General features: G+C 61.0%; 47 protein-coding genes, 1 tRNA gene, 1 pseudogene and 1 riboswitch (2 of these 50 only partly in view). Of the genes and pseudogenes, 39 read left to right on the top strand and 10 right to left on the bottom strand.

Features of this window, described 5'->3' with window-relative positions:
- On the top strand, nt 1-394 hold the 3' end of the coding sequence (locus AAAX72_RS02310) for an HD domain-containing phosphohydrolase (RefSeq protein WP_349128857.1). Its footprint begins 1,487 nt before the window's first position; 394 of the gene's 1,881 nt are visible here — the last part of the coding sequence; its start codon lies beyond the left edge, outside the window; its stop codon occupies nt 392-394.
- A 23-nt stretch (nt 395-417) separates the two neighbouring features.
- Nucleotides 418-774: an Hpt domain-containing protein gene (locus tag AAAX72_RS02305; protein ID WP_349128856.1), complete on the top strand. Its 357-nt coding sequence runs from the start codon at nt 418-420 to the stop codon at nt 772-774.
- Between the two features lie 105 nt (nt 775-879).
- Here the strand turns inward: AAAX72_RS02305 and AAAX72_RS02300 are convergent, their stop codons facing one another.
- The 6 genes from AAAX72_RS02300 to AAAX72_RS02275 all read right to left on the bottom strand — a co-directional run bounded on the left by AAAX72_RS02300 (nt 880) and on the right by AAAX72_RS02275 (nt 7,360).
- Complete coding sequence (locus AAAX72_RS02300) at nt 880-1,689, bottom strand: gamma-glutamyl-gamma-aminobutyrate hydrolase family protein (protein WP_349128855.1); 810 nt, start codon at nt 1,687-1,689, stop codon at nt 880-882.
- Nucleotides 1,690-1,776: 87 nt separating this feature from the next.
- Nucleotides 1,777-2,541, bottom strand: coding sequence for an amino acid ABC transporter ATP-binding protein (locus AAAX72_RS02295; protein ID WP_349128854.1), 765 nt, complete (start codon nt 2,539-2,541; stop codon nt 1,777-1,779).
- Between the two features lie 36 nt (nt 2,542-2,577).
- The gene (locus tag AAAX72_RS02290) at nt 2,578-3,411 is read right to left on the bottom strand and encodes an amino acid ABC transporter permease (RefSeq protein WP_117840241.1); all 834 of its coding nucleotides are present in this window, start codon (nt 3,409-3,411) and stop codon (nt 2,578-2,580) included.
- Entirely contained in the window at nt 3,408-4,067 is a 660-nt protein-coding gene (locus AAAX72_RS02285) for an amino acid ABC transporter permease (RefSeq protein ID WP_006234894.1), read from the bottom strand. Before AAAX72_RS02285 ends, AAAX72_RS02290 begins: the two co-directional genes overlap by 4 nt.
- 138 nt (nt 4,068-4,205) lie before the next feature.
- On the bottom strand, nt 4,206-5,201 hold the full coding sequence (locus AAAX72_RS02280; RefSeq protein ID WP_349128852.1) for a glutamate ABC transporter substrate-binding protein: 996 nt from the start codon (nt 5,199-5,201) through the stop codon (nt 4,206-4,208).
- 377 nt (nt 5,202-5,578) lie between these two features.
- Complete coding sequence (locus AAAX72_RS02275) at nt 5,579-7,360, bottom strand: 1-deoxy-D-xylulose-5-phosphate synthase (protein ID WP_349128851.1); 1,782 nt, start codon at nt 7,358-7,360, stop codon at nt 5,579-5,581.
- A 228-nt stretch (nt 7,361-7,588) separates the two neighbouring features.
- Here AAAX72_RS02275 and AAAX72_RS02270 point away from each other — a divergent pair, with 228 nt between their 5' ends.
- The 11 genes and pseudogenes from AAAX72_RS02270 to AAAX72_RS02220 all read left to right on the top strand — a co-directional run bounded on the left by AAAX72_RS02270 (nt 7,589) and on the right by AAAX72_RS02220 (nt 20,555).
- Entirely contained in the window at nt 7,589-8,125 is a 537-nt protein-coding gene (locus AAAX72_RS02270) for an HD domain-containing protein (RefSeq protein ID WP_349128850.1), read from the top strand.
- Nucleotides 8,126-8,128: 3 nt separating this feature from the next.
- Nucleotides 8,129-9,148, top strand: a complete 1,020-nt coding sequence (locus AAAX72_RS02265) for a putative ABC transporter permease (RefSeq protein ID WP_349128849.1) — start codon at nt 8,129-8,131, stop codon at nt 9,146-9,148.
- A gap of 198 nt (nt 9,149-9,346) precedes the next feature.
- On the top strand, nt 9,347-10,624 hold the full coding sequence (locus AAAX72_RS02260; protein ID WP_349128848.1) for an ammonium transporter: 1,278 nt from the start codon (nt 9,347-9,349) through the stop codon (nt 10,622-10,624).
- 212 nt (nt 10,625-10,836) lie between these two features.
- The gene (locus AAAX72_RS02255) at nt 10,837-11,175 is read left to right on the top strand and encodes a P-II family nitrogen regulator (RefSeq protein ID WP_316364972.1); all 339 of its coding nucleotides are present in this window, start codon (nt 10,837-10,839) and stop codon (nt 11,173-11,175) included.
- A gap of 87 nt (nt 11,176-11,262) precedes the next feature.
- On the top strand, nt 11,263-12,120 hold the full coding sequence (locus AAAX72_RS02250) for an HAD family hydrolase (RefSeq protein WP_148331933.1): 858 nt from the start codon (nt 11,263-11,265) through the stop codon (nt 12,118-12,120).
- Nucleotides 12,121-12,276: 156 nt separating this feature from the next.
- A complete protein-coding gene (locus AAAX72_RS02245; RefSeq protein WP_260699404.1) occupies nt 12,277-12,402 on the top strand; it encodes a hypothetical protein in 126 nt (41 codons plus the stop codon).
- A 274-nt stretch (nt 12,403-12,676) separates the two neighbouring features.
- On the top strand, nt 12,677-13,387 hold the full coding sequence (locus AAAX72_RS02240) for a TetR-like C-terminal domain-containing protein (protein ID WP_217750173.1): 711 nt from the start codon (nt 12,677-12,679) through the stop codon (nt 13,385-13,387).
- Between the two features lie 11 nt (nt 13,388-13,398).
- Nucleotides 13,399-18,186 carry an acyl-CoA dehydratase activase-related protein gene (locus tag AAAX72_RS02235; protein ID WP_349128847.1) on the top strand — a complete coding sequence of 1,596 codons (4,788 nt, stop codon included), beginning with the start codon at nt 13,399-13,401 and terminating at the stop codon, nt 18,184-18,186.
- 210 nt (nt 18,187-18,396) lie between these two features.
- Nucleotides 18,397-19,356, top strand: a complete 960-nt coding sequence (locus AAAX72_RS02230; protein WP_349128846.1) for a 3-hydroxyacyl-CoA dehydrogenase — start codon at nt 18,397-18,399, stop codon at nt 19,354-19,356.
- A 91-nt stretch (nt 19,357-19,447) separates the two neighbouring features.
- Nucleotides 19,448-19,915, top strand: a pseudogene (locus AAAX72_RS02225) (aryl-sulfate sulfotransferase); the annotation flags it as partial.
- Between the two features lie 190 nt (nt 19,916-20,105).
- On the top strand, nt 20,106-20,555 hold the full coding sequence (locus tag AAAX72_RS02220; RefSeq protein ID WP_349128845.1) for a hypothetical protein: 450 nt from the start codon (nt 20,106-20,108) through the stop codon (nt 20,553-20,555).
- 126 nt (nt 20,556-20,681) lie between these two features.
- On the opposite strand, the gene AAAX72_RS02215 is transcribed toward AAAX72_RS02220, so the two are convergent.
- Nucleotides 20,682-21,821, bottom strand: coding sequence for a DUF389 domain-containing protein (locus tag AAAX72_RS02215; protein ID WP_349128844.1), 1,140 nt, complete (start codon nt 21,819-21,821; stop codon nt 20,682-20,684).
- A 307-nt stretch (nt 21,822-22,128) separates the two neighbouring features.
- Between AAAX72_RS02215 and AAAX72_RS02210 the strand changes: the two genes are divergently transcribed.
- Entirely contained in the window at nt 22,129-25,584 is a 3,456-nt protein-coding gene (locus tag AAAX72_RS02210) for a CAP domain-containing protein (protein WP_349128843.1), read from the top strand.
- Nucleotides 25,585-25,784: 200 nt separating this feature from the next.
- Here AAAX72_RS02210 and AAAX72_RS02205 read toward each other — a convergent pair whose 3' ends face one another.
- Nucleotides 25,785-27,488: an OPT/YSL family transporter gene (locus tag AAAX72_RS02205; protein WP_349128841.1), complete on the bottom strand. Its 1,704-nt coding sequence runs from the start codon at nt 27,486-27,488 to the stop codon at nt 25,785-25,787.
- 192 nt (nt 27,489-27,680) lie between these two features.
- Here AAAX72_RS02205 and AAAX72_RS02200 point away from each other — a divergent pair, with 192 nt between their 5' ends.
- The 11 genes from AAAX72_RS02200 (at nt 27,681) to AAAX72_RS02150 (ending at nt 38,072) form a co-directional block, all read left to right on the top strand.
- Nucleotides 27,681-28,532 (top strand): type III pantothenate kinase, encoded by an 852-nt coding sequence (locus AAAX72_RS02200; protein ID WP_349128839.1) that lies wholly within the window; start codon nt 27,681-27,683, stop codon nt 28,530-28,532.
- An 82-nt stretch (nt 28,533-28,614) separates the two neighbouring features.
- Nucleotides 28,615-29,139 carry a dCMP deaminase family protein gene (locus AAAX72_RS02195; RefSeq protein WP_052044088.1) on the top strand — a complete coding sequence of 175 codons (525 nt, stop codon included), beginning with the start codon at nt 28,615-28,617 and terminating at the stop codon, nt 29,137-29,139.
- Between the two features lie 171 nt (nt 29,140-29,310).
- Nucleotides 29,311-29,589, top strand: coding sequence for a NifU family protein (locus tag AAAX72_RS02190; protein ID WP_035137589.1), 279 nt, complete (start codon nt 29,311-29,313; stop codon nt 29,587-29,589).
- Between the two features lie 108 nt (nt 29,590-29,697).
- The gene (gene lgt, locus AAAX72_RS02185; RefSeq protein ID WP_349128838.1) at nt 29,698-30,519 is read left to right on the top strand and encodes a prolipoprotein diacylglyceryl transferase; all 822 of its coding nucleotides are present in this window, start codon (nt 29,698-29,700) and stop codon (nt 30,517-30,519) included.
- A gap of 83 nt (nt 30,520-30,602) precedes the next feature.
- A complete protein-coding gene (locus AAAX72_RS02180) occupies nt 30,603-32,786 on the top strand; it encodes a DUF6020 family protein (RefSeq protein ID WP_349128836.1) in 2,184 nt (727 codons plus the stop codon).
- 166 nt (nt 32,787-32,952) lie between these two features.
- Complete coding sequence (locus AAAX72_RS02175) at nt 32,953-33,759, top strand: YebC/PmpR family DNA-binding transcriptional regulator (RefSeq protein WP_006234926.1); 807 nt, start codon at nt 32,953-32,955, stop codon at nt 33,757-33,759.
- A 165-nt stretch (nt 33,760-33,924) separates the two neighbouring features.
- Nucleotides 33,925-34,470 carry a hypothetical protein gene (locus tag AAAX72_RS02170; RefSeq protein ID WP_349128834.1) on the top strand — a complete coding sequence of 182 codons (546 nt, stop codon included), beginning with the start codon at nt 33,925-33,927 and terminating at the stop codon, nt 34,468-34,470.
- The gene (locus AAAX72_RS02165; RefSeq protein ID WP_349128832.1) at nt 34,463-34,840 is read left to right on the top strand and encodes a DUF2273 domain-containing protein; all 378 of its coding nucleotides are present in this window, start codon (nt 34,463-34,465) and stop codon (nt 34,838-34,840) included. The genes AAAX72_RS02170 and AAAX72_RS02165 overlap by 8 nt, the downstream gene beginning before the upstream one ends.
- A 44-nt stretch (nt 34,841-34,884) precedes the next feature.
- The gene (locus AAAX72_RS02160) at nt 34,885-35,409 is read left to right on the top strand and encodes an Asp23/Gls24 family envelope stress response protein (RefSeq protein WP_349128830.1); all 525 of its coding nucleotides are present in this window, start codon (nt 34,885-34,887) and stop codon (nt 35,407-35,409) included.
- Between the two features lie 207 nt (nt 35,410-35,616).
- Nucleotides 35,617-36,639: a YitT family protein gene (locus AAAX72_RS02155; RefSeq protein WP_349128829.1), complete on the top strand. Its 1,023-nt coding sequence runs from the start codon at nt 35,617-35,619 to the stop codon at nt 36,637-36,639.
- 149 nt (nt 36,640-36,788) lie between these two features.
- Complete coding sequence (locus AAAX72_RS02150; protein ID WP_349128827.1) at nt 36,789-38,072, top strand: zinc-ribbon domain-containing protein; 1,284 nt, start codon at nt 36,789-36,791, stop codon at nt 38,070-38,072.
- Nucleotides 38,073-38,202: 130 nt separating this feature from the next.
- On the opposite strand, the gene AAAX72_RS02145 is transcribed toward AAAX72_RS02150, so the two are convergent.
- Nucleotides 38,203-39,666 carry a M20 family metallopeptidase gene (locus AAAX72_RS02145; RefSeq protein ID WP_349128826.1) on the bottom strand — a complete coding sequence of 488 codons (1,464 nt, stop codon included), beginning with the start codon at nt 39,664-39,666 and terminating at the stop codon, nt 38,203-38,205.
- Nucleotides 39,667-39,827: 161 nt separating this feature from the next.
- Between AAAX72_RS02145 and AAAX72_RS02140 the strand changes: the two genes are divergently transcribed.
- The 12 genes from AAAX72_RS02140 (at nt 39,828) to AAAX72_RS02085 (ending at nt 53,824) form a co-directional block, all read left to right on the top strand.
- On the top strand, nt 39,828-41,471 hold the full coding sequence (locus AAAX72_RS02140) for an amidohydrolase (RefSeq protein WP_349128824.1): 1,644 nt from the start codon (nt 39,828-39,830) through the stop codon (nt 41,469-41,471).
- A gap of 380 nt (nt 41,472-41,851) precedes the next feature.
- Nucleotides 41,852-42,145: a co-chaperone GroES gene (groES, locus tag AAAX72_RS02135; RefSeq protein ID WP_022094351.1), complete on the top strand. Its 294-nt coding sequence runs from the start codon at nt 41,852-41,854 to the stop codon at nt 42,143-42,145.
- Nucleotides 42,146-42,241: 96 nt separating this feature from the next.
- Nucleotides 42,242-43,879 carry a chaperonin GroEL gene (gene groL / locus AAAX72_RS02130; protein WP_006234938.1) on the top strand — a complete coding sequence of 546 codons (1,638 nt, stop codon included), beginning with the start codon at nt 42,242-42,244 and terminating at the stop codon, nt 43,877-43,879.
- Between the two features lie 370 nt (nt 43,880-44,249).
- A riboswitch (FMN riboswitch) is annotated at nt 44,250-44,442 on the top strand.
- 5 nt (nt 44,443-44,447) lie between these two features.
- On the top strand, nt 44,448-45,038 hold the full coding sequence (locus tag AAAX72_RS02125; RefSeq protein ID WP_349128822.1) for an ECF transporter S component: 591 nt from the start codon (nt 44,448-44,450) through the stop codon (nt 45,036-45,038).
- Nucleotides 45,035-46,939: an energy-coupling factor transporter ATPase gene (locus AAAX72_RS02120; RefSeq protein WP_349128820.1), complete on the top strand. Its 1,905-nt coding sequence runs from the start codon at nt 45,035-45,037 to the stop codon at nt 46,937-46,939. Before AAAX72_RS02125 ends, AAAX72_RS02120 begins: the two co-directional genes overlap by 4 nt.
- Complete coding sequence (locus AAAX72_RS02115; protein ID WP_349117446.1) at nt 46,939-47,739, top strand: energy-coupling factor transporter transmembrane component T; 801 nt, start codon at nt 46,939-46,941, stop codon at nt 47,737-47,739. Before AAAX72_RS02120 ends, AAAX72_RS02115 begins: the two co-directional genes overlap by 1 nt.
- Before the next feature lie 30 nt (nt 47,740-47,769).
- Nucleotides 47,770-48,216, top strand: coding sequence for a pyridoxamine 5'-phosphate oxidase family protein (locus AAAX72_RS02110; RefSeq protein WP_117648255.1), 447 nt, complete (start codon nt 47,770-47,772; stop codon nt 48,214-48,216).
- A gap of 51 nt (nt 48,217-48,267) precedes the next feature.
- Nucleotides 48,268-48,678 (top strand): pyridoxamine 5'-phosphate oxidase family protein, encoded by a 411-nt coding sequence (locus AAAX72_RS02105; RefSeq protein ID WP_349117445.1) that lies wholly within the window; start codon nt 48,268-48,270, stop codon nt 48,676-48,678.
- A 257-nt stretch (nt 48,679-48,935) separates the two neighbouring features.
- Nucleotides 48,936-50,006 (top strand): N-acetyl-gamma-glutamyl-phosphate reductase, encoded by a 1,071-nt coding sequence (argC, locus tag AAAX72_RS02100; RefSeq protein ID WP_349128818.1) that lies wholly within the window; start codon nt 48,936-48,938, stop codon nt 50,004-50,006.
- A 134-nt stretch (nt 50,007-50,140) separates the two neighbouring features.
- Entirely contained in the window at nt 50,141-51,409 is a 1,269-nt protein-coding gene (gene argJ, locus AAAX72_RS02095; RefSeq protein WP_349128817.1) for a bifunctional glutamate N-acetyltransferase/amino-acid acetyltransferase ArgJ, read from the top strand.
- Nucleotides 51,410-51,490: 81 nt separating this feature from the next.
- Nucleotides 51,491-52,471: an acetylglutamate kinase gene (argB, locus tag AAAX72_RS02090; RefSeq protein WP_055252306.1), complete on the top strand. Its 981-nt coding sequence runs from the start codon at nt 51,491-51,493 to the stop codon at nt 52,469-52,471.
- 69 nt (nt 52,472-52,540) lie between these two features.
- Nucleotides 52,541-53,824 carry an aminotransferase class III-fold pyridoxal phosphate-dependent enzyme gene (locus AAAX72_RS02085; RefSeq protein ID WP_349128815.1) on the top strand — a complete coding sequence of 428 codons (1,284 nt, stop codon included), beginning with the start codon at nt 52,541-52,543 and terminating at the stop codon, nt 53,822-53,824.
- A 611-nt stretch (nt 53,825-54,435) separates the two neighbouring features.
- On the opposite strand, the gene AAAX72_RS02080 is transcribed toward AAAX72_RS02085, so the two are convergent.
- A tRNA-Val gene (locus AAAX72_RS02080) sits at nt 54,436-54,511 on the bottom strand.
- Nucleotides 54,512-54,698: 187 nt separating this feature from the next.
- Between AAAX72_RS02080 and asnB the strand changes: the two genes are divergently transcribed.
- Nucleotides 54,699-56,579 carry an asparagine synthase (glutamine-hydrolyzing) gene (asnB, locus tag AAAX72_RS02075; protein ID WP_161115110.1) on the top strand — a complete coding sequence of 627 codons (1,881 nt, stop codon included), beginning with the start codon at nt 54,699-54,701 and terminating at the stop codon, nt 56,577-56,579.
- Nucleotides 56,580-56,691: 112 nt separating this feature from the next.
- Nucleotides 56,692-57,671, top strand: partial view of a UDP-N-acetylmuramoyl-L-alanyl-D-glutamate--2,6-diaminopimelate ligase gene (locus AAAX72_RS02070; protein ID WP_349128814.1) — the 5' portion only. 583 nt of this gene lie beyond the right edge of the window; the window shows 980 of its 1,563 coding nt (coding positions 1-980); its start codon is at nt 56,692-56,694; its stop codon lies beyond the right edge, outside the window.

The following is a 57,671-nucleotide window of genomic DNA, read 5'->3' as shown; positions in this document are numbered from 1 at the left end:
GTTCGAGATTATGAAGACGCATACCACGATGGGCGCCGACATGTTGCTTGAGCTGGGCCGCCATCACGTCGGCAATGCGCTTATGGAATATGCGTACCAGATTGCGCGTTGGCATCACGAGCGCTGGGACGGCAAGGGCTATCCCGATGGCCTTAAGGGCAACCAGATTCCCATCGCCGCACAGGTGGTTTCGGTGGCCGACGTGTACGATGCGCTGACGAGTGTGCGTGTGTACAAGGATGCTATCCCGCACAAGGAGGCTATCCAGATGATCTTGGACGGTAAGTGCGGTGAGTTTAACCCGCTGTTGCTCGACTGCCTGCTCGAGGTGCAAGACCGTATTGCCGAGACGTTGGCACGCCCCGCCGACGTTGTCGCGTTTCCCACGATTTAGTTTGACCAAAGGAGTTTTAATCCATGATTTCCATGCGTGAGGCGCATGAGAAGATCGGCGCTAATTATGATGACGCGTGCGCTCGGCTGATGGGCGAGGAAATGCTTGCCCGCTTTGCCCTCAAGTTTTTGGATGACGAGAGCATGGACAAGCTGGAGGCCGCCATGGCGGCAGGAGACGCCGAAGGTGCGTTTATGGCAGCGCACACGCTCAAGGGCGTGAGCCAGAACCTGGGATTCGATAATCTGTACGAGCCGGCGGTCGTGGTGACCGAGGCGCTGCGCGGCGCCGATGCCGTTGACGACGCTCGCGAGGGAATGCATGCGCTGCAGCAGCAATATGCGGCTACGATGTCGGCTCTGCGCGAGGCGGGCGAGTAAGAGGTTGTGAGCCTTGGGCTGTGTGCCTGCCGCGTATGGGCAAAAGGGCGCCCCGCCGGACCATGTGGCCGGCGGGGCGCCCTTATCTGTTATGCGGTTCGCGAGCTAGCGAGCCTGCTTAACCTTTGCCGCTGCCTCGACAAACGACTTCCACAGGTTAAAGTCGGTCTCGAGTGTCTGCCAGGTGTACTCGGGATGCCATTGCACGCCCAAGCAGAACGGCTGGCCCTCGACCTCGATGCACTCGGGAACGCCATCGGTTGCCTTGGCGACCAAGCGCGTGCTCTTACCCAGACGATCGACGCAGCAGTGATGTGCCGAGTTGGTCTGGATCAGCCTGTGCCCGCCAACCGCGCGCTCCAGCAGCGAGCCCGGCATGACCTCGACAGGGTGCACGGGGTCGTTGAGCACGTGGGTGTGGCGCCACTGCGTGCGGCCCTCGCGCGCACCCAGGCTCGGCACGTCCATGCACAGGGTGCCGCCGGTGGCGACGTTGAGCAGCTGCGTGCCGCGGCAGGTGGTAAAGAGCGGCTTCTTGGCGCGGAGTACCTCGTCGACCAGCTTAAACTCAAAGCTATCGCGGATCTCGCAGCAGAGGGTGGGGTCGTAGGGTCGATCATCGCCCCAACGTTTGGGATTGACATCGGGGCCGCCGGGGATGGCGATGCCGTCGGCGATATCGACGTAATGACGGATAACATCAATGTCCTCGGTGATGGACATCTGCAGCGGCAGGCCGCCAGCGGCAAGGATGGCATCAACAAAGACACTTGCGATTTCCTCGTTGGGGGAGAGCATCTCGGTTAAAAACGACTCTGCCTCTTCCCAGCGCGGCGCGACGAGGATGAGCGGACGGTCGGCGGGGGCGACGTCGACATGCGGGGTGTAGGACGATGAAGTACGGGTTCCAATCATAGGTGTTGCTTTCGAATCTGAAGGTGACAGGGCGCATGAGAGACGTGGGACAACGCTTCCGATGGATTTGTCCCACGGGGTGGCTGGTTAGTGACCCTTGATAGAGTTGAGGAAGTCCTGGGCGCGCTTGGTCTGGGGGTGGTCGAAGAACTCGTCGGGCGTGCCGGTTTCCACGATCTGGCCGTCGGCCATAAACACGACGCGGTCGGCCACGCGGCGGGCAAAGTTCATCTCGTGCGTGATGACGATCATCGTCATGCCCTGCTGGGCCAGACGGACCATGACCTCGAGCACCTCGTTGATCATCTCGGGGTCAAGGGCGCTTGTGGGCTCGTCAAAGAGCATGGCCTTGGGTTGCATGGCAAGCGAGCGGGCGATGGCTACGCGCTGTTGCTGGCCGCCCGAGAGCTGTGCGGGTACCTTATCGGCCTGCTCGGCCACGCCCACGCGGCTCAGCAGGTCCATGGCGCGCTCGCGGGCCTCGTCCTTGGAGACACCCAGCACATCGACCGGTCCCAGCATGACGTTCTGCAGCACCGTCATATGTGCAAACAGGTTGAACTGCTGAAACACCATGCCCAGTTCGGCGCGCATGCGGGCAAGATCCTTGCCTTCTTGCGGCAGGGGCTCGCCCTCGATGAGGATCTCGCCCGAGTCGATGGTTTCCAGGCGGTTGATGGTGCGGCACATGGTCGACTTGCCCGAGCCCGAGGGGCCGATCACAACGACGACCTCGCCGCGGTCGACCGAGAGATTGATGTCGTTGAGGACGTGCAGATCGCCATAGTGCTTATCGACGTGTCTGAGCTCGATCAGCGGCTGATTGCCGATGGAAGAGGTGCTCTGTGCCATGGTGCTCGGCTCCTTATGACTAGAAATGGTAAAGCGTTAGCGGATGATGGTCGCGCCGGTCTTGTGCGAAACGTAGACGGCGGCCTTGTTAATTGCGACGTTGATGAGGATGTAGATGACCGCGATTACCAGGTAGACCGACACGAGGGCGTCGTAGTTGGTAATGAGCACGCGGGCGTTTTGCATGAGGTCGGGGTAGCTCACCACATAGGCGACGGTGGTGTCTTTGACTACGACCACGAGCTGCGAAATCAACGACGGAATAATAAACCGAATCGCCTGCGGCAGCACGATTTTAAAGGTGATTTTAGCCTTGGAGAGACCGAGCGCCTGGGCTGCCTCGACCTGACCGCGCGGCACGGCGTTGACGCCGGCGCGGAAGATCTCGGCAAGTACGCCGGCTGCAGCGAGCGCGACAGGAAGCGTGAGCATCCAAAACGACGGCAGCGCGATCTTGTACTGGGGCAGCACCAAAAAGAAGAAGTAGATGAACAGCAGGCTCGGTACGCCACGGAAGAAATCGGTGAGCACGCGGCAGACCAGCTGCAGCGGCTTAATGTCGCTGGTACGGCCGAGCATAAGGGCTAAGCCCAGCACCAGCGCGATGGCGCCAGCGGTGAGTGCGACTTTAACGGTGCCCTCAAAGCCGGCAAGCAGGAACTTCCAGGTGGTGAGGTGCGTAAAGAAATACCAATAGTGGACCGAAAGCTGGCCGGTCACATAAAAGCGCTGCAGTACCAGGACGACGAGTGCGGCGACGGCAACAAGCGAGATGGCGGTGCCGATGCGAATCTTGGCGCGCATCTTGGGGCCGGGAGCCTCGTAGAGCGCATCGCGCATGGTAAGCGCAGGGGAGGAGTGCTTGCTCATCGGAGGATCCTCACCTTCTTATCGATGTAGTTGCCAATGTGGCTCACCACAAAGGCCGTGCCCAGGTAGCCGAGCGCCGAGATAAAGAACGCGGCGACGCCGCCAAGTGAGCGCGTGTTGATATAGCTCACCACGCCGGTGAGCTCCTGCGGCTTAAGCGGCACCTGGCTGCCGAGCGCAGTGGTGAGCATGACGGCGATAAAGAGGTTGGTCATGGGCAGCACGCTCGAGCGCAGCGCCTGCGGAATCACGATTTTGGCGAGGATACGGTTAAAGCTCATGCCGAGAGAACGTGCTGCTTCCACCTGGCCGACGCCGACGGTGTTGATGCCGCTCATAAAGTTCTCGGAACCAAAGGCAGAACCCAAGAGCACCGTGGCGACGATAACGCAGGTGCGGTAGGGCAGGACGACCTTGAGCGGTGGCAGCGCGTAGACGACGATAATGAGCAGCGCGATGCCGGGGATGTTACGAAAGACCTGGACATACAGGTCGCCAAAGACGCGCAGTGGCTTGAGTGGCGACACGCGCATCACGGTGACGGCGACGGCCAGCACCATGGCGATGGCAAACGACTCAAGAGTCATGCCCCAGGTCGCTAGAAGCGCGTCGATATAGTTCTGGCCATAGAGCGACCAGAGCTCGGAGAGACTCATGCGGACCTCCTGCCGATAAGGAAAGGGGCTCCCGTGTGTACGGAAGCCCCGACAACTCAGTGAGGAAACAGTTTACCGCAATAAAGCGCATCATGCGTTTCCATATGGTTTCGTTGCGGCCGTTACCAGGCTCGCTGCCTAGGCGCCGATCTCGGGCAGCTCGGGAACGTTGGTGTCGCCCGTACGGTCGCCGATGCAGATCTGCCACAGCTCGGTCCAGGTGCCGTCGTCCTCAATCTTCTTAAGGAAGTCGTTGACAAAGGCGACACCGTCGGAATCGAGCGGCAGGCCGATGCCATAGGGCTCCTTGCTGCCGAAGGGCTTGCCGGCGATCTTGTACTTACCGGGCTCGCGCACCAGGGCGCTCTGCTGCATGTTGTTATCGATGACGTAGGCATCAACGCGACCCTGCTGGAGTGCCTGGCGGGCCTCTTCGTCGGTCTTGAACTCCTGCTGGCTGGCCTTGGGAGCGAACTCCTCCAGGATGGCGGGGCCGTTGGAGCCGGACTGGACGGCGACGTTCTTGTCGGCCAAGTCGTCGACGCTCTTAATGTCGTCGTTATCGGCGAGCACCAGGATGGCCTGCTGCGTGTAGTAATAGGGACCGGCAAAGGAGACGAGCTTCTTGCGCTCGTCGGTGATGGTGTAGGTGGCAAAGACGGCGTCGACCTGGCCGTTCTGTAGGACGGACTCGCGCGTGTCCGAGGTCACCTGGGTGATCTCGACCTTGTTCTCGCCCAGGATGTAGTTGGACAGGAGCTGTGCGATACCGGCGTCGAAGCCGCGGGTCTGACCGTCTTTCTCGTTGAGGAGGGAGAAGAGCGTGGAGGTCTGAACGCCACCGATCTTAAAGACGCCGGCGTCCTTAACGGCCGTGGCCCAGGTGCTGGCGGCGATGGCATCGTCATCGGCCTTGGGGCCGTCGTTGACGAGCTTGTCGAATGCCTTGGCATCGAGCGTGGCGGAAACCTCGGTATCCTCGGAGCTCTTGGAAGAGCCGGCGGCGGAACCCTTGTCGGCCTCGGCGCTGGTGTCGGAGCAGCCAGCAAGACCAAGGCCGGCGACGGTTGCGAAGGTGGCGGCGACGAAGCCGCGGCGGTCGAGAACGACCTGCTGGGAGAGGTTCTTGCTCATGGTAGAACACCTTTCTCAATAAAATCCCTAGCGGTTGAGTAGAGTTATACCCTATCGCGCTCAAATGGGTCAACATGAAATAACTCAGAAACATACTTGCCTTATGGGTTATTCTTCCTACCAAAAAGGGACAGGCACCTTTGTGGTGGTTCTTGCAGATGTGGTGGCCTGTCTCGCTGCTTTGTCTCAATCTGTAACATCTGGACGGGCAAAATGTCTCTATCTGTTACAGATTGAGACAAACGTCGGGGACTACGACGTCTTGTCTCGATCTGTAACAGTTAGACGGGAATTCAGGCCCTAGATGTTACAGATTGAGATAATCGCGTCGCGAAAATAAAAACCTCCGCAGGGATGCTTTCCTTGCGGAGGTTTTCTTACTCGTTGAGTAGCCTTACGGCTTCGGCGGCCATGTTCTCGACCGTCATGCCGTTCTGAGCGAGCAGTTCGTTGGGCTCGTAGCGGTCGGGGAAGCCCTTGGCGATGCCAAAGGTGCGCGTGCGCAACGGCGTGCATGCCAGATAGCACGCGACGCGCTCGCCCCAGCCGCCGTCCAAGATGCCGTCCTCGAGGGTGACGACAACGCGATGCTCGGCGGCAAGGCTGTCGAGGAACTCGCGGTCGAGCTCGGTTGCAAAGCGCGGGTTGACGAGTGTGGCTTCGATGCCGTACTCGGCGGCCAAGCGGTTCGCCACGCGCTCGCCCAGCTCAAAGAAGTCGCCGAGTGCAAGCACGGCCACATCGCGGCCCTGACGCACGACGCTGTAGCGCGCGACGCCGTAATCGGCGTCCTCGGCAGGTGCCAGATCGGGGCGGCTTACCAGGCCGATGCCCGGTACACGAATCGCCACGGGATGCTCGCGGTGGTCGAGCGACCAGCTCAGCATGGACAGATATTCCTCCATGCAGGCCGGCGCCAAGTAGTGCATGTTGGGAAGACCGCCCAGCATGGAAATATCAAAGAACGAGAGGTGCGTCTCGGACGTGGTGCCAAAGATTGACGCACCAAACACCAAAATGGTTGCGGGGGCGTCGTTGAGGCATAGGTCGTGCCACAGCTCGTCGTAGGCGCGCTGCAAAAACGTACCGTACACACCAAAGACTGGCTTGGCGCCCGAGCGCGCAAGCGCGGTGGCAAAGGTCACGGCGTGCTCCTCGGCAATGCCCACATCGACGAACTGTTTGCCGGCGGCAGCGCGAAGCTCGGGTGTAAAGCCCATGATGTAGGGCGTGGCGGCCGTGATGCCAACGACCTGTGGATCGCGCTCGATGGCGGCGCTGAGCGCCTCGCCCGTAATGTCAGCATAGGTGCGCGGCGCAGGCTCGCTTGGATGGCCCGGGCAGAGCTTGCGCCCGGTTGCCATGTCAAACGGACCCACGTGATGCCAGCGTTCGGGGTCGTTCTGGGCTGGCTCAAAGCCCTTGCCCTTGGCGGTGGAGACGTGCAGCACGATGGGATGATCGATACTGCGCAGTTCCTGCAGCGCGTCGACTAGGGCCAACACATCGTTACCGGCGTCCAGATAGCGGTAGTCGAGCCCCATCGCGCGGAAAATGTTGCGCTCACAGGCGCCGTTGCTGGCGCGCAGCTCGGCCAGATTGCGATACAGGCCGCCATGGTTCTCGGCGATGGACTGGTCGTTATCGTTGACGATGATGATCAGGTTGCTATCGAGTTCGGCGGCATTGTTAAAGCCCTCAAACGCCAGGCCGCCCGAAAGCGAGCCGTCGCCAATGATGGCGATGACGTTGTATGCATCGCCCGCCAGGTCACGAGCGTGCGCCAGGCCGCAGCCCAGGCTCACCGACGTGGAGGTGTGCCCCATGGCAAACAGGTCATGCTCGGACTCGTCGGGATTGGCAAAGCCAGAAGCCTCACCATAACGCTCCGGATCGATATAAGTGTACGCGCGCCCCGTCAGCGCCTTGTGGGCGTAGGTCTGGTGCGAAACGTCAAAGACAATCTTGTCGATGGGGGAGTTAAACACGCGATGAAGCGCAACCGTAAGCTCAACGACGCCCAGGTTGGGGGCAACGTGCCCGCCGACGGCAGCGGAGCTTTCGAGGATTGCCTGGCGGATCTCGCCGCAGAGCTGCGGGAGCTCGGCGCGATTAAGAGCCTTGACGTCCTCGGGCGTTGTCGTTTGCGTAAACAGCATCGTTGTGGGTTACTCCATGCGAATCGAGCGCCGGCGCTCCCTCGGCCGGCACAATTGCACAAAACAGTCTCGCACATTTTGGCGTTTGATATGTGACGGCGGCGCGGTAATTCGCCAACTGGCGGGGCAAAACGTTTTGTCCGATGCCATACTGATAGATTCGATGATGATTTTATTCAATACGTGTAGGCCGTGGCTTGCCGCCGTGAGCCGCTGGAAGGAGGCAGCATGTCCGATGCCGTTCGTGCCGAGAAAATCGTGCACGAGGTCGACGATGCCGCCCGCCAGCTGGCCCAGGCGGGCCGCTTGGACCTGACGCGCGAGTTTATCCAGCATGGTGACGTGACGGTCTATGCACATGTGACCTCGGTGGCACGGGCAAGCCTGTCCTTTGCTGAGTGCCTGGGCCGCGTCGGTGTTTCGGTCGACCGCGCCTCGTTGCTGCGCGGAGCCTTGTTACACGATTACTTTCTCTACGATTGGCACGACCCCGACCCGAGCCATCGACTGCACGGATTTCGTCACCCGTTTTTTGCCCTGGCGCGTGCGGAGGAAGATTTTGAGCTGACGCCGCGCGAGCGGAATATTATCGTGCGGCATATGTTTCCGCTGGTACCGGTGCCGCCGACGTGTCGTGAGGCTTGGATTGTATGCCTGGCAGATAAATGGTGCGCTCTGCGCGAGACGGTCGCCGGTCGTCTGCGGCGCAAGGACGAGGCGGACGATGGCGTGAGTGGCGAATCGAGCGAAAAGAGGAGAGGGTAGACGGTGGGAACCGCGATTGATATGGCGTTTGGCGGCGCGACGCTTGCCGCCTGCCCGCTCTCGGCACTGGTGCTCTCGTTTGCCTTTTACGGGTTTTGCGGCTGGGCGTGGGAGTCGACAGCATGCGCCATGCTCAACCAAGGACGATTCGCCAACAGCGGTTTTTTGCTGGGGCCGTGTTGTCCTATCTATGGTGTGGGCGGCATAGCCTGCTGGATTTTGCTGCGCGGAATTCCGAATGCCTCGAGCCAGTTTGTCGCTGCAGCGCTCGTATGCAGCGTGATTGAGTACAGCGTGGGCGTGCTGTTGGAAAAAACAACGGGCGCTCGCTTTTGGGATTACTCGCACCTGCCGTTTAACTTGCACGGACGCATCTGTCTGTACTGGGCCTGCGCGTTTGGCTTGGGTGCGTTGTGTATTTGCCGTTTAGTGGAGCCGGCATTGCTGGGGCTGCTTAGCCACCTGCCGGTGCTGATTGTGCGGCTGTCCGCCTTTATCGTCGCGGTCGCGATGATGGTCGACGCGGTGTGCTCGTTGGCGAGCTGGCGGCGTCTATCCGATCAGCTGGAGCGCGTCCGGGCCGACCTTGCCGACCGAATCAACGAGTCGCTTGCCGATGCCTCGGACTCAATGCTCGAGCGCATTCCCGAATCGACGATTGACTCGGTGACACAGACGCACATCCGTAGCCGTGCCGTTAACGCGTGGCTGGCCGAGCTGGGCGACGCGACGCTCGATGCCCTTCGTGAGAAGGCTTCGATGCCGACGTTTATCTCGGATGGTGCTCGCGGCCTGGCGCTCGCTGCCCGCCGCGTGGCTGATGCCGCGCCGAGCATGCCGCGTCCGTCGCTCAGTCGTCGCCTTGCCGGCAAGCGCATAAGCCGTCCGGTGCCGAGCGTGTCACTCAGCCGCCGCGACCTGCGCTTCTTCAATGCCTTCCCGCGCTTGCGTATCAACCGCTACGAGGGCGTCATCCGAGCTACCGACCTTCGTGACCGAGCCCGCGAGCTGTTCCGCCACTAGCCGGGACGGGCGCGCTCACGGCTTCCTTGCTCGCGTATTTCCCGTTCGTTTCGCGTCCGTTGCCACGCCGTTTCCAAGATTGCGGCACCGTTTCCATTCGACAACGCAGCGTTTAACAACGCCGTATCTGGTCTACACCAGTTGCCCCTCGGCCGCATTATGGGCGCCGACAACGTTCATGCGATCAAGGGGGAGCGAATGTACGATACGGGATCGACAACGTTTATGCTCATCTGCACCATGCTCGTGTTTTTAATGACACCGGGTCTGGCGTTTTTCTATGGCGGCCTGTCCAGGCGCAAAAATGTCATCAACACCATGCTTATGTGCTTTGGCGCCATTGGCCTGGTTGGTGTGCTGTGGATTGTTGCCGGCTGGTCTCTGGCCTATGGCGGCGACGGTTCCAGCCCGTTTATTGGAGGCCTTGACCAGCTGCTGTGCCTGCCGGTACTCAACCAGGTGCTGCAGGCGGCCGAGGGCAATGCTGCGGACGGTGTCGTCTACCCTCAGATCATCAACATCGCCTTTCAGATGGCGTTTGCCATGATCACTGCTGCTATCGTCACGGGCAGCCTGGCCGGCCGCGTTAAGTTTGGTGCCATGACGGCCTTCCTGGGCATTTGGCTGCTTGTGGTCTATGCGCCGCTTGCCCACATGGTTTGGGGCGGCGATGGCTCCTTTATCGGTGACATTATCGGCGCACTCGACTTTGCCGGCGGCGACGTGGTGCACATTTCGTCCGGTCTTACCGGCCTGATCCTCTGCTTAATACTTGGCCGTCGTCGTGGCTTTGGCATGGTGAGCTACCGTCCACATAACGTGCCGTTTGTGGCGCTGGGCGCCGGCCTGCTTTGGTTTGGCTGGTTTGGCTTTAACGGCGGCAGCGAGTTTAAGGCCGACGCCGTGGCGGCACTTGCCATCCTCAACACCGTGACGGCCAGCGCGGCGGGCATGGTTTCGTGGCTTGCCGTCGAGCGCGTGCACACCGGTCGACCCACGCTGGTGGGCGCCAGCACCGGTCTGGTTGCGGGCCTTGTGGTGGTCACGCCGGGTGCGGGCTTTGTCGAGCCGTGGGCGGCGCTGGTCATGGGCCTGATCGTCTCGCCCGTCTGCTACTTGGCCATCAGCCATCTTAAGACCAAGTTCGGCTACGACGATGCGCTCGACGCGTTCGGTTGCCACGGCATTGGCGGCATCTTGGGCGGCGTGCTCACGGGCCTGTTCTGCGTGCCGGAGCTCTCGTGGACCGGTAAGGGCGGCCTGTTCTACACGGGCGACGCGTCGCTGCTCATCTCGCAGATCTTGGGCATTGTGGTGACGGTCGCGATTGTACTGGTACTCGATTTGGTGATCGCCGCGGTGGTCAAGGCGCTGTTCCACGGCAGCCTGCGTGTGGACGAGGCCGACGAGGCACTGGGCCTGGATGCGAGTCAACACGGCGAGAGCGCATACCCCTCGTTCTCCGGACTCGACTAGCAGCTTCCCCAAGCACCGCACCTTGCCGTTCAATCGTCGCTCACGTACTTAAGTACGCTTCGCTCCTCTTTCACGGCAATCTGCGGCACTTGGGAAACCTGCTAAGACCAGTCAGTTGAACTTTTTGATCTCTGAGGTTGGTTTGCGGCATTTGGAAAACCCGTGCCACATGAATGAGCAATTCATTTCTTTATTAAAGAGAGGAATTCACTATGAAGAAAATTACGGCGATCGTTCGTGCCGAGAAGCTTGAGGTTCTTAAAGACGCGCTGTTTGCTGCCGATGTTCGTGGCATGACTATTAACCAAGTGCAGGGCTGCGGCGCGCAGCATGGCTGGAAGGAATACGTGCGCGGCAACGAGTTACTTGTCAACACGATCCCTAAGGTACAGTTCACCCTTATTTGCGCCGATGAGCACGTCGATGGCATTGTCGACATCATCTGCAACGCCGCTCGCACCGGAGCCGTCGGCGATGGCAAGATCTGGGTCGAGCCGGTCGAGGAAGTCATCCGCATCCGTACCGGCGAACGCGGCCCCGCTGCGGTGTAGGACAATCTTTCGCCTGACGGGCGCGCCTCTCTTGGGGCGCGCCCGTTCTCGTCTACAATATCGTGCAGACGAAGGAGAGGCATGCCCATGATCAAGATGTTTGCGAGTGACTTAGACGGAACGCTGCTGAACGCCCTGCATGAGGCGGATGGGACCATCCGCCGTGCCATTCGCGAGCTGACCGAGGCTGGCCTGCATGTGGTTCCCGCGACCGGGCGCTCGACGCTGCCGGTCGGCGAGCATGGCTTTACGGGCCTGGCGCTCGATGCCTGCTGCTCTAACGGCTCCATCGTGCGCGACAGTCATGGCGAGGTGCTCAAGACCTGGACCATCGATCCGCAGATCACCGAGGAGCTGCTCAAGGAGTTCCCGGACATTTGCTTTGATTGCTCCACGCCCGATGGCATGTTCTCGAGCGGTTCGTTCGAGATGCATCAGGCGGGCTTTAAAAAGGACAGTCCTATCAAGCGCATCGTGATGCGCGGCATGCGTGCACGTGGCGGGTATCACGAGGAACAGTATTTCGACCAGTCGATCGGTGACATTCTGCGCCACGATGTGTGCAAGATCAACTGCCGTGTGATCTCGCCCGAGCTGGAGCGCGACCTTAAGGCGTATTTGGCCGAGCGCTCGGACCGCGTGGTCAACGCGCCGTTTGACCCGGTGATGTTTGAGATCACGGATGTGGCATGCAACAAGGGCGAGAGCGTGGCCTGGCTGGCGGGCTACTACGGCATTGCCGAGGACGAGGTCGCGGTCTACGGCGACGGCGGCAACGACATTGCCATGCTCAAACGCTTCCGCCACAGCTACGCGACCAAAAACGCAAGCGAGGCAGCCAAGGACGCCGCGAGCGCAACTATCGGCAGTTGCATGGTCCACGCCGTTCCCAAACACATGCTTGCCACCATGCACAAGCAGAATTCCTGCACCGTAATCGAATAATGTGACAAAGGGACAGCCCCTTTGTCACAGGTGACGCTGGTCTCTTGAAATACGAACAAACATTCGCATATCTAACTGCGCTTTGATAGAATTGATACTGTTGGCGGCAGTTCCATGTGCCGGGCAACGCCCTCCATCTGATGGGAGGTGATGCCCATGACCGATCTGATTGATTTCGTGAGACTTCTGACCGCTTTGGTCTCGTTCTCCACGGCGCTCGTCGGGCTTTCCGAGGCACTCAAGCAACGTTCGAAGCAACGTAAAAGGGGTCGCCGCCGCTAAGGCGTTGACCCCTTAATCCAAGCAACGGCGCTGCCCAGCTTTCCAGAACTTGGGCTGCCGTCGACACTATTCTACCCACGAATGACATTTTGAACAATCGGCAATGCCGCTCCAAAAGCCAGGCACAACTGGCACAACCTAGGCGGTCGCTGAATGTGACAAAGGGACTGCCCTTTGTCACATTCCAAATATTGCCTTTACGTGTTGATACACACGGTGTGCAATAATACTCGCACTGTGCAATAGCGCACAGGCTGAGTAACAAGGAGGACGTTTGTCCCAGCTCGAGAAATGCGATCGCCGGTCCCTTCGCTCGCAGCGTGCCCTTCGCCAGGCACTTGCCAGCGAGCTTGCCGAAAGCGGCGACCTTTCGCGCATTAATGTCGCGTCGCTCACCGAGCGCGCTGGCCTTACGCGCCGCACGTTCTATTCGCACTACCGCGATATCCCCGACTTTATCAATCAAATCGAGGACGGCTTGCTGGCCGAGATCCGTGAGCGCATTGAGCTCATCACCGCAGCTCAGCTGCCCGATCTCTATCACAACATCGATGAGCTCGAGCCGGCACCCGGTTCGGTTGAGTTGCTGCGCTACCTTGCGGCCAACCGCGATTTAATCGGATCGCTGCTGGGCCCGGGCGGCGACCCCGCCTTTATTAAAAAGATCATCGATACCGCACGCGAGGCCGTGGTGCCGCGCGCACAGACGGGCATTTTGGGCTTGGCGCTGGGCACCTTCTTTGACTACTACGTCACCTATGTCGTGAGTGCCGAGGTCGGCATGATCCAGCGTTGGTTTGAGCGTGACCTTTCTGAATCGCCCGAGACCATGGCGCGCATTATGACGGTTATCGCCTTTGTGCGCCCCGGCGACCTGTATGGCCAACCCATCGATATCAACGTGCCGGAATACGGCATGAAGCTATTGAACCTGCAGCTCGAAGACGCGGTCGACACCACCGCAACCGTCGAGTCCAACAACTAAGAGGAGAGACAATGAGCAAACTCGTCGAGGGCATTAAAGACCGCGTGGTCGCTGCTGCACGCGAGGCCGCGCCCGCCGTGGTGGACGCCGCGCAGAAGGCCGCGACCGCGGCTGCCGAGAAAGTTGCCGAGGCAGTTGCCGATGCCAAGAACGCGGCAGGGGAGACGTCCGTCGCTAGCGAGCCCGTCACTGCCGCTGAGCCCGCAGCCGCCACTGCCGCCCAGGCCCCCGAAGGCGCGATCTTCAACCCCGAGAACGCTCGTGGCAACCTGCACCTGGGCATCGACGTGGGCTCCACCACCGTCAAGCTCGCCGTGCTCAACGACGACAACCAGATCGTCTACGCCAAGTACCAGCGCCACCACACCGACGTCCGCGCTTGTGCCCGCGACCTGTTCGAGGGCGCTGCGACCGTGCTGCCGACGGCCCAGATGACCTGCGCCATTACCGGCTCGGGCGGCCTGCTGCTGTCCCAGTGGCTCGACCTGGAGTTTGTCCAGGAGGTCATCGCCAGCAAGCGTGCCGTCGAGACCCTCATCCCGGCCACCGACGTCGCCATCGAGCTGGGCGGCGAGGACGCCAAGATCATCTACTTCGACAACGGCATCGAGCAGCGCATGAACGGCACCTGCGCCGGCGGCACGGGCGCGTTCATCGACCAGATGGCAACCCTGCTGCACACTGACGCCAGCGGCCTCAACGAGCTCGCGGCCAACGCCACCACCATCTATCCCATCGCCAGCCGCTGCGGCGTTTTTGCCAAGACCGACGTGCAGCCGCTGCTCAACGAGGGCGCCCGCCCCGAGGACGTGGCCGCCTCCATCTTCCAGGCTGTCGTGACCCAGACCATCTCGGGCCTGGCGTGCGGCCGTCCCATCCGCGGCAACGTCGCCTTCCTGGGCGGCCCGCTGCAGTATCTCTCCGAGCTGCGCCACCGCTTCTACCTCACGCTCAATCTGGACGAGGAGCACCGTATCGTGCCCCAAAACGCTCACCTGTTTGTGGCGAGCGGCGCCGCCATGGCGCACGAGTCCAACAAGCTCAGCACGTTCCCGCAGCTCATCGGGGCCATCGATGCCCTGGGTGACACGCAGGGTGCCGAGGTCGAGCGTCTGGATCCGCTCTTTGCCACCGACGAGGACTTTGCCGAGTTCAAGACCCGCCACGACACCGAGGTCGTCCCCAAGGGCAAGCTCGAAGGCTACACCGGACGCGTGTTCATCGGCATCGACGCCGGCTCCACCACCATGAAGGCCGCGCTCGTGGGCGAGGACGGTCAGCTGCTGCACACCTGGTACGGCAACAACAACGGCGACATCCTAGGCACGGCCAAGGTCATCATGGCCGATTTCTACAACCACATCCCCGCCGGCTGCACCATCGGCCACGTGACCACTACGGGCTACGGCGAGGCGCTGCTCATCGAGGCCCTTAAGGCCGATTCCGGCGAGATCGAGACCGTCGCTCACCTGCGCGGCGCCAAGGCGTTCCTGCCCGGCGTCGAGTTTATCCTGGATATCGGCGGCCAGGACATGAAGTGCCTGCGCGTCAAGGACGGCGTCATCGAGCACATCATGCTCAACGAGGCCTGCTCGTCGGGTTGCGGTAGCTTTATCGAGAGCTTCGCCGTCTCTATGAACATGGACGTGCGCGCGTTCGCCGACGCCGCTATCCATGCCAAGGCCCCCGTCGACCTGGGTAGCCGCTGCACGGTCTTTATGAACTCGCGCGTCAAGCAGGCGCAAAAAGAAGGCGCCACAGTGGGCGACATCGCGGCCGGCCTGTCCTATTCCGTCATCAAGAATGCCCTGTTCAAGGTTATTAAGCTGCGCGATCCCAAGGAGATCGGCAGCCAGGTGATCGTTCAGGGCGGCACTTTTATGTCCGATGCCACGCTGCGTGCGTTTGAGCAGCTCACCGGCGTTCACGCCGTGCGCCCCGACATCGCCGGCTGCATGGGTGCCTACGGTGCTGCCCTGCTCGCCCGCGATCGCGCCGGCGCCGATGGCACTTCGACCATCCTTTCGGCCGAGGACATCGCGCACCTCACCGTGACGCAAAAGCATGTCCGCTGCGGCCGTTGCTCCAACAACTGCCAGCTTACCGTCAACGACTTTGGCGGCGGCAGGCGCTTCATTACCGGTAACCGCTGCGAGAAGGGTGCCGGCCACAAAAAGCAAAAGACCGAGGCCCCCAACCTCTTCAAAAAGAAAAACGAGCTGCTCTTTAACCGCGAGGTCCTGAGTCCCGACGAGGCCCCGCGCGGCACCGTGGGTATCCCGCGTGCACTCAACATGTACGAGAACTACCCCTTCTGGCACGCGTTCTTTACGCGCCTGGGCTTTAGCGTGCAGCTGTCCGACCAGTCGAGCAAAAAGACCTACCAGGCGGGCATTGAGTCCATGCCGTCCGAGAGCGTGTGCTACCCGGCCAAGATGAGCCACGGCCACGTTATGAACCTCATCGACCGCGATGTCGACTTCATCTGGATGCCGTGCGTGCGCTGGGAGCGCAAGGAGGATCCGACCGCCGGTAACTGCTACAACTGCCCCATCGTCATGAGCTACCCCACGGCGCTGGCGCTCAACATCGACGAGATTCGCGAGCAGAACATCGAGTTCCTGTATCCGTTTGTGCCCTATCACGACAAGACCGAGCTCAAGCGCCGCCTGTACCAGGTGCTCGCCGTCGACCGTGTGGCCGATGCTGAGGCCGGTCGCGGTCGCGTGCGTGGACCCAAGATCACGCGCTCCGAGGTCGATGCCGCCGTCAACGCTGCCTTTGAGGCCGATGCGCGCTTCCACGAGGATATCCAGACCATGGGCGAGGAGGCTCTTAAGTGGGTCGAGGACCACGGCGGCCACGGCATCGTACTCGCCGGTCGCCCCTACCATAACGACCCCGAGATCAACCACGCCCTGCCCGAGCTTATTTCGAGTTTTGGCTTTGCGGTCTTTACCGAGGATTCGCTTGCGCACCTGGTGAAGCCCGAGCGTCCGATTCGCGTCGTCGACCAGTGGATGTACCACAGCCGCCTGTATGCCGTCGCCCGTTTTGTGACGATGCGCAACGACCTGGACCTGATCCAGCTCAACTCTTTCGGCTGCGGCCTGGACGCTCTGACCACCGACCAGGTGCAGGAGATTCTGGAGGCCAGCGGCAAGATCTACACCGTGCTCAAGATCGACGAGGTGTCCAACCTGGGCGCCGCGCGCATCCGCATCCGCTCGCTCATGGCAGCGCTCAAGGACCAGGAGGCCGAGCGCTTGGCCGAGGCCACGGCCGCGGGCGAGGCCTACGAGCAGGGTGACGCCGCGCCGGTGGCGCCCTCCACGGATGCCCCCGCGTTCGCGAGCCGCAAGTACACGTTTGAGGCCCAGCGTGAGAGCGCGTCGACCGCGTGGCCCAAGGTACCCTTCACCGAGCAGATGCGCGACGAGGGCTACACCATCCTGTGCCCGCAGATGGCGCCGATCCACTTTGATCTGGTCAAAGAGGTGTTCCGTGGTGCCGGCTACAACCTGGAGCTGCTGCCCTCGACTGATCACGATGCCGTCGAGGCCGGTCTGCGCTATGTGAACAATGACATCTGCTATCCGTCGATCCTGGTGACGGGCCAGATCATGGAGGCCATCGAGAGCGGTCGGTACGACCTGTCTAAGACGGCCGTGGTTATCAGCCAGACCGGCGGTGGCTGCCGTGCCACCAACTACATCGCGCTCATTCGCAAGGCCCTGCGCGAGAGCGGCCACCCCGAGATCCCGGTGATCTCGCTTTCGGCCGTGGCGCTCGGCGAGGACAACCCCGGCTTTAAGATTACGCCGGCGCTGCTTAAGCAGGCCGTGTACGCGGTGCTCTTTGGCGACGTGATGATGCAGATGCTCTACCGCTGCCGCCCGTATGAGGCCACGCCCGGCGCCGCCAACGCGCTCTACGAGGAGTACATGGCGCGCGCCCGCAAACTGGCGCCCAAGTTCAACCGCCACAACTACACCAAGCTGTGCCGCGAGGCCATCCGCGCGTTCGACACCATGCCGCTTGCGGGCGAGGGCACCAAGCCGCGCGTGGGCGTGGTCGGCGAGATCCTGGTCAAGTTCCATCCCACGGCCAACAACCACGTGGTCGACGTTATCGAGCGCGAGGGCTGTGAGGCCGTGGTGCCGGGCCTGCTCGACTTCTTCCTGTACTCCATGAGCAACGCCGAGCTGCAGAAGGACGAGCTGGGAAGCTCTGCCACTACGCGCGCTGGTATGCAGGCGCTCATCAAGCTCGTGGACTGGATGCGTACGCCGGTGGAGGAGATGCTCGAAAAGTCCCGCCGCTTCGAGGCACCCGAGCGCATCGGCACCATGGCCGACAAGGCCCGTACGGTGCTTTCGGTGTGCAACAACATGGGCGAAGGCTGGCTGCTCACGGCCGAGATGCTCGACCTGATCGATCACGGTGCGCCCAACATCATCTGCACGCAGCCCTTCGCGTGCCTGCCCAACCACGTGGTGGGCAAGGCCGTGATCAAGGAGCTGCGCCGCCAACATCCCGAGAGCAACATCGTCGCGGTGGACTACGACCCCGGTGCATCCGAGGTCAACCAGCTCAACCGCATTAAGCTCATGATTAGCGTGGCCAAGGAGAACATGCGCGCCGGCAAGGGCTTTAAGCTCGAGAAGGTGGCGCCGCTCGCGATGGACGAGGTCACCGGCCAGATGCGTGCCCATGATGGCTGCGTGAGCTGTGGCTCGGTCGACGAGAGTGCCGTGGCGTCGGTCGCTGAGCGCCTTGGACGCGGCATTAAGAAGTAGCTTGCCTGCTATGGGCTAGATATGAGACAAGCGGGTGGTAGACATATCGGCTACCACCCGTTTTTGCTGGACATGGAACCCTGAGTTAATGAACAGGTGTAGCTGTTCACCGCAAATTACCGTCCGTTTATAGAACCCACCCCCAGCGCGCGTCCTCCTTACGGTTGAATAAATACACATCTATGGAATTACGTAAGAGAGGACCGTCCCATGAGCTACAAGACCGTTTGCGTCGCCGGCGGTGGCGTGCTGGGAAGCCAGATTGCCTTTCAGGCTGCCTACTGCGGCTTTGATGTAACGATTTGGCTGCGCAGCGAGGGCAGCATCGGCCGCACCCAGCCCAAGATCGATCATGTGCGCGAGGAGTACATCGCGGCAATCGAGGGTATGGCGGACGGCACGGGCGAGTGGTGCTCCGGTATCGCCGATAGCGGCAAGCCCTTCGACAAAGAGGCGGCACTCGCCGCCGTTGAGCGCGCCTACTCCACACTCAAGCTAGAGCTCGATCTTGCCAAGGCAGTGGCCGACGCCGATTTGGTCATCGAGTCTATGGCTGAGGATACCCAGGCAAAGATCGACTTCTACAAAAAGCTCGCCCCGGTTCTCCCGCAAAAGACCGTCGTCGTGACCAACTCCTCCACGCTGCTACCGAGCACCTTTGCCAAGTACACTGGCCGCCCCGAGAAGTACCTGTCGCTGCACTTTGCCAACTCCATCTGGAAGAACAACATGACCGAGGTCATGGCTCAGGACCAGACTGACAAGCGCTACTTCGACGAGCTCGTCGACTTCGCCAACGACATTCGCATGCTGGCGCTTCCCGTCAACAAGGAAAAGAACGGCTACCTGCTCAACTCCATGCTGGTGCCGTGGCTGCTTTCGGGCCTGGACCTGTACGTCTCGGGCGTCAGCGACCCCAAGAGCATCGACCTCGCGTGGACGCGCGGCACTGGCGCTCCCAAGGGCCCGTTCCGCGTATTCGACACCGTGGGCATCCAGACGGCGTACAACATCGTTATGCAGTATCAGAAGGTCCCGGGCCTGGTGAGCCCGCTGCTCAAGAAGATGATGATGCCCTACAACTTTAAGGCCATGGCGTCCGTCTTCAAGCAGATGCTCGACGAAGGCAAGCTGGGCGAAAGCTCGGGCGAGGGTTTCTTCAAGTACTAAAAAATGACCTCTCGGGGACGGAGGAAAACGGATCATTTTCGGCCGCCAACAGTGAGAAGATGGACCCAGAAATAGAAAGGAGCGGCAATGGGCCGGCTCGGGCTTTGAGGACAAGCTGCTGCAAGCTCAGGGCGATTTTTCGCTCAATGCGGGCCAGCACAGTGTGACCTATTTGCCAAACGACGATACGGTAACAACCGGTCGCTACCAGGTGCTGCTATACGACAACAACTTTGGTGCGACCGAGCGCTATCCCAAGTTCGACTGGGGCCAGCTGGGCGCCGCGGTGGTGACCGACTACAGCAAGGGAACGCATTCGTTTGGGCGCTTCTTTACGGTGGACGAGGCCGCGCGCACCTACGAGCTTGTGGACCAGATCGCAGTGCCGTTCTCGGGTTATGTGAGCAGTGCGCAGCGCGTCGGCGGTTCGAATAGCACGCTCGTGGCATCGGGCATGGCCAAGACCTTTGCCGAGTACGATCGCTATGGACTGCCCATCGCCGCCTACGAAATGGAAGCCGAGAAGTACATCTACCGCGTGTACAAGTACGAGCTGTAGCGCTGCGCTTAGGTTTGACCAATGGAGTATGAAAACACGCCGTTCGCCGATGCCCCCTCCGCGAGTGGCAGCCATATGGTTTGATGTTAGAAACATATGGCTGTCGCTAGCCTGCTGGCGACGTTCCCCCTGACATCGGAGGTTCCAGGTATGTTTCGCGCTCCGTTAAACAACTATCGGTTGGGCTAACATGGGTCGCCGTGCTATTTCGATAACCCTTGCAGTGGTCTGCCTGTCTGTGCTCCTGGGCGCTACAGGGCTGTTTGCTATAAGCCGAGAAACGTCCTATATGCAGGAATGCGCTTCCGAAGGGTTTGCCATTGACGGTTACTATCGGGACGACAAGACGAGTCTGGAAACCCTGGCCTTTCTTGAAGAGGATAACCATCGGTGGCAACTGGTCGACAAAGACGGCAGCTGCGTTGACGGGCAGTTTAAGCGTACGGATGACCCCAACATCCTGATATTAAAGAAGGAAAACGGCGAAGAATTCGGCACGGTTCACGTTGCATATATATCGCGCCGACGCAATCAAGGGCAGATTTACCTAATTAGAAATACTAAGGTGACCCGATTTTATCTTGTGAGCACCGATCCGGCGTTTACGGTGGAGTCTGGCGAGGTCGATTCGGACAGTTGATTCACGGCAATAAAAAAGCGAGCGGGGCGCGGGTGTGAACTGCACCCCGCTATTTGCTCGTGTCCGTATCGCACCTGCGCCTCGTCGTAACTTGCGTCCGTGCGAGCATTCATCCCGCGCTCTGCATCACTTCACATCGAACTCCACGCGATCGAGTTCGGGTACGTTGAGGTCTATGAGCTTGTGGGCGACGTGGCGGTCGTGCGCCCCGAGTGCCTCGCTTGTCGTCACGTGGGCGACAACCTCGCGCTCGACGACGCCCTCCTCCTCGCCTTCGGTAGCCGAGGTCTCGACGGCGACGGTGTAATCCTTAAAGCCCGGCAGCACCGCGGCAAGTTCGCGCGTAGTTTCGGTGACACCGTAGCCGTCCTGCACGCCGGTCTGCGCCGAGCCAATAGACCCCGCCGTCATAACGATGCAGGGGATGGCAAAGACTACCGTACCCACAATGATGCGGCGGCGCACCTTGCGCGATAGCTCGTCGACCTCGGCATTTTCTTCGGCGGTTACAATGCCGTCGCCGTTGAGGTCGCGCTTGAGCGGCACGCGCAAGATAAGTAATACGGCTTCGGCCGCGAGTGCGATAAAGACCACGTTGATGCCAAACTCGTAAAGCGCCGAGAGAAACAGCGACCCGCTTGCGATGGCGATGCCATAGCCCGCCGCACACAGAGGCGGCATGAGCGCGGTCGCCACGGCCACGCCGGCGATGAGCGTGGCGGGTTCCTGGTCGCGCGAGTTGCCCAGCCCGCCTGCAAAGCCGCCTGCGAGTGCGACGGTAAGGTCCCAGACGGTGGGTGTCGAGTTGTCGATGATGGCGGCCGTGGTGGTGCCAAGGGGCGAGAGCTTAAAGTACAGCGTGGACGTGACCAGGCAAAAGGCCATTTGCAGCGCAAGGCCGGCGACGGCTTCGACGGTAATCTCGCGGTCGAGCGTGGCGATGCCATATGCCATGGCAAGAACCGAGCCCATGAGCGGGCAGATGAGCATGGCGCCCACGATGGCAATGTCCGAGTCGATATCGAGGCCGATGCTTGCGATGAGCATGGCGATGATGAGAATGCACAGGTGCGAGCCGGTCAGACGCGCCCCGTTTACAAAGCGCTTGCGGATCACGTGGTAGGGTGCGCGACCCTCGCGAATGTTGAATGCGCGCTTTAGGAAGCGGGTGGCGTTCTCCGTGGCCTCGCTATGAGCAGGGCGGATGCCGTGGCGCCGGTGATGGCGTTCGCGTAGTCGCTTGATCTGTTGTTTGTCGAGTTCCATGTCCACCTCGTTCCAGCGCGGTCCGCGCAACGCGCCCGTTGTCCTAACTCTACACCGTGGCGGGCGGGGTGTCTGTTGGATGCGGAATCCGATAGGGCGGATGACGCGGGAGCAAATGCAAATCACAGGCTCAATTCCATCCCGCGAGAATATGATGCACCAGTTCCTTCAAATGTGACGAAACTGTGAAGCACGAGAGCGTGAATTTCAAAAAATACGCTGGTCGCCAATGTTGCGCAACAGAATTCAAAAATCGGCAGCTACCGTTTGATACGTATGGATACATCCGTGTCAAAGGGAGAAAGCCATGGCAAACTACAGTCCACAACACTTTGAGCCTCGGGCCAAGACTGTCAACGTCAAGGGCGTTGCTAACCGCGCCGTCGCAACCGTTTTGACGGCGGGCCTCATCGCTCAGCCGCTCATGTCGCCGCTGGCGGCAATCGCCGCACCGTCAACCGATAACGGCGATTCTGTTCAGGGGGGGGGTAGTTCTGTAGAGAATACCGTTGCCGCCGGTAACCAAGCGGTCGTAAAGACGGCTGCCCAGCTGGCCGAGGAGTCGGCAAAGCAGCTCAAGGACGCTCAGGCCGCCTACGATGCCGCCCAGAAGAAGGCCGACGCGGCAGGCCAGTCTCAAAAGCAGGCGCAGCAGCAAAAGAATCAGGCCTTGCAGGCCGTGACCGATAACGCCGCCGAGCAGAACGAGGCCGAGGTAGCCGCGCTTCAGGAGAAGATTGACGAGCTCAAAGCCGCTGTCGAAAAGACCGAGCAGCAGCAGAAGAAGCTGGGCGACCTGAACGATCAGCTCGATCAGGCCAACAAGAGTGTCGAGGACAAGACCCAGGCGCTCAAGGACGCCAAGGCAAAGCAGGATGAGGCCAAGAAGGCCCTCGATGATGCCCAAGCCAAGCTCAAGGCCATGGGTATGGACGAGTACGAGGCCGCCAAGAAGGCCGTCGAGGACGCGCAGGCAAAGCTCGATGACGCCAATAAGGCCGTTACTACTGCACAGGCCAATCTGGACCAGGCCAAGGCTGCCGAGGCCAGCGCCCAGCAGGAAAAGCAGAATACCGAGGCCGCTCTGACTTCCGCCCAGGCCAAGAAGCAGGAGACTGCTGCTGCGCTCGCAACCGCAACCACCGCGCGCGATAACGCCCAGCAGAAGCTCAGCCAGGCGCAGGCCGCGCTCGATGCCGCGACCTCGGGCACGGGTATCGACCTGAACGCGCTCGAGGCTGCCAAGGTCACTGCCGCCAGCGAGCTCGCGACCGCGCAGGCCGCGCTCGATGCCGCGACGACTGCAGACGCCACCGCACAGGCGAACCTGCAGGCTGCGCAGACTACCGTCACCGCCGCGCAGGAGAAGGCCAACGCCGCCAACGCTGCTGTGGCATCTGCCCAGTCTGCATACGATGCGGCAAACAAGGAGTACAAGGACGCGGCCAGTAAGCGTGACGCCGCGAAGACGGCATACGAGCAGGCCCAGCAGACCGAGGCCGACAAGAAGGCTGAGTACGATAAGCTTGTCGAAGTTCGCAAGCAGAAACGCGGCGAGTGGGAGACGGCATGCGCCGCTTCGAACGCCGCGGAAAAGGCTTATGACGCTGCTAATGCCCAGGTTGAGGCTCTTGAGCAGCAGATTGCAGACCTAAAGTCCAACATGACCGTTGACCAGGAAGTCATCAGTCAGGGTATGTTCGGCTTCATGAACTACATCATCGGCGGCACCCAGTTCACAGCAACGCAGAAGTCGAATGCAAGCACTGCCGTATCGATGCTCATGGGGACGACGGATAAACAGGACTGGTATGACAAGTACGTCGATCAGGACATGTCTCGCGACACCAATCCGCTTTCCTTGGAGCAGATGCGCAACGCCCTGACCTACCTCGATACCCAGAACAACCTTCGCAAGGCGAACGGCCAGTCGGAGCTCAGCGTCAGCCTCCGCATGACTGCGGCAGCCGCACTTAATACATCATATTCATCGAACATCTGGGGACACTCGAACTGCTATTTCGATCAAGGTGAGAACCTTGCAGGCGGCGGCGGAGCATACACCGGAGGCGAAACCGAGGATACCCTCGGCTGGCCATATACCGGTCTCTACACCCAGGAGAAAGAGGCATTCGATAAGTACGTTGCACAGTATGGCGACGAACTCGGCAGCCACCGATATGATTCCTACTATATCTACCAGCACTACAACAGCATCTACCATGAGTGCGGACACTATCTCAACATCATCGATGCCGGTGCGAAGGCTATCGGCATCGCAACCGGTAGCGGTAAGAACACCGATTCCGAGGTAACCATTTTCGACTATAGTGGAAGCACGGGGCAGAAGGACTTCACTGTCTCCGAGTTCAAGAAGCTCGTCACCGACTATATCGATTCCGCCTACAATGCAGGCGGCACTCAGGAGCAGAAGGAGCAGCTGAAGCAGCTTCAGAATAAGTTGGCAGAGGCACAGAAGAACTTCGGGACTGCCGGAACGGCTTATTCTAACGCATTGGATAAGCAAGAAAGCGCACGCGACGCCTATACCGCGGCCGACACGAACGTGAACACCGCCAAGGGTGAGTACGAGAAGGCCAAGTCCGGCACCGCCGCCGCGAAGACGGCATACGACGCCGCGAAGGACGCACTCGGCGGAATCGACATCGAGTCCCTCAAGCAGAACCTCGATGCCGCCAAGTCCGAGGCCGCTACTGCCCAGGCAGCTCTCGATAAGGCAAACGCCACGCTTGCTGACAGCAAGACGAAGGCAGCCGAGGCCGCTGCTCACAAGGCGAAGGCTCGCAGCGCCCGCGACGCCGCCAAGACAAAGTCCGATAAGGCCAACGAGGCGTATGACAATGCCACGGCTTCGGTCAAGGACCTTGCCGCCAAGCGCGATGCCGCCCAGGCGGACCTTGCGAATAAGCAGGGCTCGCTTGACGAGGCAAAGAAGGCCGACGATGCCGCCCAGGCTGGTGTAGACAAGGCCCAGGCCGCAGATGTCCAGGCCGCGACTGCTCTTTCGGACGCCAAGCAGGCGGTTGCCGCCAAGGCGCAGGCTGTGTCCGGCGCGCAGGCCAAGGCCAAGGCTGCCGAGGGCGAACTGGCCCGCGCAAACAAGGCCTTCGAGCGCTTCGCCGGCGCCCAGAAGGCGGTCGACGACGCCAAGGCCGCCTATGACGCTGCCGTCGCCGGTGTCACCGATGCCCAGAAGCAGCTCGAGGCCGCCAACGAGGCCGTCGTCGATGCGAACCTCGATATCTTCAAGGCCAAGGCCGAGCTTGCCAACGACGAGGCACTCAAGGCCGATCTTGAGGCTGTCGACCACAAGGCATCCCTTGCCGCGGGCACGACGGGCAACGAGAAGCTGGTCAAGCTGAATGCTGCCTACGCTCGCTATAAGGCCGCCGTCGATGCCGCCGCTGGTCTCAAGGCTGCCCTGGGCGATGCCGATGCCAAGCTGTCCGATGCCAACGACGCCTATGCCGCCGCGCTTGCCGAGTTTGGCGATGCCAAGGATGCCCTGGCTGCCGCTCAGGCCGAGTACGACAAGTATCATCCCAAGGCTGAGCCGCAGGCCAAGGCTCAGGTTGCGCAGGCTGCTGCAAAGGCTCCTGTCGCCAAGAAGAAGGCAACGTCGGCCGCGCTCGCCCAGACTGGCGACAATTCCGCTCTTGCGGGCGAGGTGTTCGTCATCGGCGGTATCACCCTCGTGGCCGCTGGTGTGACGCTGAGCGATCGTCGTCGCAAGCAGATGTAGCGTTTCGAGCGTAGTTTCTGCAACGAACTTCAATTCATAACGGGACCGTCTCGTTAGCCAAACGATAAGGCCGGCGCGCTGTTAAACGCAGCGCGCCGGCCTTTCTTTGTTTCGATATCAAAAAGCCCGGTCGGCAGCCGCAAAAGCTACCGACCGGGCAAGCCGTAGGCAATATGGTTGCTGTCGAGCAGCTGCTCAGCTTAGCCCAGCAGGCTTAAGCCCACGGAGACAAACGCCAGGATAACGCCGACGATGGACTCGCCGCCGAGCAGGCCGCTGGCGACAACTAGGCCCTGTTCCTGGAAGGCGGCGTCCTTGGCAGCCCTCTCCTCGTCAGAAAGACCAGCGGTGGCGTCGCGGTGGGCGGACCACTTGTCGTAGGCGAGTTTGACGCAGGAGCCCAGGAATGCCGTGAGTGACATGTAGAACGGCAGGTACACGCCCAGGCCGATCATCATGGCCGGAATGCCGAGCCAGTACATGACGATGCCGGCGATAAAGCCGCCAACGAACCACGGCACGCTCGGGATGCCCGAGACCATGGTGGCGACGACGCTTGCCTGCGCGGCAACAAAGCTCTTGTCGGGGCCAAAGGCGTCCGGGCCGTAGGCGGTGACGAGCGCGACCATGACGGCGGCGGCGACCAGGGCGCCCACGATGCCGCCGATGGCCTGGCCGACCCACTGCGCGCGCGGGTTGGTGCCCAGCACGGCGCCGGCCTTAAAGTCGTTCATGACGTCGCCCGCAAGGCCGCACGCCACGGCTACGATGCCGGCGATAAAGAACAGTTTGACCTGAGCGAGCTGCGCGAAGGCGGCAACGATGAGCATGACGATGAGGCCAAAGATCTCCATGGGGTCGATGCCCGTCTGGCCGCAGCTCTGCGCGCTCATGATGGTGGTGACAAAGGTGAATAGCGTCACGATGACGGCCGGAACGGGGCCAAGGTCGAGCACGATGGCGATGATCACGGCGATGGCGGCAGCGCCCAGGCCGATGATACCGGCGTCGAGCTTAAGGGAGCCCGAGATGAGCGACTGCTCGTCGGTGTCGGTGGAGCTGTCGGCGGCAAGACCGCGGACGATACCGGCGACCTGCGGCAAGATGTCCTTGAGGACGACGGCAACGCCAAAGCCCATCATGAGGCCCATACCCAGGGACTTAACAATGCCCTGTGCGGTCATAGCGTCAAACAGACCGGCAGCGGTGCCACCCACGATGATGCCAAAATTGCCCAGCAGCGCGCCGGCAAACCAGAACGCGACCGGGGCGAAGCCCACAAGGAAGCCGATGGACAGCAGCATGGGCGAGTTGTAGATGGCAAAGGTCACGCCAGGGATGTTGAGCGTGCACAGCATACTGGGCACAATGCCCAGAGCATCGCGCAGCACGCTGTAGATGCCGGCGATGGCCATGGAGCCAAAGAGCTGCTTGCCGGTCTTGCCGCCGGCCTCGGTCGCGCGCAGGGTCTGAGCTGCGGCGTTGCCGGTGGGGAACTCCAGCGCGGCGTCCACGATAAAGTGACGGTGGATGAGTGCCGTGGCCAGCAGGCCCAGGATGGTGCCGGCGAGTGCCACGATAAACATGTCGAGCCAGCTGATCTGGTCGGCATAGCCCAGCATCCAGGCTCCCGGGATGGTAAACGCCAGGCCGCCGGCGACCATGGCGCCTGCGGACATGATGGTGTGGGTGACGTTTGCCTCGTTGAGACTGGCGTTGCCCATGAGCTTAAGGAAGAACAGCGAGATGACGGCAGCGAAGACGATCGGCCAGGGGAGTGCGCCCATCTTGAGGGCGGTGTAAGCCGAGCTTGCCGTGATAATCACGCAGCCAAGGACGCCGATGACGACGCCGCGCAGCGTGAGTTGCCCGCGCATCGAGGCGCGGTTCGAGGGATTGCTCATATAGAACTCCTTTGCGTATATCCGCTTCCCCCGGGAGCGCCGCTACGGATACGGCGCGGGAAGTCGGGTTACCAAGGGCCGCCGCGTGAGCTCGCGCGCGACCGCGCACCAGTATAGCCGCAAGCTAGTCATTTTGGGATGACTGGTTTAGGTAGGCGATATACTGCTGGGCAGACGAAAGGAGCGCCGACGATGCTTAATGGGTGCGCATATATATTGACGGTCGACGTGGGCAACACGTTCATTCGCTTTGGCCTGTTTGCCGAGGATTCGGCCGCGGCGCAGGAATGTCCGCTTGCGACGTGCGAGATCACCGCGCCGTCGAGCATCACAGCAGACGAGGCGCGCATGCGTCTCGTGCAGGTCATGGCCGCACTGGCGGCCGATGCGGGCATGCCGGGTGTGCTCGTACCCGCCGCGGCCGTGCTGAGCTGCGTGGTCCCGGCGCTCGAGCGCCCGTGGAAGGCGGCACTTTCCCGTACCTGCACGGGGCGCGTGCTCACCGTGGGGCCGGGCCTCAAGACCGGCATACCCGTGCACTACGATGACCCGGCCGAGATTGGTCCCGACCGCATCGCCGACGCCGTGGCTGCCCGCGCCGTCTACGGCTCGCCGTGCATTGTGATCGACCTGGGCACCACAACCAATATCGAGGTGATCGACGCGCACGGCACCTTTGTCGGCGGCGTCATCGCGCCCGGTCTGGCGCTCGGCGCCCGCTCGCTTTCGGCGGCAGCAGCGCGCCTGCCTCAGGTTGAGCCCTCGGCGCCGACACACGTCATCGGCCGCAACACGCGCGAGGCCATGCGCTCGGGCGTGGTTCTGGGCGAGGTGGCCCGCATCGACGGCATGCTCGACATGGTGCTTGCCGAGATGCGCGCGACCAAGGCCGCGGGGGAGGGTGATGTGCCCATCGTCATTACCGGCGACGATGCCGAGGCACTTGCGGCGCTGGTCGGCCATAGCCTGACGGTCGATGACGCGTTGACGCTGCGGGGTCTCGCCGAGCTCTACCACATCAACCAAAAGCCCCGCCGCGCGTAGGGCGGGGGGCTGGTGGGATAAGCGCCCCTACCTTTCACCTGCTACAATGGGTCAAACTATTGCGATTTCGGAGGTGTCTGCCATGTCGGACGATCTTCATCAAACCGCGTCGGGCAAGCGCCGCGACGTCATTAGCTGGGATGAGTTCTTTATGAGCGTGGCCATCGCCGCGCAGCGCCGCAGTAAGGACCCCAACACGCAGGTGGGCGCGTGCATCGCCAACACCAACCACCGCATCCTTTCGGTGGGCTACAACGGTACGCCCTCGGCGCTCAACGACGACTTTTTCCCGTGGGGCACGAGCGACGACCCGTTGCAGGATAAGCACAACTACGTGGTGCATGCCGAGGCCAACGCCGTGCTCAACTACCGCGGCTCGCTCAAAGACCTTGAGGGTTCCACGGTCTACGTCACGCTATTCCCGTGCCACGACTGTGCCAAGATCCTGGCGCAGGTAGGTGTAGGCGAGGTTGTCTACCTGGACAATAAGTATGCCGACACCGATGACGGCCGTATCAGCCGCCGCATTCTCGACTCCTGCGGCATCAGCTACCGCCAGGTCATCGTCGATGTCCAGATTGGTACCGGGGGACAGGCTCAACAGTAATATGCGTTGTCGCTATCTGACGACGAACGCAGCTCAAAGAGCCCCGTCCCAAATTGACTACTCGTGAAAGTCGCGTCTGCGCGCATGGACGGCTCGTGAGCGGGTACATGGCTGTAGTAACATAGCTTCTGTCCGCGGGCGTGCCCGCGTTATTGTGAGAAAGGAGCCCCTGTGGCTGTTAACGAAGAGCTGCTTAAGAAGGTTCTTGAAGAGATTCGCCCCAACCTGCAGGCCGACGGCGGCGATATGGAGTATGTGGGCGTCGACGACGAGGGTGTCGTCAAGCTGGAGCTGCAGGGCGCCTGCGCCGGCTGCCCCATGAGCTCGCTGACCCTTTCCATGGGCATCGAGCGCATCCTGAAGGAGCACGTGCCCGGCGTTACCCGCGTCGAGCAGGTCAATGCTTCCGGCGAGGCCGAGGACCTGTACGACGAGTACGCGCCGTTCTAAGATGCGAAAGCTGCGGACGGTACGCTCCGCATAGACGTTACGCCCAGATATGCGGCTGCGAGCACAAGGACCGCGGCCGCATTTGTATGTAGGGAGCAGGGGATCGATATGCTCAACGACCTCTACCATATGCTTGACCCCGTTGCGATCTCGGCGGGCCCCATCACCATCTACTGGTACGGTCTGGCCTATGTGGTCGGCGCCCTGCTCACAGCGGTTGTTATGTACCGCACGCAGCGTCGTTGGGGCTTCGACATCACGATCGATGACCTGACGAGCGTCGTGGTCGGCGCGGTCTTTGGTCTCATCATCGGCGCGCGCCTGTTCTACGTCGTCTTTTACGGCGATGGCTACTATTGGACCCACCCGCTCGAAATCTTTGCCACCAACGAGGGGGGTATGAGCTTCCACGGCGGCCTGGTGGGCGGCATCTTGGGCGGCATCATCGTGTGCCGCATGTATAAGCTCGACGCCTGGACCATCGCCGACCTTGCCGTGATCGGCGCCCCGCTGGCCCTGTGCCTGGGCCGTTGTGCCAATTTCGTCAACGGTGAGCTGTGGGGTAAGCCGACTGATCTGCCCTGGGGTGTGGTCTTTGGCGGCACCGCGGGCGATATGCCGCGCCATCCCTCCCAGCTCTACGAGGCGATTCTTGAGGGCGTCGTGCTCTTCTGTATTTTGCAGGTACTCAGCCGCAAAAAGCCGCTACTGCCCCAGGGTACGTTTATGGGCGTGTTCGTGATGGGGTACGGCATCGTCCGCTTTCTCGTTGAGTTCGTGCGCGTGCCCGATGCCCAGTTGGGTTATCTGCTGGGAGGCGTCATCACTATGGGCCAGCTGCTGAGTTTGCCGCTCGTGATCGCCGGTCTGGCGCTCATCATCTTCGCCCGACACCGCAATCGGCCCCAGCGCGTCTACCTGGACGCCTAACCACCAAAACCACCACAAAGGGGACAGGCACCTTTGTGGTGGTCTTGCCGAGTTTGATAGGTTTCTAGAAAGGCTTTCGGACTGTGAAGGATTCCGACCTCTCCACAACGGCTGCGCGCGACGCTGCCCGCATCGTCTGGTTTAAGCGCTACCCCGCCAAGCAGACGCTCATCGCATTTTTGCTCGCGCTGTTGGCGACCACGGCGTTTTCCATCGATCCCGCCCCGGTGTCGAGCAACGCAGTCTTGGCGATTGACCCCAAAGCCTCGGGCATGCTGTACGTGTGCTACGAGGTGCTCCTCTCGTTTGCCGGCCATACCGACGCGGTCATGCTGCTTGCGCTTGCCTGCCTGCTCACGCTGCCGTTTCGCTACGTGTTCTTTGGCCGCGGCGACGCTTGGCGTCCCTCGGTGATCCTTCCGTCGCTGTTCTTTGCCGTCTGCATGGTGTTTGGCCGCAGCTACGACCTCACCGATTCGGCCGAGATCGTGCTCGGCGACAAGGCCCGCATCATCTGCGCCTGGATAGGCGGCGCGGGCTGGATGCTCTTGGCGGTCGTTGCCTTCTACCTCGCCTTTGAGTGTCTAGATTGGCTGAGCTCTCGGCGCATTCCGTTTTCCGAAGCGCACTTTGGCCGCGTATGGCGTGTGGCTCACGCCGTGCTCTCGGTCCATCCCTTTGCCGGGCCCTTCCTGGTGCTTATGATCGCCTGGGCGCCCACGCTCATCGCTTCGCTGCCTGGCCTTTTTATGGGAGATACGGGTGCGCAGATTCGCCAGTGGTTCAACTACCCCAATGGCACGAGTGACTATCTGCGTCTGCTCAATCCCAATGTGTTGCTCAACGGACATCACCCCGTGGTGCACACGGCTATCATCGGTTTGTGCGTCCAGCTGGGGCTTTCGCTGTTCAATAGCGCCAACGCAGGTCTTGCCATCTACACCTGCGCCCAGTTCGTCATTACGGCCGCCTGCATGGCCTATTCCATCTCGTCGCTGCGCAAGCTGGGCGTGAGCCTGCCGGTCCGCGGCGTGATCTTGCTGTTCTTTGTGTTTATGCCCATGTTCTCCAACTATGCGGCTCTGCTTACCAAAGATGTGCTGTTTACCGACGCGTTTTTGGTGCTGTTGGTGCAGACCGTGAAGCTCGTGGCCTGCGGCCTGCCCCGTCGCGATGCCAATGCCGAGCGTGCGGGCGAACAGAGGCCCGTGCTCTTTGCGCGCCATGACTGGCTGCTGCTCGCTCTGGGCGCCATGGGTTCCACGTTTCTGCGTAACGGCGGCCTGGTGTTTCCCCTGGTGGCATGCGTAATCGCGGCGGCGTTTTGCGCATGGGACGCGCATGTGGCTCATCGTGCAGCCAAGCAGGCTGGTGCTGCGCCTTCGGGCGCCATCCCGCGTTTCCGCTGGGTGGGAGTTCTTGCGGTGCTTGCACTCTGCCTTGCCTCCAACATGTACTTCACTAAGGTCTTTATGCCGGCGCACGACATCACGCCTGGTTCCAAGCGCGAAATCCTCTCGATTCCGTTCCAGCAGACGGCTCGTTTCGTCCAAAAGCACGACGGCCTCAACTCGGGCGTCAACCCCACGGTTAAGGAGGACGGCACCATCGTGGAGGCTCCTTGCGACGGCTTGGTGACCGACGAAGAGCGTGCCGTGATCGACCGCGTGCTCAAGTACGAGAATCTGGGCCGCCGTTACAACCCGGATAAGTCGGACGCCGTCAAAAATTGCTTTAACGAGTACGCCTCGCAGGAGGACATCAAGGCCTATTTTGAGGTGTGGGCCCAGATGTTCAAAAAGGACCCCGGGTGCTATATCTCGGCGCTCATCAATAACTACTATGGGTATTTTTATCCGAGCGCTCGCGACGCATGGGTCTACAGCACGGCGCGCAGTGCCGAGATCATGGCGAAGCCCGATAACCTCAAGTACTTTGACTTCCATCCGGTCGATAGCAAGGTTGTGCGCTGGTGCGACCACCTGATCAACCTGTATCGCGTGGCAGTACAACGCATCCCGTTTATCTCGCTCACCATGAGCTCGGCCACCTATGTGTGGATCATGATCGCCGTGGTGGTCTATCTTCTACGTCGTCATTCGTGGCGCGGGCTGGCCATTTGGGTGCCGCTGCTGGGCGTGCTCGCCGTGTGCCTGATCGGTCCCTGCAACGGCTCGACCTACATGCGCTACCTGTATCCGGTCATCGCCTGCATGCCCTTTGCCATCGGCGCCACCATCACCCGCAGCGACCTCCTCTGGTCCTAATTTGGTGCAAAGGGGGCAGGTTGCTTTGCACCAAGGGGGCTGTATCATCACGACGCCTTCATTTTGGGGTTTATCTCGCAGGCCAGTAGGTATATCATAACGACGTTTGTTTATATTGCCCGAGCATCTGCGCTGGGCTTTAGGTCGAAACCGATAGGAGACACGTATGTCCGGACACTCTAAGTGGGCCACAACCAAGCATCGTAAGGGCGCGCAGGACGCCAAGCGTTCCGCCCTCTTCTCCAAGCTGAGCCGCAACATCACCGTTGCTGCCCGTCTCGGCGGCGACCCGCTGCCCGAGAACAACGCCAGCCTCGCCGCTGCCGTTGCTAAGGCCAAGGCTCAGTCCATGCCCAAGGACAAGATCAAGTCCGCTATCGACAAGGCCTTCGGTTCGGGTGCCGATGCCGCCGTCTACGAGAACATCGTGTACGAGGGCTACGGTCCCGCCGGTGTCGCCGTCTACGTCGACTGCCTGACCGATAACCGCAACCGCACCGCCGCCGATGTCCGTTCCGCCTTCTCCCACGCTGGTGGCAACCTGGGCACCTCCGGCTCCGTCGCCTTCCAGTTTGAGCGCAAGGGCCAGATCGTCGTCGCCAAGGAGATTCTGGACGAGAACGCCAAGAAGGAGACCATGATCGCCAACGGTGCTGCCGGTGACGAGGATGAGTTCATGATGGCCATCGCCGAGGCCGGTGGCGAGGACTACGAGGACGCCGGCGAGGAGTGGATCGTCTGGACTACTGCCAACGAGGTCATGGCTGTCTCCAAGGCGCTCGAGGAGCAGGGCGTCCAGGTCAAGGGTTCCGAGACCACCATGGTCCCGACTACCCCGACCGAGGTCTCCGGCGCCGACGCCAAGAAGGTTCAGCGCCTCATCGACCGTCTCGAGGAGCTCGACGACGTCCAGGACGTCTACAGCACCATGGACATGACCGACGAGGTCATCGCTGCCCTCGAGGAGGAGTAGCGCCCGCACGGGTTAAGCCGTGCATATCTGGGCATAATGAAGCGAGCATGCAAGCCTCGTGGAATAGATGAGCCGGATCCGCGTGCGTATAGCACCGGACCCGGCTCTTTTATAATGATGCGAACCGTTTTGCATTCTGTGGACCGAAACCTGAAGGGAGCGCGCGTGCGCGTACTCAAACGAGCCCTAGCGATCGTGTATCTTGCCGCCGCCATCGTGGCGCTGGGTACGCTTGTCTGCCAGTTCTGGGGACCGTATACGTATCGCTTTATGCTGCTGCTGCGTGACGCCATGCCTCGCGTCGTCGTTACGGTGTGTGCCGCTATCGTGGCGCTTGGCGTGCTCATCGGTTTTTTCCGCCTGATGTTCGCGCGTCGCGAGCCGTCCTGCGTGCATCCGGCGGGGGAGCGCAATATCGAGGTCACGCTCGCAGCGCTTTCCTCGTGCGCCCGTGCCGCGGCAGAGCGCGATGATCGCGTGATGGTTGAGCATATCGAGGCACGCGTTCAAGGCTCCGACGAGTCGCGCGTTCGTTTTAAGGTCGAGGCCATCGCGCTTGATGACAAGGACGTTGCCGCTCTTGCCACCTCGATGCAGCAGCGCATCGAGAAGGCCTGCGACACCATGCTCGGCACGCCGGGCACGACCGCGCGCGTCCGTTTTTTGCCGTCCAAGACTACCGTCCAGACCGTGGAGGTTTCCGGTGAGTGATACCAATCAAGACAAGACCGCCCGCACGCCGCGCCTGACGATCGACCAGAACGCTACGCCGGCAGGCGAGTCCGCCGACACCAAGCCCGAGGCCGGCGAGCAGCACGACAGCGCCGTCAACGACTTTGACGAGGCCATGGGTCTCATCAAAGGTACGGGCGCTGCTATCTGGAGCTACGCCGTGCGCCACCCCAATACTACGCTCGGCGCCTTGGCAGGCTTTATCCTCGCCGTGCTGGTACTTACGTTGGGTCTGTGGGACACGCTCGTCATCGCATTCTTTGTGCTGATCGGCGCCGTGATCGGCCAGATTCGCGACGGCGAGAACGGTATCGTCAACTTCTTCGGCCGTCTGTTTAGCGGCCGCTAATATGAATTCGACTGTCGCATCTGCGGCAGGCATAAGGAGGAACCATGGCTTTTAACACGAAGGTCGATGTGGCCGATACCGAGCTCGAGGCGAATGAGGCCGTCGCCGATGCCGGGGACGTGACGCTCGAGGACGAGGCACTCGTCGAGGCCGAGTCCGATACGGACGAGGACAACGAGGAGATGGACGAGGAGGCGGACGAGTCCGAGGACTCGCTGACCTATTCCAACGGTGTGATCGAGAAGATCGTTGCCATGGCCACCCGCGAGGTGCCGCATGTTCTGGGCATGAAGGGCAACCTCATGCACTTTGTGCAGGAGCAGTTTGGTGCCGAGAACCTGACCAAGGGCGTGACGGTTGAGGTCACCGATGACAACCGCGTGGTCGTCAACATCTCGGTCATCATCGAGTACGGCGCCTATGCGCCTGCGATCTTTGACGACGTTAAGGCGCGCGTCACCGAGCGTCTGGCCGCGATGACCGGCCTTGAGGTGGCAGGCGTCAACCTGCGCATCGAGGATGTCATCACCCCCGAGGAGTACGAGCACCGCACCAGCCAGCACGAATAACCTTCCAAAAAGGGACAGGTTTGTTTTGGCAGGTTTTATCTGCGAAAACGTCAAACGGCCGGTCGCACGGATGTATGTGCGGCCGGCCGTTATTTGTATGCCCCCGATGCGGGCATACCGCTCGTCTAACTAAGGGTTGCAATCTTCGCGTTCCGCGTTACCCTAATGGGCGCATTGTTTCCAAATTGTTAACGAGGGGTTGCCGTAATGGCCGACGAACACGAGACCGAAAGCAAGGCATGGGCGATTGAAGCCGCTGCGGCAGAGGCGGCGTCGCGTGCCGCCGAGGAGATGCATCGTCCTCCGGTGGTGCCGATGGAGCGCGTTGTCGGTCGTGAGGATATCGAACGTGGCGAGCGCGCCGGCCGCAAGCGCAGCCAGGAGCCCGGCTTTCCGCGCTTTTTTGCCGAGCTCAATCTGGGCCTGGTCCTCACGGCGTTCGCCATCGTGGCCTTTAAAACCCCCAATCACTTTGCCTTCGGCGGCACCTCGGGCGTGTCGGTCATTCTTTCCACGCTGTTCCCGACTCTGCCCGTCGGCGTCTTTATGTGGATTATCAACGCGGTCCTGGTCATCCTGGGTTTTATCTTTTTGGAGCGCAAGGCAATCCTTTGGAGCGTCTTTGCCTCGTTTGCGCTTTCGGCCTACGTCTCGCTGTTTGAGCTCTTCATTCCGACGGATGTTTCGATGACGGGCGATATGTGGCTCGACCTGTGTTTTGCCGTCATCTTGCCGGCGCTGGGCAGTGCCATTGTCTTTGACATTGGCGCCTCGACGGGCGGCACCGACATCCTTGCCATGATCCTCAAGCGCCGCACGACGCTCGAGATCGGCCGTGCCCTGTTGCTGGTCGATATCGGCATCGTGACCATTGCGGCTTTCCTGTATGGCCCGCGCGTCGGTCTGTACTGCGTGCTCGGTCTGTTTGCCAAGACGCTCGTGGTCGACAAGGCTATCGAGAGCATTCACCTTCGTAAGGTCTGCACGATCATTTGCTCCGAGCCCCTTAAGGTCGAGGAGTTTATCGTCAAGCATCTCAACCGTACGGCGACCATCAGTCGCGGCTACGGTGCCTTCTCGGGCAAGTGCGTGACGGTGATCATGAGCGTGCTGAGCCGTCGCGAGGCCGTGCAGCTGCGCCGTTATGCGCGCGAGGTCGATCCGGGTGCCTTTATCACGATCGTCGACAGCTCCGAGATTGTCGGCAAGGGCTTCCGCGGAACGAACTAGCACAGACGTATTCAACGAACCGCCTGCTGGCGCCGTGTATCTTGCAAATCGGTCATCTTTGAGTATTTGACTCCACATTGGGCAATAATGATGCTAAAGACATCGTTTGCGATCCAAGTGATTTGTTCAAGATACGAAGGGATGATTCTATGTTCTGCTCGCAGTGTGGCGCCCCCATGGGCGATAACGACAAGTTCTGCGGCGTGTGTGGTGCTCCTAATGCCGGTGCCGCTGGCCCCGCTCCCCAGGGACAGCCTCAGCCCCAGCAGTTTGTTCCGCAACCGCCCGTGGCGAATGCGCCAAAGGGCTGTGTGGCTCAGGCGTTCCAAGATATGACTAAGACTCCGGGCGTGCTTCAGCGTGTATGCCAAATCGCGTTTTTGCCGGCGCTGATTTGCGTTGTGTCGGTGCTCGTGTTGTTTATTCCCGTTATTGGCGGCATTGCGGCTGCCATCGGCTTTTTGGCAGCTTGCATTGCGAGTGTGTGCGGTTCCGGCTTCGGTATCGAGTGGGGCCGCGATCTGTCGCTCAAGGTCGATGACGGCATGGATCGTCCGCTGATGCGTTCCACGTCGTTTGGTCTCGGAGTCTTTTCGAGCGTTATTTCGGTCGTGCTCGAGGTTATCGCTGCCATTCCCGTTATCGGTGTAGTGCTTTCGCTGGTGGAGGGCGTGGTAATTGGCGCCGCGGGCTCGTATTCTTATTACGGCTCTTATGCGCTCGAGGCTGCGCTGTTCGGTTCGCTCGGCCTGCTTGTCCTGGCGCTAATTGCCTCGGCGATTCTGGGTGTCTTCTTTAAGATGCTCGCCGACATCGCCGTGATGCACTTTGCGGTGACCGGGCGTGTCGAGAGCGCGTTTTCGCTCGATAAGGTCTGGGCGGCGTTTAAGCACAACAAGACCAAGCTGTTCTGCGCTTCGTTCCTTCCCGAGTTTTTGACGGGCCTGGTCGCCAACGTTGTCACATGGATCTTGACGGCCGTCTTTGGCGCCATTGCCTCTGTCGGTATGTATAGCTACTACTATCGTCCTACGGGTATTGAGGCAATTGTTACCGGCGGCGGCGTCACGCTCGCGCTGTTCTTGGTGCTGGTCGCTTTCGTCACCGTATTTCTTACGGTCTTTGGCAAGATGCTCAAGCACCGTGCCGTTGGCTATTGGGCCGCACGCTATGCAAGCGAGTGGGCCGATGAGGATAAGGACGACGTCCTGACTTTTGTGTTGCCCTTCGAGAAGAAGTCCACCCCTTCGGGTTACGGTGCTCCGGATGCTTCGCCGGCACCTGCACCCGCTCCCCCGACCGAGCCTGAGCCGGCGCCCGAGCCTGAGACGGCATCTGAGTCCGAGCCTGCACCTGAGCCTGAGCCTGAGCCGGCACCTGCACCTGAGCCGGCGCCCGAGTCAAGTTCCGACGAGGACCCTCAGGACGAGTAGCATGCCGCCTGCCATTTGGGGACGGGGCAGAAATGGTAGAAATAACGCTTGACAGATGAGCGGGGGCGGACGTTTCGACGCGTCCGCCCCCGCTTTGCTTTAGCCAGGCTGTTATGGATGGGTGTGACGACTACTCGTCGTGTTTCTCCTCGCGGCGAGCGGCGGCGCGGGCTTCGTGGATGCCCTTGATTGCGGCATGGCGAGCCGTGCGGGCATCATGGATGGCGTCACGAGCCTCGGCGGTCGTCGCCTTGGCAGAGCGCAGCTTGGCGGCCAAGTCGGGATTGGTTTCGGCGACCGCGGTAATCGCGGGGCCGTCGAGCTCCTCTTGCGTGGGCTCGGCCAAAAAGTCGATGGCATACTGGGCTGCAACCATGGAGCCCTTGGCCAGCACGCTCTCGTCAATCTTGTAAAAGCAGGAATGTTGGGCGTACGTGGCGCCAATCTTGGGGTTGCGCGTACCTACAAAGGCGAGCACGCCCGGTACGCGGCGCAGGTACTCCGAAAAATCCTCGCCCGAGAGCGTGCCGCGATAATGGCCTTGGCCGGCGGGGCCCAGACACTTAATTACGGCCTGACGGCAGCGCTCGCTCGAGGCCGCGTCGTTTTCGACCTTGTAGTTGGCGATGGTGTAGTCGGTGAGCTCTGCCTCGGCGCCCAAGGCGGCCGCGGTATGCTCCACGATGCGGCGCATAAGCTCCGGCATTTCCTCGTGGGTCGAATCGCCGTAGGTACGCACCGTGCCGGCGAGGTAGGCCGTGCCGGCGATAACGTTGCGTGCGGTGCCGCCGTGCAGCTCGCCGACGGTGATGACGGCCGGCTCGTAGGGGCTGATCTCGCGCGAGACGATGGTCTGCAGGGCGTTGACGATCTCGGCGGCCACCATAACGGCGTCGTGACCGCGCTGGGGCATGGCGCCGTGGCACGAGGTGCCGCGGACATCGATGCGGAACCAGTCGGTATTGGCCATGCGCGGGCCGGGCTCGCAGCTTACGGTGCCGGCGTCGACCTCGCTCCAGATGTGCGCGGCGTAGGCGCCGTCGACGCCGTCGAGCACACCCGTGCCGATCATGAGTTTGGCGCCCTGGCCGTTTTCCTCACTGGGCTGGAAGACGATGCGGACTTCGCCGTGGATGTCGTCGGTCATATGGCGCAGGATTTGCAGCGTTCCGAGCATCATGGCGATGTGGCAGTCGTGGCCGCAGGCGTGCATGCAGCCCTCGTTGACGCTGGCGAAATCCTCGCCGGTCTGCTCGGTGACGGGCAGGGCGTCGATATCCGCACGCAGCAGGATGCGGCGGCGCGGCGTGCCGTCCTCGCGATAGGCGTCGGGCGCGGTGCCGCGAAGGGTCGCCACCAGACCCGTCTTAAGGGGGCGCTCGTAGGGGATATTCATGGCGTCGAGCTGGTTGGCGATGTCAGAAGTCGTGCGCTCCTCGGCAAGGCTCAGCTCCGGGTGCTTATGGAAGTGCCGGCGCTGCTTGATGATGTAGGGCTCAAACTCGGCGGCGATATCTCGGATGGCTGCGGTGACGTCGTCAGCCGCGCGAACCTCGGTTGCCGCCATAATCTGCTGTGCCTTGGTTTTCGTCATGGTCGATTTGCTCCTTACTGGTTTATCGCAAAATCGTACAAGCTCTTTCCAGTATGCCACCTGCCACTTGGCCTGGCAAAGCTGCCGTTTGCCGCTTGCGGTTTTGTTGCAAGGGCGGGGGAGTACACTCGGGGGTGTTGAATTTCTTGCCAGAAATGGGGATGCCCATGCAACATATCGATCGGATTATCCGCTCCAAGAACGTCTTTACCGCGCAAGACGGCATCGAGTCCGCCCGCGAGCTGGCGATTGCCATCGCAGGCGACCGTATCGTCGCAGTCGGTGCGCCCGATGACGTGATTGCCGCCGCTCCCGCCGCCACGCCGGTTCTCGACTACGGCGAGCAGTTTGTCTGCCCCGGTTTCCATGACGCTCATCTGCACTTCTTCCATACCTCGGTTGGCTCCTCGCCGTACATGCTCATGGATATGGGCACGTCCGAGGCGGCGCTGGTGCAACACGCGCTCGAGTTTTCCCAGGACCTGCCCGACGACGCTTGGGTTGTGACGCAGGGCTGGCGCGACTACCGTTGGGACCCGCCCGAGCATCCTACCAAGGCGTCGCTCGATGCGGCATTCCCCGATCGTCCCTGCGTTATGTATTCGGGCGATGGGCACACGCTTTGGCTCAACAGCCGTGCACTCGAGGCGCTCGGCGTCACGCGCGACAGCGAGCCGCCAGCGGGCGGTAGCTACGACAAAGACGCAAACGGCGAGCTCACGGGCATTGCTCACGAGGCGGCTGCCATGCAGCTGTTGCCGCGCTGCCTTGAGTGGCTGGGCGAAGATCGCATCGCAAGCGCCTACGCCGATCAAATGAGGCGCATGGCCGAGCAGGGTATTACCTCGATCTGCGATATGTCGCTCATGCCCATGCCGGGCTGCGATTTTATCCGCGACGATGTCTACGACAAACTGCAGACGACCGGCAAGCTGGGCATTCGTGCCCATCTGTTCCCCACGCTGCTGGATGACCAGTCGCGTCTAGAAGAGCTCCAGGTACGTTACGCGAACAACGCGCTGCTTTCGGCGCCAGGTTTTAAGCAGTTCTTCGATGGCGTGTCGAGTGAACACACGGCATATCTCACCGAGCCCTATACCAACCCGCGCTTCCCGGGCGACCAGGGTCGCCTGACGGTTCCTGTCGAGCGCATGCGCAAGTTGGCTCTGGCGGCAGCCGAGCGTGGCCACACCGTGCGCATCCACGTTATCGGCGACGGTGCCATCCATGCTGCGCTCGATATCTTTGAGGAGGCGGCAGAGCTCTACGGTCTGCCCCCGCACGGTCATAACACGCTCGAGCATCTGGAGAATTTGCTGCCTCAGGACATCGATCGTCTGCGCAAGCTCAACGTGGTTGCTTCGAGCCAGCCTTGCCACATCACGCTCGACCCGGGTGGCCCGGAGCGCGACCTGGGCTTGGAGCGCAGCCGCATCATGTGGCCGTTTGCAACCTATAAGCAGCGCGGCATTCGCCAAGCCTTCGGTACCGACAGCCCTATCACGCCCGTTACCAGCATGGACGTGCTCTACACGGCTATCACGCGCCAGGACCCCAAAAGCCACTGGCCCGAGGGCGGCTGGTTGCCGAGCGAGCGCATCGATGCGGCAACAGCCCTGCGCAACTACACCCTGGGCAGCGCCTATGCAGCGGGCGACGAGCAAAACCTCGGCAGCTTGGAGCCCGGCAAGTATGCCGACCTGGTAGTCCTGGACCAAAACCCGCTCACCGTTGACCCCCAAGAGCTCCAAGCCACCAAGGTTCAGGCCACCTACCTGGCAGGCAACTTGATTTACGAGCGCTAACCCCATCCGCATCGCCATTTTGCTGCACTGACTTTTCTGAATGCCGGGACCGAATTAGTTAACCTGGCTCCCGTGTGGCTCCGGAGGGGCGGGGCATAAGGTTTATCGCGAGTTCCGCACGAGCCGAAGGCCACTTAATGTGGCCTTCGTGCGAGCAGGACTGCCCGAGCAGGAAACCTTATGCCCCGCCCCTCCGGCGCCACACGGGAGCCATCGCTAAGTTATCCCCCGGCATTCAGAAAATCTAAGTGCCAAAAAATAAGATTTTTTGACTCCGTGTTGTATAACCCGCCATTCGTGGGTACCATTCAACGCGTACGCAAACAAAAAGGGTTAATTCGCGTGGCATAACCACGCGGCCCAAAAAGGAGGAGACAAGCATGTCGTCTTTGAAGCCGCTTGCAGATCGTGTTCTGGTCAAGCCCGACGAGGCCGAGCAGAAGACCGCTTCTGGTCTGTACATCGCCAGCAACGCTCAGGAGAAGCCGCAGCGCGGCACCATCGTTGCCGTGGGCGCCGGCAAGGTCAACGACAAGGGTGAGCGCATCCCCATGGACGTCAAGGTCGGTGACGTTGTCATCTACGGTAAGTTCGGTGGCAACGAGGTCAAGGTCGACGGCGAGAAGTATCTGCTGATGCGCGCCGACGACATCTACGCTGTCGTCGAGGCCTAGTCTCGTCAGAATCTCTGATTCGTCTTTGAACGCGTCCGCCGCATAGGACTCGGAAGCGGCGACGCGAGTCACATTTCTTTTGGAGGATTACCTACCATGGCAAAGAACATTACGTTCAACACCGATGCCCGCGCTAAGCTCGCCAAGGGCGTCAACACTCTGGCCGACGCCGTTACCGTCACCATGGGCCCCAAGGGTCGCTACGTTGCGCTGCAGCGCACGTTCGGTGCCCCGACCATCACCAACGACGGCGTTTCCGTCGCCAAGGAGATCGAGCTCGAGGACAACATCGAGAACATGGGCGCTCAGCTGGTGAAGGAGGTTGCCACCAAGACCAACGACACCGTGGGTGACGGCACCACCACCGCAACTCTGCTCGCTCAGGCCATCGTCAACGACGGTCTGCGCAACGTCGCCGCTGGCGCCAACCCGCTGGCCATCCGTCGCGGCATCGACAAGGCCGTCAACGCCGCCGTCGCCGAGATGAAGAAGCAGGCTAAGCCGGTCGAGACCAAGGAGCAGATTGCTTCCGTCGGCACCATCTCTGCCGGTGACCCCGAGGTCGGCGAGAAGATCGCCGAGGCCATGGAGGTCGTGGGCAAGGACGGCGTCATCACCGTCGAGGATTCCCAGACGTTCGACATCACCATCGACACCGTCGAGGGCATGCAGTTCGACAAGGGCTATGTCTCCGCTTACTTCGTCACGGATAACGACCGCATGGAGGCCGTGATGAAGGATCCGTACATCCTCATCACCGACCAGAAGATCTCCAGCGTTCAGGACATCATGCCCGTTCTCGAGGCTGTCCAGCGCGCTGGCCGTGGCCTGCTCATCATCGCTGAGGACATCGACGGCGAAGCTCTGCCTACCCTGGTCCTCAACAAGATCCGTGGCGCCCTCAACGTCTGCGCCGTCAAGGCCCCGGGCTACGGCGATCGCCGCAAGCGCATTCTCGAGGACATCGCCGTCCTCACCGGTGGCCAGGCTGCCCTGGACGAGTTGGGCGTGAAGGTCGCTGACATCACCGCCGATATGCTCGGTACCGCTAAGTCCGTCACCATCTCTAAGGACAACACCGTCGTCGTCGGCGGCGCTGGCTCCAAGGAGGCCATCGACGCCCGTATCGCTCAGATTAAGGGCGAGATGGAGAACACCACCTCTGACTTCGACCGTGAGAAGCTCCAGGAGCGCCTGGCCAAGCTCTCCGGTGGCGTTGCCGTCATCAAGGTCGGCGCTGCTACCGAGTCCGAGCTCAAGGAGATCAAGCATCGCGTCGAGGACGCCCTGCAGGCCACCCGCGCTGCTGTCGAGGAGGGCATTGTCGCTGGCGGCGGCGTCGCCTTCATGGACGCTGCTCCTGCGCTCGATGCCGTCGAGATCGATGACCCCGAGGAGAAGATCGGCGTCGACATCGTCAAGAAGGCTCTGACCGCTCCGGTCGCCACCATCGCCAAGAACGCTGGCTTTGAGGGCGCTGTCGTGGTCGACAAGGTCGCCGAGCTGCCCGCCGGCCAGGGTCTCAACTCTGCCAACGGCGAGTGGGGCGACATGATCGAGATGGGCGTCCTCGACCCCGTCAAGGTCAGCCGCGTCACCCTGCAGAACGCTGCTTCTGTCGCCAGCCTGATCCTCATCACCGAGGCCACCGTCTCCGATGTGCCCAAGAACACTCAGCTTGAGGACGCAATCGCTGCTGCTACCGCTGGTCAGCAGGGCGGCGGTATGTACTAAGGCCGACAAGGTCTAGAACTCCCACCGGGAATCCGGGGGCGGGACGGGGACTTCTCTCCGGAACGTACTCGGACATGCAAAGAGGCTCCGCATCGCGCTTCGCACTGCGGAGCCTCTTTGCGTCCTGCGGAGTATTCCGGAGAGAAGTCCCCGTCCCGCCCCCGGATTCCCTGCGTTTACGGCCTTGAGGCCGGCGGGCGGAGAAGGATGTGGTCGATAGGGATACGTGTCCCCTTCGCTGTTTCGCGCTTTGCGCGAAAGGCGCGTTGCTTTGGGATGGGTGGGGAACGTGGTTGCTTTGGCAACTGATCTCCGCCACAAATTACCCTTGGCATACTTGCGCGAACGATTGCTCGTGCTACACTTGCAATTGCTGTTTCAGGGCGGGGTGGAATTCCCCACTGGCGGTAAATCGGGCGGTGTCAAAGGGGCACCGTGGCGCAGGCGAGGTGTCTGCGACCGAGCCGATGAGTCCGCGACCCGTGCGTGTGTTGGTTCGCATGTCGGCTGAACTGGTGAGATCCCAGTACCAACGGTTAGAGTCCGGATGAAAGAGGCAGGTGATCTTATGTCTGAACAGTCGCAGCATATCCATTTTGAGAACACGAATAGGTGGAGCACCAAACAGCTCGTTACCATGGCGCTGATGTGTGCCTTGGGCGCCCTGTTTATGTACGTGCAGCTGCCTATCCTTCCTTCGGCGCCGTTTTTGACGTATGACCCGTCGCTGGTGCCGGCGATGGTGTGCGGGTTTGCGTATGGTCCTGGCGCCGGCACTGCTGTTGCCGCTATGGCAATCGTTATCCATGCGCTCACCACGGGTGACTGGGTCGGCGCGCTTATGAACCTGGTTGCCACGCTGGGCTACATTCTGCCCGCGGCTATCGTCTACCAGAAGATGCATACCTATAAGGGTGCCGTGATTGGCCTGGCGCTCGGCGTCATTGCCGCTACGGCGTTGTCTATGGTCGCGAATCTGACCATCGGCGTTTGGTTCTGGTATGGCTCGGCCGATGCGATTCTTCCGCTCATGCTTCCCGCTGTTTTGCCGTTTAACCTCATCAAGACCGTGCTTAACTCGGTGTTGACGCTGGTGGTGTATAAAGCAGTCTCCAACCTCATCACGCCTAAAAAGGACCAGGTCAAAGGCCGCGCATGATTGAGTGTCGGGGCGTTTCCTTTAGCTATGACGGTGCCGTGTCGGCACTCGACGGCGTCGATCTGAACATCGAGGACGGGGAGTTTTTCTGCATCCTCGGTGGCAATGGGTCGGGCAAGTCGACGTTTGCCAAGCATCTGAATGCGCTGCTACAACCCGATGCCGGCACGGTGCGCATCGATGGCATGGATGCGTCCGACCCCGAGCTGGTCTACGACATTCGTTCGACCGCGGGCATGGTATTCCAGAACCCGGATGATCAGCTGGTGGCGACGCTTGTCGAGGACGATGTTGCCTTTGGTCCCGAAAACTTGGGCGTTCCATCGGCGCAAATTGCGCAGCGCGTACGCGAGGCGCTGAAGGGCGTGGGCCTGGTGGGCTTTGAGCGCCACGAGACCCACGCGCTCTCGGGTGGCCAAAAGCAACGCGTGGCGCTTGCTGGCGTGCTTGCCATGGAACCGCGCGTGCTCATCTTGGATGAGGCTTCCTCGATGCTCGATCCACGTGGACGCAAGGGCCTCATGAAGGCTTGCCGCGCGTTGCACGATCGCGGTATGACCATCGTGATGATTACGCACTTTATGGAAGAAGCCGCCGAGGCCGATCGTGTCGCGGTGTTTCGGGCGGGGCACGTTGCCATGCTCGGTACGCCCGAGGAAATTTTGACGCGGGCGGATGAGCTTGCGCAGCTCAACCTGGATATGCCGGAGTCGTGTCGTCTGGGCATGGCGCTTCGTACGAAGGGCGTGCCCGTTTGCGCGCAGGTGCGTGAGGCGGATATGGTCGCCGAGATTGCGCAGGCTTATGCCGAGCGAAGTGGGGCAGGCATCGCGGGGCAGTCTTCCGCATCCCAGTTGGAAATCGCTGACGGCACTGTTCCGGTAGACAACGAGGGCAACGCGTCGGAGCCCGTCATAGAGCTATCCCATGTTTCGTACAGTTATTCGCTCAGTCCGCGCGAGCGCCGCCGCTGGCATAAGCGCTCGGCCACTGCGGGCAAATCGAGCAAACAGGCTCTCTGGGGAAACGACCCCAGCAGCCCGTGGGCGCTGCGCGATGTGTCGCTGACGGTGCGTCGCGGCGAGTTCCTGGGGCTAGCAGGCCATACCGGCTCGGGTAAATCGACGCTGGTCCAACATCTCAACGGTTTGATTCGCCCCCAGGAGGGATCCGTTCGCGCGCTGGGGCTCGATCTGTCAAACAAAAAAGACGCCGCTGCGGTTAAGGCCAAGGTCGGCGTGGTGTTTCAGTATCCTGAGCGTCAGCTGTTTGCCGAAACCGTGGCGCAGGACGTGGCGTTTGGTCCGCACAACCTTGGCTTGCCGCAAGATGAAGTCGACCGTCGTGTCGAGTCATCGCTCTCACGCGTGGGCCTCGACCTTTCCACGGTCGGCGACAAGAGTCCCTTTGAGCTTTCGGGCGGTCAGCAACGGCGCGTGGCATTCGCCGGCGTGCTCGCCATGGAGCCCGAAGTCCTGGTGCTCGATGAACCCATGGCGGGGCTCGATCCGGCTGCGCGCAGGGATTTCCTAGGGCTCATCGATCGACTTCACCGCGATGGCCTGACCGTTGTCATGGTTTCGCACAGCATGGATGACCTGGCCAATTGCTGCGACCGTATCGTCGTAATGAACGAAGGTGCGGTATTTGCCGAGGGAACCCCCGTGCAGGTGTTTGCGCATGCCGATGAGCTCAAGTCGATCGGCTTGGGCGTACCTGCTGCTCAGCGCATGGCGTTGGCGCTCGCGGAAGCGGGCGTGCCGCTGCGTCGCGGCGGGCTCTATACGGTTGAGTCGTTGGCCGACGAGTTGGTAGATTTGCTGATCGGTCGCTCGGACGGTCCTTCTAACGTCGCGGACATTGCTAAATCCAAGACGGTCGCGCGAGAGGAGGGCTGCTGATGGAGGCGTTTTCGTTTGGCAGTTACTATCCCGGCGATAGTGCAATCCACCGCCTGGACCCGCGAACCAAGTTGCTCTTGGGCTTTGTGTTTCTGATCACGACGCTCACGGTCAGCAGCTTCCGCGGACTGGCCTCGGTCGCAATTTTCGTTGTCCTGCTCTATACCGTGTCCCGGGTGCCGTTGTGCCGGGTCCTATCATCGATGGCGCCGCTGCTGGCAATCGTCGTCGTGGTCGCGGTGCTCAACTTGTTTACCGATCAGAGTGGGCGCATCCTGTGGCAGCTCGGCTTTCTGCAGATAAGCGAGGGCTCACTGCGTTCTGCCGCCTTTATGGCGTGCCGCCTGACGTTGATGATGGCCGGCATGAGCGCCATTACACTCACCACGCCGACGCTCGACCTCACCGCGGGCTTTGAGCGCCTGCTCGCGCCGTTTGCGCGTGTGGGACTTCCTGCGCACGAGCTCGGCATGATCATGGGTATCGCGCTGCGCTTTATGCCGCAGTTTGCCACCGAGATGAAGCAGACGGCCGATGCGCAGGCGAGCCGCGGTGCGCGCATGACGGGCGGTCCGCTCGGCGGCGTGCGTATGCTCGGCAGTGTGGCGATTCCGCTGTTCACGGGCGTGTTCCGCCATGCCGAGACGCTGTCTGCCGCCATGGATGCACGCTGCTATCACGGCGAGCAGGGCCGCACGCGCCTGCATGCGCTTGCATTTGGCCGCGGCGATGCGTTGGCGGCGGTGGTGACGGCGTTGCTGCTCATCTGCGTCATCGTCATCAACCTTCAACTTGTTTAGGCGCGATTCGAGCGCAAGAAAGGGGTCCCTATGACCGACAACGACCGCACGGCTCAGCTTGAGCGCGCCTGTTCGTATCTCAGGCGCATTCCGGCGTGGTATCTGGCCACGACCGATGTAGCCGACGGGCATCAGCCTCGCGTGAGGCCGTTTTCGTTTGCCATGGTCGATGACGGTAAACTGTGGTTTTGTACGTCGCGCGACAAAGATGTGTGGGCGGAGCTGAGCGCGAATCCCAAGTTTGAGCTCTCGGGCTGGAAGCCGGGGGAATGTTGGATCGTATTGACCGGCGAAGCCGCACTTGAGGACGACGCAGTTGCGAGCGACAAGGTGCGTCAAGCGGGTTTTAAGCACATGGTGGGCATTGGCGAGGAACACGAGAGTGCCAACGACGGCCGTCTTGCTTTCTTTTCGGTCCGCAACATTGCCGCGCGCTTCTGTGATATCGACGGCAGCGAGGAGCGCCTGGAGCTCTAGCGCGTCTCAAATTAACTACCCGTTCTGAATTAGCTAATGCCAGGAGGACACATGGACGGATTGAATACGGTGTTGGAGTATCTGACGTCAGTGCCGGCATGGTATTTGGCGACGAGCGTTGACGGACAGCCGCATGTGCGTCCGTTTTCGTTTGCGCAGATCCAGGACGGCAAGCTGTGGTTTGTAACGGCGCGCACCAAAGATGTGTGGCAGGAGCTGCTGCAAAATCAGCGCTTTGAGGCCACGAGTTGGTGGCCGGGCCATGGCTGGCTCATCTTGCGCGGGCGTGCCGGCTTGGATGACCGGGCTTTAGACAAAATGCGCGAAGCCGGGTGGAAGCATCTAGAGCGCCTGGGCGAGCACTATGAGGGGCCTAACGACCCCACGCTCGTCTTCTTTAGCGTCGAGGATCCCGAGGCTTTTATCTGCAATCACGACGAATGGGTGCCGGTCGAGCTCTAGCCAGCTGGCTCATCCTAACAACTTGGTTTTCGCATGGGCGGGCCCCGTATTGCCCGACGCCGTTAGGAGCGCCGGTCAATACGGGGCCCGCTCCATTTGTCAATTCCTTCAAGCGAATGTGTCGGGAATGTTTCAATGCATGAATATGCAAGCCATTTACGTGTTCATGCATCTTTTGGTGCTAAAGTTTCAACCCACTTCATAACGACCGCTGCGAAATGCGCATCGGTGCATAAATCGCAGACAAGGAGTCTGATATGTCTTTAAAGGTTGGAATCGTCGGCGCGGCTGGATATGCCGGAGCCGAGCTCATTCGCCTCGTGCTCGGCCATCCCGAGTTTGAACTTGTCGCCATTACGTCCAACGCCGATGCCGGCCAGCCGCTGTCTGCGGTGTATCCGAGCTTTGCCGGCGTGAGCGATCTGGTTTTCACCACGCATGACGCCCCCGAGCTCAAGAGCTGCGATGCGGTTTTTCTTGCCGTGCCGCACACGGCTGCCATGGCACAGGTGCCCGCGCTGCTTGCATCGGGCGTCTCCTGCTTTGATCTTTCGGCCGACTACCGCCTGAACGACGCGTCCGTCTTTGAGACGTGGTATGCCGCCGAGCATACGAGCCCCGAGCTGCTCAAGACCCGTGCCTTTGGCCTGCCCGAGCTATTCTGCCGGGACTTGGAGACCGCCGCATCCGACCATGCCGACGGCAAACCCGTGCTGGTCGCCTGCGCCGGTTGCTATCCCACCGCAACGAGCCTTGCCGCCGCGCCCGCCGTGCGCGCTGGCTGGGTTGCCCAGAGCGGCCCCGTGATCGTTGATGCCATCAGCGGTGTGACGGGTGCCGGCAAGTCCTGCAACGCTCGTACGCATTTTTGCAGCGCCGACGAGAACCTGGAAGCCTATGGCGTGGGCAAGCATCGCCACACGCCCGAGATTGAGCAAATCCTTGGCCTGACCGATCGCGTCGTCTTCACCCCGCATCTGGCACCGCTCAAGCGCGGCCTGCTCTCCACGGTGACGCTGCCGCTCACGCCGCAGACCATCGACTCCCTGGCTCTTGAGGATGTCGTCGACTATTACAAGCAGTTCTACGCTGGACGCACCTTTGCGCGCGTGCTCGATGCCGGCCAGCAGCCCAAGACGGCTTCGGTCGTCGGCACCAACGCCGCCCAGATTGGCCTCGCGCTCAACAAGCGCGCGGGCGTGCTGGTGGCGACGGGCGCCATCGACAATCTGTGCAAGGGCGCTGCGGGCCAAGCGGTCCAGTGCGCCAACATCGTCTTTGGCTTTGACGAGCGACGAGGCTTGCCCACAGTGGCGTGCCCGGTGTAGCACATTCGATTGTTAACGATTTGGTAGTCGGGCATCGAGTGGGGCGCCACTCTTAAGCTGGTCTCATGATCACGACTGGCATGGCGCACCAACCGATGTCCGTTTTTTGTTTGACATAAGGAGTCATAAAGACGATGAATACCGAGCTGTTTGATATCAAGATTCGCGCCGTCGAGGGTGGCGTTACGGCTGCGGCTGGTTTTAAGGCTGCAGGCATCCACGCTGGGTTCCGCAAGAACCCCGAGCGTCTGGATTACGCGCTCGTCGCGCCCGATAAACCCTGTCCCGGTGCCGGCGTGTTTACGACTAACCGCTTTTGTGCGGCGCCCGTGCAGGTGAGCCGTGCCAACCTGGGCGGTGCCGACAAGGGCTATGGCGTCATCGCCGGCGTTTCGGTCAACTCTGGCAATGCCAACGCCGCCACGGGTGAGACCGGCCTTGCATGCGCGCGCGAGACGTGCAGCATCGCATCGCAGGTCATCGGCTGCGAACCCCAGCAGATTCTGGTTGCCTCCACGGGTGTGATTGGCCAGATTCTGCCGATCGACACGGTTGAGACCGCCATTCCTGCTGCCTACGAGGCGCTCTCCGCCCACGGTGGCGCCGATGCCGCTCGCGCCATCATGACGACCGACACGCACTCCAAGGAGTACGCCGTGTCCTATGTCAGCGAGGCTGCGGGTCATGCGGGCAATGTCTATACGGTAGGCGGAATGTGCAAGGGCTCGGGCATGATCATGCCCAACATGGCCACCATGATCGCAGTTATCACCACCGATGCCCCCGTCGAGCCTGCGGCACTTCATGCCCTGCTGCTCTCGACCGCCAAGCAGACTTTTAACAAGGTAACGGTCGATTCCGACACCTCGACCAACGACACCTGCATCATGCTTGCCTCCGGCGCCGCTGCCGCAGATGCCGAGGCCATCGTCGAGGGCACTGATGCCTTCGACGAGTTGGCATTTGCCGTGCACGAGGTGTGCGAGAGCCTGGCGCGCAACATCGCCGCCGACGGCGAGGGCGCATCCAAGCTTGTTACGGTCAACGTTACCGGCGCCGTGAACGACGAGGAGGCCGATATCGCCGCCCGCGCCGTTGCCAACTCGCCGCTCGTTAAGACCTGCATCGCCGGCCACGACTGCAACTGGGGCCGCGTTGCTATGGCGCTTGGCAAGTGCGGCGTGAAGTTTAATCAGGAAGACGTTTCCATCGACATGATGGGCATGCCCGTCTGTCGCGACGGTCTGACTGTTCCCTTTGATGAGGACGAGGCTCTACGACGTTTCGAGGCGCCCGAGATCGTGATCTCGGCCGACCTGGGCGCAGGCGACGCGGCAACGACCGTGTGGACCTGCGACCTCACGCATGAGTACATCTCCATCAACGGCGACTACCGTTCCTAGATTCCGGGCACGCTGCGCATCTTGCCGCGATTGCGGACAGCGGAGCACGGCGCGATAACGATACGAAAGACGAGGCAGATTATGAAATTCGCACGCGATTGTCGTTCGAGCGAATCCAACGAAGCAACCGCGCAGCTGCTGTTCGAGGCGCTGCCGTGGATTAAGAACCTGACCGGCAAGACGGTTGTTATCAAATATGGCGGAGCCGCCATGGTTGATGAGCAGCTGCGCCGCGACGTGATGAGCGACATCGTTTTGCTCAAGATCATCGGTATGCGCCCCGTCATCGTGCACGGCGGCGGCAAGGCTATCAACGAGGCGCTGAGCCATTACGATATTCCCGTCGAGTTTAAGAACGGCCAGCGCGTGACCACGCCGGCGACTATGGATATCGTGCGCGAGGTGCTGGGCGGCAAGGTTAACCAGGAGCTGGTTGCTGCCATCAACCACCACGGCAACCTGGCCGTGGGCGTGTCGGGCAGCGATGCCGGCACGCTCATCGCCGAGCCGCTCGACCCCGAGCTCGGTCGCGTGGGCAAAGTGACGCACGTCAACACCGACTATATCGAGCGCTTACTCGATAGCGAGTACATCCCCGTCATCGCTACCGTCGCGGCGGGGGAGGACGGCGGTTTCTTCAACATCAACGCCGACACCGCCGCCGGTGCCGTTGCCGCGGCGCTCCACGCGCATAAGGCGATCTTTTTGACCGATGTCGATGGCCTGTACAAGGACTTTAGCGACAAGGACTCGCTTATCTCCAACCTAACGCTCGACGAGGTCAACGAAATGCTCTACGGCGGCGAGGTCGATAAGGGCATGATTCCCAAGCTGCGTGCGGCCGTCGATGCGCTTACCGGCGGCGTATTTCGTGCCCACATCATTAACGGTACCACGCCGCATTCGCTGCTCCTGGAGCTGCTGACCGATGCCGGCGTCGGCACCGTGATCCATTCCACCGAGACGGCTTACGAGTTCGATACGCATCCGCATCCGCTTTCGACGTTTGCTGCGCGTCTGACCGAGAACCTTGACGAGGTCGAGAAGCTTCAGACGGTCTAGCTGACCCGCAGCCGCCCCATTCCTGCACCCATAGCCCCGCGCCGTCTGGCGCCCAACGAAAGGCATCCCATGTCACTTGCAGCTCAGCAATCGCTTGAATCCCATTACGTTATGCATACCTTTGGCCGCTCTCCGGTCGAGTTTGTCGAGGGTCACGGCATGAAGCTCACCGGCGACGATGGCCGTGAGTACCTCGACTTTCTTGCCGGCATCGGCGTGTGCAGCCTAGGTCATGGCGACCCGGCTGTGCTCTCGGCGCTCGAGGCACAGACCAAAAAGCTCATGCATGTCTCCAATTACTTCTACATTGAGCAGCGCGGGCAGGTCGCGGCGCTGCTGTCCAAGCTTGCTAACGACGACGTAGATGGTGCGCGCGTGCTTGCCGATGCCATTGTCGCCGGCGATGAGACCACGGCAGCTGCTCTTGGTGCCCCGGCTGCGGATGAGCAGGTTTGGGAGACCTTCTTTGCCAACTCTGGCGCCGAGGCCAACGAGGGCTCGATGAAGCTCGCGCGCCTGTACGCCAAGCGTGCCGGTAATGGCGGCAACACCATCGTGTGCATGCGCGGCGGCTTCCACGGCCGTACGCTCGAGACCATTGCCGCCACCATGCAGGATTGGCTGCAGGACAGCTTCCGCCCGCTGCCGGGTGGCTTTGTGGCCTGCACGCCCAACGATGTGGATGAGCTGCGTGCGATCTTTAAGCAGCTGGGGAGCGAAATTTGTGCCGTGATGCTCGAGCCGATCCAGGGTGAGAGCGGTGTGCATCCCATGACCGAGGAGTTTATGGCTACGACGTGCGACTTGGCGCACGAGGTGGGTGCCGTGCTTATCGCCGACGAGGTCCAGTGCGGCATCTTCCGCTCTGGCAAGCCATTTGCATTCCAAACCTATGGCGTGGAGCCCGACATCATGAGCCTTGCCAAGGGCATTGCCGACGGCGTGCCCATGGGTGCCGTCGTGGCAAAGAAAGAGATTGCCGACGTCTTTAAGCCCGGCGATCATGGTTCGACCTTTGGCGGTAGCTGCTTGGCCATCGCGGCGTGTGCCGCGACGCTCTCCGCGCTTGTGCGCGGCGACTACGCTGAGCATGCCGCCAAGGTGGGCGCCTATATGGAGCAGGCGCTGGCTAAGCTTCCGCATGTGGTAGAGGTGCGTGGCCGTGGCCTGATGCTCGGCTGCGATTTGGATGATGCCGCGGGCGACGCGCATGATATTGTTGCCCGCGCGCTGGCTGCCGGTGCCGTGATTAACGCTACGGGTGCCCATACGCTACGTTTCTTGCCGCCGCTCGTCTGCGAGGAAGCCGACGTGGACAGTCTGATCGAGATACTGTCGGGTGTTTTGGGCTAACGCGGCGCAATAACTCAATTTGGACCGGGTTCCGGACTGCGGACGTGCCCTATGCGGCATGATTCAGCGGTCTGGAACCCGTTTTGCCTTAGATTTGCTAAGGCAGGGAGACCTGCTGGCCAAAAAACATCAAATTTGAGTACTGTTACCGATTTGGTAGCAGCAATTTTGGACTAATAAGGCCAGATGGCAAGTCGAAATGGCGATGAATGCACGATTTTGATCCGACTATTAGTCCTTATAATGGACATATGTTGTGTAACTTAAGCAAATACTATCTTTTTATATGTTGCAAACAAAGCAGCAGTACTCATTTTTGCCATTATTTGGCCACGGACCTTGCGATAGATGTGCTGGCGGGTTCGAATCCCTCTGCGATGGGCCCAAAAAAGAAAGGCTCCCATTGCTGGGAGCCTTTCAAATCAGTGGTGGGCGATGAGGGATGTCCGCGTGCGGCTGGCGCCGCCCGCTTCCGCTTCGGGCCTGCGGCCCTCGCGTGCTGCGCTGGAAAACGCTTCGCGTTTCCTCAGCTCCGCACCCTTGCGGGTTCGAATCCCATGAAATGGGCCCAAACAAAAACGGTCCCCTTTCGAGGACCGTTTCCAATTCAATGGTGGGCGATGAGGGATTCGAACCCCCAGCCTTGTGCGTGTAAAGCACCTGCGCTAACCGTTGCGCCAATCGCCCGTGCGGAGAGAGTATAGCAAAACAATCGCCCCATTCACCTCATATCCATTAAAGGTAACTGGCGCGTGTCACAGCGGAGCTGATTCAGTTGAGATTGCCTGAACATTCCGCCCCTCTTTACGCCCTCGGGTATACTCAAAAGCTACTGATTCGATTTGATGCCCAGCAACAGCAGAGGGGATAGTATATGTGCGGTTTTGTCGGTTTTGTCGGTGGGACGGATAACCAATCCGAGGTGCTCACCAAGATGATGGACCGCATCGTCCATCGCGGTCCCGACATGGGCGGTCAGTTTATCGACGGCCGCGTTGCCCTCGGCTTCCGCCGCCTGTCGATCCTCGACCTGACCGAGGCTGGCGCCCAACCCATGGCCAACGAGGACGGTAGCGTCGTCATTGTCTTCAACGGCGAGATCTACAACTTCCAAGAACTCCGTTCCGAGCTCGAGGCCAAGGGCTACAAGTTCCACTGCGGCGCCGACACCGAGAGCCTCCTGCACGGCTACGAGGAGTGGGGCGAGGCCGTCCTCGATCGCCTGCGCGGTATGTACGCCTTCGTCATCTGGGACAAAAAGAAGAACAAGCTTTTTGGCGCCCGCGACATCTTTGGCATCAAGCCGCTTTACTACTATCCCATGGCCGATGCGGGCGACGGCGCTCCGGGCGTGCTCTTTGGTTCCGAGATCAAGAGCTTCCTGGACTACCCGCACTTCCACAAGGCGGTCAACAAAAAGGCTCTGCGTCCGTACATGACGCTGCAGTATTCGGCAACCGAGGAGACCTTCTTCGAGGGTGTCTACAAGCTGCCGCCGGCGCACTACTTTACCGTCGATATCCCGACCGGCAAGATGAACATCGAGCGCTACTGGGATTGCGATTACTCTGCCGTCGAGAAGCCGTTCGAAGAGTATGTCGATGAGCTGGACGAGGTCGTGCACGAGAGTGTCGAGGCCCATCGCATCGCCGACGTCAAGGTCGCGTCGTTCCTCTCCGGCGGCGTCGACTCCAGCTATATTGCCGCTTGCCTCATGCCCGACAAGACCTTCTCGGTGGGCTTTGACTACAAGAACTTCAACGAGACCAACTACGCCAAGGAGCTTTCCGATAAGCTCGGCGTCGAGAACGTCCGCAAGATGATTACCGCCGACGAGTTCTTCGGTGCGCTCGAGGACATCCAGTATCACATGGACGAGCCGCAGTCCAACCTGTCTTCCGTGCCGCTGTGGTTCTTGGCCGAGATGGCCCGCAAGGACGTCACCGTCGTGCTTTCGGGCGAAGGCGCCGACGAACTCTTTGGCGGCTACGCCTACTACGAGGACACGGTCCCGGTCCGCAAGTACAAAAAGATGGTGCCGCTGCCCATCCGTCGCGCGCTCGGTAACCTGGCGCTGCATATGCCGTACTTCAAGGGACATAACTTCCTGGTCAAGGGTGCCGAGATCCCCGAGAAGTCGTTCCTGGGACAGGCTCTGGTATGGCCGGAGCGCGAGGTCGACGGCGTGCTCAAGCCCGAGTACAACACCGGCGATGGCGCCTTCGAGCTTGCCGCTCCCATCTATGCGCGCGTGAAGGGTCAGCCCGAGCTGGTCAAGAAGCAGTACCTGGACATGAACATGTGGCTCCCGGGCGACATTCTGCTCAAGGCCGACAAGATGTGCATGGCGCACTCGCTGGAGCTGCGCGTGCCCTTCCTGGACCGCAAAGTCATGGAGTTCGCCGAGCACATTCCCGACCGCTACCGCATCAACGAGAACGGCAACAAGCAGGTACTCCGCCACGCTGCCAACAAGTCGCTGCCCGATGAGTGGGCCACCCGTCCCAAGGTGGGCTTCCCGGTGCCGATTGTCTACTGGCTGCGCGAGCAAAAGTGGTACGACTATGTCAAGGAGTACTTCACCGCGCCGTGGGCAAGCGAGTTCTTCAATACCGACGAGCTCATGCACCTGCTCGATCTGCACTTTGCGGGCAAGGGCGATTTCCAGCGCAAGATCTATACGCCGCTCGTGTTCCTGGTGTGGTACAAGCGCTTCTTTATCGACGAGGGCCAGCCTTCTGTTCAGGCTGCCTAGTCTCGGCCTACGAATGCCTGCGCGTAACGGCTCCTCCGGGAGCCGTTTTTGCGTGGGTGCGTTTCAGTTACTATAAAAGCCGTCCCTGCCAAATGGCTGAGAAAGGTGAAAGATGCACCATTCGGATTCCGCGACCGTGACCACGGTCGATACGCTTGCCAAGCTTCTCGACGTGTGCGGCGAGCTGCGCGCATCAGAGCAGGTTGACGAGCGCGCCGTGACCGGCTGCTCGTTTGATTCGCGCGCGGTCTCGGCAGGTGACGTATTCTTTTGCAAAGGTGCTGCCTTTAAGCCCGCGTTTTTGAGCATGGCGCTCGATGCGGGCGCCGTCGCATTTGTGTGCGAGGAGTCGCTGGTCGAGTCTCTGGAGCCGCTGGCGAAGGAGAGCGGTGCTGCGATGCTGGTTGTTGATAGTGTTCGCACGGCCATGGCCCTGTTGCCGCCGGAGGTCTACGACCGTCCCGACCACGACGTCAAGATCGTGGGCATCACCGGTACCAAGGGAAAGACCACGGCCGCTTTTATGCTCCAGTCGATTATCAAAGCGGCGGGCGAGTCCTGCGGCATGATCGGATCGGTGAGTACCGACGATGGTATCGAGTGCTACGAGAGCACCAATACTACGCCCGAGGCCCCCGAGGTCTGGCGCCATATCGCCAACTGCCGCACGTCCGGTCGCCAGTCCATGGTCATGGAGGTCTCGAGCCAGGCGCTCAAGTACCAACGCGTCGAGAATCTGCCGTTTGACGTGGCGTGCTTCCTCAACATCGGCCGCGACCACATCTCGCCGATCGAACACCCCACGTTTGAGGATTATTTTGAGAGCAAGCTTAGGATCTTTGACCAGGCAAAGACCGCCGTGGTGAATCTGGGCACCGATGAGGTTGACCGTGTGCTAGAGGCAGCGTCGACGGCCGAGCGCTTGGTGACCGTTGGCGTCGAGCATCCCGAGGCAAGCCTGTGGGCGAGCGATGTCCGCATGCTCGGCTTTAACATCGAGTTCAACTTGCACGGCATGAGCGCCGACGAGCCCGAGGCGGGGGAGAAGGTCCTGCTGGGTATCGCGGGCGACTTTAACGTGGAAAACGCGCT

The sequence above is a fragment of the Collinsella sp. CLA-ER-H8 genome (assembly GCF_040092335.1).
Taxonomy (GTDB): Bacteria; Actinomycetota; Coriobacteriia; order Coriobacteriales; family Coriobacteriaceae; genus Collinsella.
This window is presented reverse-complemented; position numbering and strand designations above follow the sequence as displayed.

Bases quoted from the DNA above. Each gene is read 5' to 3' on its own strand.
- AAAX72_RS02085 (WP_349128815.1), top strand. From the start codon at position 52,541: ATGTCACTTGCAGCTCAGCAATCGCTTGAATCCCATTACGTTATGCAT.
- groL (WP_006234938.1), top strand. From the start codon at position 42,242: ATGGCAAAGAACATTACGTTCAACACCGATGCCCGCGCTAAGCTCGCC.
- AAAX72_RS02215 (WP_349128844.1), bottom strand. From the start codon at position 21,821: ATGGAACTCGACAAACAACAGATCAAGCGACTACGCGAACGCCATCAC.
- AAAX72_RS02245 (WP_260699404.1), top strand. From the start codon at position 12,277: ATGACCGATCTGATTGATTTCGTGAGACTTCTGACCGCTTTGGTCTCG.
- AAAX72_RS02110 (WP_117648255.1), top strand. From the start codon at position 47,770: ATGACCGACAACGACCGCACGGCTCAGCTTGAGCGCGCCTGTTCGTAT.
- AAAX72_RS02175 (WP_006234926.1), top strand. From the start codon at position 32,953: ATGTCCGGACACTCTAAGTGGGCCACAACCAAGCATCGTAAGGGCGCG.
- AAAX72_RS02125 (WP_349128822.1), top strand. From the start codon at position 44,448: ATGTCTGAACAGTCGCAGCATATCCATTTTGAGAACACGAATAGGTGG.
- lgt (WP_349128838.1), top strand. From the start codon at position 29,698: ATGCTCAACGACCTCTACCATATGCTTGACCCCGTTGCGATCTCGGCG.
- AAAX72_RS02145 (WP_349128826.1), bottom strand. From the start codon at position 39,666: ATGACGAAAACCAAGGCACAGCAGATTATGGCGGCAACCGAGGTTCGC.
- AAAX72_RS02140 (WP_349128824.1), top strand. From the start codon at position 39,828: ATGCCCATGCAACATATCGATCGGATTATCCGCTCCAAGAACGTCTTT.
- AAAX72_RS02200 (WP_349128839.1), top strand. From the start codon at position 27,681: ATGCTTAATGGGTGCGCATATATATTGACGGTCGACGTGGGCAACACG.
- AAAX72_RS02105 (WP_349117445.1), top strand. From the start codon at position 48,268: ATGGACGGATTGAATACGGTGTTGGAGTATCTGACGTCAGTGCCGGCA.
- argB (WP_055252306.1), top strand. From the start codon at position 51,491: ATGAAATTCGCACGCGATTGTCGTTCGAGCGAATCCAACGAAGCAACC.
- AAAX72_RS02210 (WP_349128843.1), top strand. From the start codon at position 22,129: ATGGCAAACTACAGTCCACAACACTTTGAGCCTCGGGCCAAGACTGTC.
- AAAX72_RS02270 (WP_349128850.1), top strand. From the start codon at position 7,589: ATGTCCGATGCCGTTCGTGCCGAGAAAATCGTGCACGAGGTCGACGAT.
- AAAX72_RS02250 (WP_148331933.1), top strand. From the start codon at position 11,263: ATGATCAAGATGTTTGCGAGTGACTTAGACGGAACGCTGCTGAACGCC.
- AAAX72_RS02160 (WP_349128830.1), top strand. From the start codon at position 34,885: ATGGCTTTTAACACGAAGGTCGATGTGGCCGATACCGAGCTCGAGGCG.
- asnB (WP_161115110.1), top strand. From the start codon at position 54,699: ATGTGCGGTTTTGTCGGTTTTGTCGGTGGGACGGATAACCAATCCGAG.
- AAAX72_RS02305 (WP_349128856.1), top strand. From the start codon at position 418: ATGATTTCCATGCGTGAGGCGCATGAGAAGATCGGCGCTAATTATGAT.
- AAAX72_RS02195 (WP_052044088.1), top strand. From the start codon at position 28,615: ATGTCGGACGATCTTCATCAAACCGCGTCGGGCAAGCGCCGCGACGTC.
- AAAX72_RS02275 (WP_349128851.1), bottom strand. From the start codon at position 7,360: ATGCTGTTTACGCAAACGACAACGCCCGAGGACGTCAAGGCTCTTAAT.
- AAAX72_RS02285 (WP_006234894.1), bottom strand. From the start codon at position 4,067: ATGAGTCTCTCCGAGCTCTGGTCGCTCTATGGCCAGAACTATATCGAC.
- AAAX72_RS02115 (WP_349117446.1), top strand. From the start codon at position 46,939: ATGGAGGCGTTTTCGTTTGGCAGTTACTATCCCGGCGATAGTGCAATC.
- argJ (WP_349128817.1), top strand. From the start codon at position 50,141: ATGAATACCGAGCTGTTTGATATCAAGATTCGCGCCGTCGAGGGTGGC.
- AAAX72_RS02155 (WP_349128829.1), top strand. From the start codon at position 35,617: ATGGCCGACGAACACGAGACCGAAAGCAAGGCATGGGCGATTGAAGCC.
- AAAX72_RS02290 (WP_117840241.1), bottom strand. From the start codon at position 3,411: ATGAGCAAGCACTCCTCCCCTGCGCTTACCATGCGCGATGCGCTCTAC.
- AAAX72_RS02205 (WP_349128841.1), bottom strand. From the start codon at position 27,488: ATGAGCAATCCCTCGAACCGCGCCTCGATGCGCGGGCAACTCACGCTG.
- AAAX72_RS02150 (WP_349128827.1), top strand. From the start codon at position 36,789: ATGTTCTGCTCGCAGTGTGGCGCCCCCATGGGCGATAACGACAAGTTC.
- AAAX72_RS02230 (WP_349128846.1), top strand. From the start codon at position 18,397: ATGAGCTACAAGACCGTTTGCGTCGCCGGCGGTGGCGTGCTGGGAAGC.
- argC (WP_349128818.1), top strand. From the start codon at position 48,936: ATGTCTTTAAAGGTTGGAATCGTCGGCGCGGCTGGATATGCCGGAGCC.
- AAAX72_RS02260 (WP_349128848.1), top strand. From the start codon at position 9,347: ATGTACGATACGGGATCGACAACGTTTATGCTCATCTGCACCATGCTC.
- AAAX72_RS02280 (WP_349128852.1), bottom strand. From the start codon at position 5,201: ATGAGCAAGAACCTCTCCCAGCAGGTCGTTCTCGACCGCCGCGGCTTC.
- AAAX72_RS02235 (WP_349128847.1), top strand. From the start codon at position 13,399: ATGAGCAAACTCGTCGAGGGCATTAAAGACCGCGTGGTCGCTGCTGCA.
- AAAX72_RS02120 (WP_349128820.1), top strand. From the start codon at position 45,035: ATGATTGAGTGTCGGGGCGTTTCCTTTAGCTATGACGGTGCCGTGTCG.
- groES (WP_022094351.1), top strand. From the start codon at position 41,852: ATGTCGTCTTTGAAGCCGCTTGCAGATCGTGTTCTGGTCAAGCCCGAC.
- AAAX72_RS02255 (WP_316364972.1), top strand. From the start codon at position 10,837: ATGAAGAAAATTACGGCGATCGTTCGTGCCGAGAAGCTTGAGGTTCTT.
- AAAX72_RS02300 (WP_349128855.1), bottom strand. From the start codon at position 1,689: ATGATTGGAACCCGTACTTCATCGTCCTACACCCCGCATGTCGACGTC.
- AAAX72_RS02295 (WP_349128854.1), bottom strand. From the start codon at position 2,541: ATGGCACAGAGCACCTCTTCCATCGGCAATCAGCCGCTGATCGAGCTC.
- AAAX72_RS02220 (WP_349128845.1), top strand. From the start codon at position 20,106: ATGGGTCGCCGTGCTATTTCGATAACCCTTGCAGTGGTCTGCCTGTCT.